The sequence below is a fragment of the Micromonospora sp. NPDC001898 genome, assembly GCF_042891255.1.
Taxonomy (GTDB): domain Bacteria; phylum Actinomycetota; class Actinomycetes; order Mycobacteriales; family Micromonosporaceae; genus Micromonospora.
The window spans coordinates 137,609-193,503 of the sequence record NZ_JBIATC010000008.1; the positions used below are offsets into that span (position 1 = coordinate 137,609).

Genomic DNA, 55,895 nt, shown 5'->3' on the forward strand with positions numbered 1-55,895 from the left:
GACCCGGGAGAGCCCGCCGGGAGGCGGCCCGGTCGCCGCCACGGCCGCCGGCATGTCCCTGCTGCCCGCCGGTACGCCGACCGTCGCCCTGCTCGCCGCCGATCTGCCCCTGCTCACCCGGGCCGCGGTGCGGGTGCTGCGTGACCAGCTCGCTGACCCGACGGTGGACGGCGCGTGCCTCGTGGACCCCGACGGGCGGCGGCAGCCGCTGTGCGGGGTGTGGCGGGTCGCGCCGCTGCGGGCCGCCCTCGACCGGCTCGCCGCCGCCCGGGGCGGGACGCTCGACGGCGCGGCGGTGCGGGCGTTGCTCGCCGGCCTGACCGTGTGCGACCTGCCCTGGTCGGGGACGGGCCCGCCGCCCTGGTTCGACTGCGACACTGACGAGGACGTACGCCGGGCGGAGGAGTGGACGCGATGACGGTGATGGACGACTGGGTCACGGCGGCCTGCGCCGAGCTGGGCCTCGACCCGGACCAGGTGCCGGTGCCGGTCGTGCTCGACCTGGCGAGGGACGTCGCCCACCAGGTGCTGCGTCCGGGCGCGCCGGTCGGCGCGTACCTGCTCGGCCTGGCCGTGGGGCGCGGGGCCGACCCGGCCGCGACGGCCGGCCGGCTGAGCGCGCTCGCCGGCACCTGGCCGGTGGAGCTGGGCGACCAGCCTCCCGCCTGACCCCGCCTGGTTTTCCACCCGTCTCCGGCACGGGAACAGCCCGCAGCCGCAGCCTCCGGAGGGGAGCCACGGGTCGCTGTCCGATCCTGGTCGGCCTGATTCGGCTCCGGGGCGTCCTGGGTAGGGTGACCGTGACGGACGGAGGCGATCATGACGGTAGGCCACCCCTCGGCACCGGACGGAGAACCGCCGGGCGGCACGCCCGAGCAGCACGAGTCGATCCTGCTCGACGAGCCGACCACGGCTGACCTGCGGGCGAAGGTGACCGAGGCCTGGCGCGAGTTCGCCCGGGCCCTGGCCGAACGGCTGCGCGAGCTGCCAGCCGGGACACACGTCGAGCTGACCCTCGACCCCACTGCCTCCGGCACCGGGAACGCCGTCTACTCGATCAGCCTGGACTTCACCGCCGATGGCCGGCTCTCGGCGCGGGCCGTCGGCAACGCGACCCTCCCGCAGGGCTACCGGCTGGACCGGTCCGCCGTCGCCGACATGGTCGCGCTCGGCTGGTCCCCGCCCGGGGTGGTCGCCGGCTCCGGCGAGCACTTCGGCCTGGAGGGCGACACCGCCGAGGCGACCCGGCTGGCCGCGCTGCTCTCCCGCACCCTGCGGGACGTCTACGGCGCGCCGCATCCGGCCTTCCTGGTCTACGTCGTGCACGACGCCGAGGGCGAGCCCGTGCCGGTGGAGCCGCTGGGCACCGCGCGCAGCGAGTTCGGCCCGGACCAGGACATCGAGGCCGACCTGGACGAGGCGCTGGCCGCCGCGAGCGCCCAGGCCGCCGGGAGCGACGTGCTGGACCTGGCTGAGCGGGTGCGCACCGTCGTCTCCACCATGCTCAAGTCCAGCTCGGACCAGTTGCAGGTCGACTCGGACGGGGACATCAACATCCGGGCCGGATCGGCGATGGTCTTCGTCCGGGTGCGCGACAACCCGCCCCTGGTCGACGTCCTCTCGCCGGTGCTTACCGAGGTCGAGCCGACCGAGCGGCTCTACGTCAAGCTCTCCGAGCTGACCAACCGGATGCCGATCGGGCGGCTCTACTGCGCCGACGACACGGTGTGGGCGTCCATCCCGGTCTTCGGCCGCGACTTCCAGGCCACCCACCTGATGCTCGCCGTGCAGGTGATGACCGGCCTCGCCGACGAGTTGGACGACCGGCTGCACGGCGAGTTCGGCGGGAAGCGCTTCTTCGGCGAGGCCGACAAGCCCGGCCGGCGGGAGCAGGACGAGCACCGCACCGGCATGTACCTCTGACGGAGGGGCCGGCTACGGCTGCGCCACGATTGACGTCAAGGGCGGGTGGGACCCGGGCGGCCCTGGTGCCGGGCCCCACCCGCCGGCAACGGGCGGCTCAGGTCGCCGGCAGCCAGGCCAGCGTGGTGCCGCCGGACGGGTCGCTGGCCCGCAGGCCGGCGTCGGAGACGGTCCAGAGGACGCCGCCGACCAGCACTGACCGGGCAACGGGGGCCCGGCCCGGGTGGGCGATCGTGCCGGCCCGCGTGACGGTCCCACCGGTGGCCCTCAGCAGCAGTAGCGAGCCGTCGTGGACCGGGATCGCCACCAGGCCGGTCCGGGGGTCGTAGAGGAAGGCGTGCGGGTCGAACTCCGCCGTCGAGCCGGCCCTCGGCAGGTGGTACTGGGCCAGCCGGGTGGGCCGGGCCGGGTCGGCCACGTCGAACAGGGAGACCTGGAGGCCCTGCGCCCGCCCATCGGCGTCGGCCTCCTGACCCACCCCGATCAGCCGCCCCTCGCCGGCCGGGTGCAGGTACGCCGAGTACCCGGTGATCTTCAGCTCGCCGGTGACCCGGGGCGCCGCCGGGTCGGTCAGGTCGAGCGAGTAGAGCGGGTCGGTGCGTCGGAAGGTCACCACGTACCCGGTCGGGCCGAGGTAGCGCACCGAGTGGATCTGCTCGCCCCGGCCGAGCCCGCTGACCGTCCCGGTGCGGGCCAGGGCACCGTCCCGGCGGGTCAGCACGTACACGGCGGACTCGGTGGCCGGCCGGGCCCTGCGCCCCTCGCTGTTGCTGCTGGTGGTGGCCACCCGCAGGTGACCCTGCCACTCCGACAGGGCGTACTGGTTGATCAGGGTGCCCGGCACCGCGCCGCTGGCCAGGTAGCGGGGCCGGCCCGGGGCGCCGGTGTCGAACTGGTGGATCACGGTGGTCGCGTCGCCCGAGGACCCGGGCCGACCGGGCGGCCGGAGTTGGCCTGGCCGCTGTTGCTGGCCGGCGAGGTAGAGGCTCCCGGCGGTGCCGTAGACGGTGTCCGCGTCGCCGGCCACGCTGACCGGGTCCCCGTCGCCGAGCCGGCCCGTGGCCAGGTCGAAGCTGAGCACGGTGAGCACGGCGGTGCCGGTGCTGTCGGCCGTCGCGCTCAGCCGATCGCAGCCGACCTGGCCGGCATCGCTGCGGCCACCCTCGGTCCGGTCGTACGTCGGCAGCCAGGCGTCCAGGCCGGTGCGGGCGATCACCGCCCGGTTCGCTGCCAGCCGCTGCGCGTCGGTGGCGTCCTCGCCCAGTTCGGGGAAGACCAGCCGGGGCTGCGAGCGGACCACCACTCGGGCCGTCGGGCCGGTGAGCCGCGCGTCGAGCAGGCTCCCGTCGATCCGGTACGTCCCGGTCAGCGCGGGCCGCCCGGCCAGGTCCACCAGGAGCAGCCGGGGCCCCGTGGGCACGCCGGCCGGACGCCGGCCGTCCGACGGCTCGACGGCCGGGCGGACCGTCGCCGACCGCACGAGGACCAGCGCCCGGTCCCCGTGCAGCAGCAGGCTGTCCGGGGACCACCCGGAACGACCGCCGTCGCCGGTCAGGTCGAGCTGCCCGGTGGCCCGTCGGGTCGCCGCGTCCACCACCCGCAGCACGCCGCCGGTGACCGTGACGATCCGCCGGCCGTCGGTCTTCACCAGGTCCGGCTCGTCGGCGCCGGGCTCGTGGTTGTTGGTGCCGGAGTGTTCCGCCGCCGCACCGGTCGCCGCTCGCGCGCCGTCCGCCGTCTTGGGCTCCATCGCCGGCTCGGCGAGCGCGTCCGTCGTCATGCCCGTGCGCCAGTTGGGCTGGAGGCCCCACGGTCCGACCGAGGCGGAGGCTGCGGCGCGCAGCCGGGTCAGCGCCTCGGCGCAGGTGTCGAACGAGACCAGCCGGAGCAGGTTCGGCGGTGGCGGTTCCGGCTCGTGGCGTGGGAGGGCGGCGGCACTCCCGGCCAGCAGGGCGAGCGCGGCCAGCGTGCCGGCCGCGGCGGTCAGGCGTCCCCGTGTCATGCCCGCTTCGACGCCGCCTGTCCGGCTCCGGTTCCCAGTCCCGTCGCGGTCGGCCCGACGCCGGCTCGCGGGCCGCTCACGCGGAGGGCCCGACGCCGGGGGACTCGACCAGGCGGGACAGCACGATGGTGCTCCGGGTCGAGGTGACGAAGGACTCGGCGCGCAGCCGTTCCAGGGCATCCTCCAGGTGGGCGATGTCCGCGGCGCGCAGGTGCACCAGCGCGTCCGCCTCCCCGGAGACGGTGTACGCGCCGACCACCTCGGGGTGCCGGCGGACGGCCACGCCGATCTGGGCGGGAGTGGTCCGTCCGGCGCAGAACAGCTCGACGAACGCCTCCGTCGTCCACCCGACGGCGGCCGGGTCGACGACGGCCGTGAACCCCCGGATGACCCCGGTGGCGCGCATCCGGTCGACCCGGCGCTTGACGGCGGGGGCGGAGAGTGACACCCGGGTGCCGATGTCGGCATACGACGCGCGCGCGTCTGCCACGAGTAGCGCAATGATTCGCTGGTCTACGGCGTCTATCTGCAACGTTTCGCCTTCAGGAAGCAATGGTTGTGGCTGTTACCAAAGTTGTACGGTACCTACCCTTGGTCACCGTGAACCAGCAGCGAGTCTCGCGAAAGCGGACATACCTCATGTGCTCGCCCGAGCACTTCGCCGTCGAGTACGCGATCAACCCGTGGATGGACGTCACCACTCCTGTCGACGCGGAGCTGGCGGTCAAGCAGTGGGACCGCCTGCGGGGGATCCTGGTCGGCCTCGGTCACGAGGTCCACCTGCTCACTCCCGAGCCCGGGCTGCCCGACATGGTGTTCGCCGCCAACGGCGCATTCATGGTCGACAGGACGGTGTACGGCGCCCGGTACAAGCACGAGCAGCGGGCCGCCGAGGCCGCCCTGCACCGGGCGTTCTACGAGGCCCAGGGGTGGCGGTTCATCGCACCGGGCGAGACCAACGAGGGCGAGGGCGACTTCGTGTACCTGCCGGAGGCACACGGGGGCCTGATCCTCGCCGGCCACGGCTTCCGCACCGAGTTGCCCGCGCACGCCGAGGCGCAGGAGGCGCTCGGTCGACCGGTGGTGTCGCTGCTTCTGGTCGATCCGCGCTTCTACCACCTCGACGTGGCGCTGGCCTCGATCGACGACGGGAACATCGCCTACTACCCGGGCGCCTTCTCGGCGGCCAGCCAGCAGGTCCTCGCCCAGCTCTTCCCGGACGCGGTGCTCGCCGACGACGCTGACGCCCTGGCCTTCGGGCTGAACCTGGTCAGCGACGGCGCGAACGTCGTGCTCAACGGGGCCGCGACCCGGCTCGCCGGCAGGCTCAAGGCCGCCGGATACACGCCGGTGCCGGTCGAGCTGTCCGAGCTGAAGAAGGGTGGCGGCAGCGTCAAGTGCTGCGTCGCCGAACTGCGCCACTGACCACGGCGACGCTCGACGGCCGCACCACCGCACCGACGGGTGACGGGCCGGTCTCACCTGGGGGAGACCGGCCCGTCACACGTCCGCTGCCGCTCGACAGCTGCCGGGCGTCGGCGTCGCGGCCCGGTCAGCCGAGCGTGGCCAGCTCGCTGATCAGCACGTTGGACAGCAGCCGGCCGTCGCGTTGGACCTTGCGCAGGTACCACTTCTGCTGCGGGGTACGCGGCTGGTTGAACTGCCACGCCCCGCGCGGGCTGTCGATCTGGCCGATCTTGCCCATCGCCAGGTTGACCTGCTGCGAGGTCGGGTCCGGCCCGGCCAGCCGGATAGCCTTGTCCAGCACCTGGGCCGCGTCGTACGACGCCATGGCGTAGGTGGTGGGCGACGTGCCGTGGGTCTTGCGGTACGCCGAGGCGAAGGTGCGGTTCGCGGTGTTGTTGAGGTCGGCGGAGTAGTTCAGCGCGGTCACGATGTTGCGCGCCTCCACCTCCTGCACCTCGCTGAGCACCGTGCCCTCGGTCAGGAAGCCGGTGGCGTAGATCGGGCCGGTGTACCGCTGCCGGTGCAACTGCCTGATGAACTGCACCGCGGCCGGCCCGGCGAAGTGGCAGAAGATCGCGTCCGGCTTCCGGCTCAGCGCTTTGCGGATGTCGGTGGCGTAGGTGGTGCTCCCCGGGGTGGTGGTGGGGTCGGCCCAGATCACCGGGTCGGAGATCCTGGGGTCCGCCGCCCCGGCCGAGCTGAACTGGGCCTGGAGGCCCTGGATCACGTCCCGGGAGCCCAGGTTGTCGGGCGCGATGATGGAGATCCGGCTGCCGGCGGGAAGCCGCTGCGCCATGTACGGGCCGAGCGCCCGGCCCGGCTCGTCCAGCACGTACGAGGTACGCCAGATGTAGACGACGCTCTGCAGGCTCTTGGGGGAGGCGTTGGAGCCGACCAGCGGGACCCGGGCCTTCTCCACAGTGTCCCGGATGCCGACCATGACCGCCGAGTTGACCACCCCGGTCAGCGCCAGCGCGCCCTGCTTGAGCAGGTTGTCCACCGCCGCCTTGCCGGTCTTGGTGCTGTCGCCCTCGTCGGCGGTCAACAGGGTCACCGGATGGCCGCCGAGTTGCTGGTCGTGCAGGGTGAGGTAGAGCTGGAAGCCGTTGAGGACCTCGTCGCCGATGGCCTTGTAGCCGCCGGACTGTGGTGCGATGAGGCCGATCTTGACAGGGGCGCCGGTGGGGGCCGAGCCGTCCTCGTCCTCCGCGGCGCAGGCGGCGGTGAGGCCGGTGGTACCGAGAGCGGCCAACAGTTGGAGCGCCCGCCTACGGTTCATCTGGGACACCGAGTTCCTTCCGGGAGCTGAGCAGGGCCGATACCGCCCCCTCGGCGTTCTACCCCCTCCGCGACGCTGCGTCAATGATCAGTGATCAACCTGCAAGGAACGCAGCGCACGGGCCACTTCCGGCCAGGCGGGCGACTCCGGATCGATGATCCCGAAATGCTCGCATTCGGAAAGCTCGATCAAGCGGATCCGGCTTCCCGCCGTCCGCGCGGCGGCGACGTAGGACCGGCTCAGCGCCACCGGCACCTGCCGGTCCAGGACGCCGTGCACGACTACGGTCGGTGTCGACAGCGGTACCCGAGCCGCCGGGTCCGCGTCCGCGTACCGCTCGGGGTGCTCCGCCGGGCCGCCGCCGAGCAGCGCCGCCACCGCGCCCGAGTCCAGGTCCAGCCGGTACGCCTCGGCGAGGTCGGCCACCGGGGCCAGCGCCAGCACCCCGGCCACCGTGTCCGGGGCGGACGCGGCGGCGTACAGCGCGAGGTGGCCGCCGGCCGAGTGGCCGACCAGCAGCGGCGGACCGGGGCGCAGCCGATCGCCCAGCACCGGCCCGGCCAGCCCGGGCAGCGCCGCCACCCCGGCCAGCACGTCGGTCAGGGTGCCCGGCCAGCCACCCCCCGGCTGCCCGGTCCGCCGATACTCCAACTGGGCCACGGGGTGACCGAGCCCGGCCAGGGCCGCCGCCAGCGGGCCGGTGTGGGCCCGGTCGTACTCCGCCCGCCAGAAGCCGCCGTGCACCACCACGACCAGCGGCCGGGGCGGGCCGTCCCCTGCAGGACGGCGCAGGTCGGCGACCTGGTCCGGATGCCTGCCGTAGGCGACGGTGGCGTCCGGGGCGGGGGCGGGGCGGTCGAGCACGGCACGGGGGTCGGCGGGCATGCCGGCGACGGTAGCGCGGAAACCCACGGCCGGGATCGGTCCCGCCGAACCGGCCGCCCGTCGGCTGGGCGAAGATGGGAGGCATGACCGAAGCGCACTTCGCTGGACAGAACGACGAGCCGGATCACGAGGGCGTCGGGGACGCCGGCACGGTGGTGGTGGTCGGCCCGGACGGCCGGCCGGTCGGCACCGTGCAGACCGACGGGGCCGCCGGGGAGGACCCCACGCGCCTGGTGGAGCAGCCGGCCAAGGTGATGCGGATCGGCAGCATGATCAAGCAGTTGCTGGAGGAGGTCAAGTCCGCCCCCCTCGACGACGCGAGCCGGCACCGGATGCGGGAGATCCACGAGCGCTCGATCGTCGAGTTGAAGGAGGGCCTGGCCCCCGAGCTCCGCGAGGAGCTGGAGCGGATCTCGCTGCCCTTCGCCGAGGACAAGGCGCCCAGCGAGGGCGAGCTGCGGATCGCCCACGCCCAGCTCGTCGGCTGGCTGGAGGGGCTGTTCCACGGCATCCAGGCGGCCCTGGTGGCCCAGCAGATGGCCGCCCGGGTGCAGCTGGAGCAGATGCGCTCCGGCCGGCAGGCGCTGCCCAGCGGCCCGGCCGGACTGGTGCCGGGCATGCCGGGCATGCCCGGCGTGGGCCAGCCGCAGGGCGGCGAGGGGCACAGCACCGGCCAGTACCTCTGACCGTCGCACGCCGGGCCGTCCGCGGCCCGCGGCTCACCCCACCCCGAAGACCTTCTCCAGGTACGCGGCCACGCCGTCCTCCGAGTTCGCCGAGGTGACCTCGTCGGCGATCTCCAGGACGGCGGGGTGCGCGTTGGCGACCGCCACCCCCCGCCCCGCCCAGGTCAGCATCGGCACGTCGTTGGGCATGTCGCCGAAGGCCAGCACGTCCCGCTGTTCGATGCCCGCCCGGGCGCAGTGCCAGGCCAGGCCGGCGGCCTTGGTCACCCCGGCCGCCGATATCTCCACCAGCCCCGTGTACGACGAGTGGGTCGCCTCGGCCAGCCCGCGCAGCGCCCCGGCGACCACCTGGACGAACAGGTCCGGATCCTGCTCCCCGGCCCGGGCCAGCAGCTTCACCGCCGGCACCGAGCACAGCTCCTCGGGCGAGGTGATCGCCCGGATCGCCTCGGCGTCGGCGTCCCAGCGCAGGGGGTAGCCCGCCTCGTGCCGCATCTCCCGGCTGTCGACGATCTCCACGGCGAAGCTCACCCCGGGCACCTCGGCGCGCAGCCGGCGGGCCACCTCGGCGAGCAGTTCCGGGGCGAGCGGGTCGGCCCGCAGCACCTCGTCGGTCACCGGGTCGTACACCACGGCGCCGTTCGCGCAGATCGCCGGCAGCGGCTCGGCGAGCTGCTCGTACACCAGGGAGAGCCAGCGGAGCGGGCGACCGGTGACCAGCACGACCGGGATGCCCCGCGCGGACATCCGGGCCAGCGCGTCCCGGGTGCGTGGGCTGATCGTGCGGTCGTCGCCGAGCAGCGTGCCGTCGATGTCAGTGGCGACCAGCCGAGGTGTCTCTCCCATCAACGGGAGAGTAGTCGGTCCAGGTAGACCGCGACTCCGTCGTCGTCGTTGCGCAGGGTCACCTCGTCGGAGGCGGCCCGGACCGTCGGGTGGGCGTTGGAGACGGCCACCCGGCCCCATCCGGCCCACGCGAACATCGGCAGGTCGTTGGGCATGTCGCCGAAGACCAGCACCTCGGCCGGGTCCACCCCGAGCCGCTGCGCCACCACGGTCAGCCCGGACGCCTTGTCGACCCCGGGCGGGCAGATCTCGATGAAGCCGAGCCCGGCCTGGGTCAACGAGGCGACCTCCGCCGGGATGATCCGGCGGGCGGTCTCCAACAACGCGTCCACGTGGTGTCCGGCGGTGCGGGCGAACGCCTTGATCACGTCGCCGGAGAGACACTCGGCGCGGGTCCGGGCCTCGAACCGGTCCGGGTACGGCCAGCTCGGGTGGTAGTCGCCCCAGAGCGGGGCGTCGTGCTCGTCGGACGCCTCGACCATCACGGTGAGCGGGCCGACCACGTTCTCCAGGTCGGCGACCAGTCGGGCCAGCACCGCGCCGGAGAGCCGCTCGTCGCGCAGCACCAGCGGGCCGGCCGGGTCGCTTTGGTCGACCACCCGGCCCCCGCCGGCCATCACCAGGAAGTCGGCGGCGCGGATGTCGTTGCGGGTCAGCTCGGTCAGCCGGGGCCCCCGTCCGGTCGCGCAGACCACGGGGATGCCGGCGGCCCGCACCCGGTCGAGCACCTCGTGCGTGTACGCGGAGACGGTCTCGTCGCTGCGGACCAGAGTCCCGTCGAGGTCGGTGGCGACCAGCTTGGGCAGTCCCGGGCGGGTCATCGTTCCTCCTTCGCCCGCCGCCGTCGCACCGGTCCGTTCGTTCGGTCGTCGGTGCCTCGACCGGGAGTGACGGCGGGCAGCAACCGTACCTCGCCACGCAGGTCGCAGCGGGGCTTCCCGGTGAACCGGCCCGGCACCCCGATGGACGCCCGCCCGGTGTGCCCGCCCGCCGTCCGGCGGGGGCCGGGCGGGGCCGGCGTGCGGGTCACCGGGCCCCGGCGGCCGGGGCGGGTGTCAGGCGGGCGGTTCGGGGCGGGCGAACGGCTGCGTGCTCTGGACGGTGAGGTCCGCCGGCGCGGGCGGCAGGTCGGCGCCGCGGCCCGACCGGGGCGTGTCGCCCCGCGAGCCCCAGCGGCCCGGCTCCGGCTCGGGCTCCGGGTCCGCCGGCTCGGCCCCGTCGACCGGGGCGGCCTCCCGGCCGGGCGGGCCGGGGGCCGGCAGCCGACCGGCGAGGTGCAGCGCCGCGGCCAGCAGCGCACAGGCCGCGAAGGCCATCACCAGGCCCCGGCCGTACTCGACCCGGAATCCGTCCTCGGTTGAGTAGAAGAAGGTGCGTTGGCCGGAGTCGTCGAGCGAGAAAGCCGTGGCGACCAGGACGCCGAGCAGGGCCGCCGCCAGGGCGAGGCCGGCCACCCGCGCGTTGTGCCGCACGGCGGGTGTGCCCCGCAGGGCCAGGGCCACCGCTGCGGCCAGCGCGAGGAGCCCCATCAGGTAGCCCACCCCGAACCCGCCGATGTCGGACACTCCGCCCGGCACCCGCAACATGGTGTTGCCCGTGGGGCCACCGTTCGGCACGGTCAGCACCATCCACTCGCCGACCAGGGAGGCGAAGGCCGCCGCCACGCCGAGACCGGCCGGTAGCAGCGGCAGCCGCCGGTCCCGCCCCAGCCCGGCCAGCGGCCGGCCGACCCGCCGCGGAGGCGTGGGTTCGGGCCCGCCCCACTCCACGACGGCGGTGCCGTCGGACCGGGTGTCCTGCCGAGGGATGGGGAGATCCTGGGACATCGGCCACCTCTCCACCGCTCGCGGGCCTGAGCCGAATCATGACACAGCCGACACCGCACGGCCGGGAACCGGGGCCGCCCTCCCGGGGACCGGATCCGATCGGACGCAGTCGCTCGCCCGCCGCCCGGCTTTCGGTTAGCGTCGGTGCATGCCTATCCGTACCGCATCCGCACGCTGGCAGGGCGATCTCACCGAGGGTTCCGGCACGGTCCGCACCGGCAAGGGCGGGCTCCAGGGGAACTACTCCTTCAAGTCGCGCTTCGAGGAGGGCGAGGGGACCAACCCCGAGGAGCTGATCGGGGCCGCCCACTCCGCCTGCTTCTCGATGGCGTTCTCCAAGCAGCTCGCCGACGCCGGCGTCACCGGCACCTGGGTGGAGACCGCCGCCAAGGTGCACTTCGACAAGACCGACGCGGGGATGACCGTCACCCGGATCGACCTGGAGACGGTCGGCCAGGCGCCGGGCCTCGACGAGGTCCAGTTCACCAAGCTGGCCGAGACGGCCAAGGAGAACTGCCCCATCTCGCGCCTGCTCTCTCCTGGCGCCCAGATCAGCCTCACCGCCCGCCTGGCCTCCTGATCCCTCCGGCGCACCGCGCCCGCCCGTCGCGGAGGTCCCCGTCCGACCAGGATGGGGGCCTCCGCGTCCCGGGCCGGATCTTGGGCTCGGCGGGGCGTGGCGGCTCGGGAAGAATGGGGGCGTGGCGGTGGAGATGAGTCGGGAACGCTTCGAGGAACTGGTCGGCGACGCCCTCGACGAGGTGCCCGAGGAACTGCTCGGGCTGATGAGCAACGTGGTGATCCTGGTCGAGGACGACCCGCCCCCGGGCGAAGATGACCTGCTCGGCCTCTACGAGGGGCACGCGCTCACCGACCGGGGCTGGGACTACTCCGGGGTCCTGCCGGACCGGATCTTCATCTACCGCCGACCCATCCTGCGGATCTGCGACACCGAGGAGGACGTCGTCGACGAGGTGGCGGTGACCGTGGTGCACGAGATCGCCCACCATTTCGGCATCGACGACGACCGGCTGCACGACCTCGGCTGGGGCTGAGATCCACCCCGGCGCCCGCCCGCTGGCGAGGTCACCGGTCCGGTCCGGCAACCCCGCTCGGCCGATCCCGCCGGTTGCGCTGGTCCCCTACCCTCCGAGCAGAACACCCCGACTCAGGAGGCACTTCCATGCGCAGCGCGCTGTTCTCCGCAGAGAATCTGGAGAAGGAGTCCGCCCAGCCCGGCATGCGGCTGCAGAACTCCAAGATGTTGAAGATCGAGCTCAACGGCGAGGCGATGGCCCGGGTCGGGTCGATGGTCGCCTACCAGGGCCAGGTGCAGTTCCAGGCGCTCGGCTCCGGCGGCCTGGGCAAGTTCCTCAAGCAGAAGCTCACCGGCGAGGGCGTCCCGCTGATGAAGCTCAGCGGCCGGGGCGACGTCTTCCTCGCCGAGCTGGCCAAGGACGTGCACATCGTCGACCTGGAGCCGGGCGACGCGTTGTCCATCAACGGCTCCAGCGTGCTGGCCTTCGACTCCACCCTCCAGTACGACATCAAGATGGTCGGCGGCGCCGGGATGGCCTCCTCGTCCGGCCTGTTCAACTGCGTCTTCACCGGCCACGGCCGGATCGCGATCACCACGAAGGGCACCCCGGTGGTGCTCAACGTCGACGCGCCGACGTACGTCGACCCGCAGGCAGCCGTCTGCTGGTCGGCCAACCTCCAGACCGGCTACCACCGGGCCGAGCAGTTCGGCCTGGGCTCGCTGCTGGGCCGCACCACCGGCGAGGCGTTCACGATGAGCTTCGCCGGGCAGGGCTTCGTGGTGGTGCAGCCCTCCGAGGAGCCGCCGGTCGCCGGCAGCGGCGCCCAGGAGCAGCAGGGCGGCCTGCTCGGTGGCCTGCTGAGCTGACCGGGCCGGGGTGCCCGCCACAACCGGGCACCCCGGTCTCAGTTCAGCTCGCCGGCACGCAGCCGGGCCAGCCAGGCCGCCGCGTCGGCGTAGTCGGCGTCCGAGAGGCCGGCCGGCGCGGGGATCGGCCGCTCGCCCGCCCCGTCGGCCCAGCGGTGCCGGGGGTACGAGCCGAGGAAGCGCACGTCCGCGCAGACCCGGCGCAGCCCTCGCAGCGCCTCCCCGAGCCGGATGTCGGCCACATGGCCGGTGCAGTCGAGGAAGAAGACGTACCGGCCCAGCGCCTCGCCGGTCGGTCGGGACTCGATCCGGGTCAGGTTGACCCCGCGCACGGCCAGCTCCATCAGGACCGACAGCAGGGCGCCCACCCGGTCGTGGGCGATGTAGACGGCCAACGACGTCACGTCGTCCCCGGTGGGGGGCGGCGGCGGGCCGGGGCGGGACAGCAGGGCGAACCGGGTCACGGCGTCGGCGTGGTCGGCGATCTTGTCGGCCAGCACGGCCAGCCGGTGCCGGGCCGCCCCGATGGGGGCGCAGATCGCCGCGTCGTACCCGCCACCCGCCGCGCCGGCCGCGGCGGCCCCGTTGGAGAGCACGTCGACCACGACGGCGTCCGGCAGGTACGTGCGCAGCCAGCCACGGCACTGGGTGGACGCCTGCGGGTGGGCGGCCACCGACCGGATCGCCGCCAGGGACGTCCCCTGGCGGGCGCCGAGCACGAACTCGACCGGCAGGATCACCTCCCGAGTGATCACCAGGGGCTCGCCCTCGGCCAGCTCGTCCAGGGTCACCCCGACCGCGCCGCCGATCGAGTTCTCCAGCGGGACCAGGGCCGCGTCGGCGTCCCCCGCCCGGACGCCTTCCAGCGCCTCGCCGACGCTGCGGGCGGGCGTGCGGGTGCCGTGTTCGGCGGCGGGCACGGTGCGCAGCGCCTGCTCGGCGAAGGTGCCCTCGGGGCCGAGGTAGACGAAGCGGGTGGGTGGTGTTCCGGGCATGTCGCCCAGCCTACGCACCCGGTACGGCGTCGCAGGCGAGCGTCCGGATACCGGTCGGCCCGGCCACCCGTACCTCGATGGTGCAGACGTCGGTGCCGGCGGTGACCAGCTCCAGCGCGCCCGGCCGGCCCCGGGTGACCACCTGGAGCTCCTCGTGCCCGGTCACCCTGAGCACCGTGTACTGCCAGTCCCCGGCGCAGAGCGGGCCGATGCGCACCCGCACCCCGACGGCCCGGGGCAGCACGTCGGCCGAGCCCCGCAACAGTGTGATCACCCGATCCCCGGACGGGCCCTCGCGGCAGGCGGTGGCGACCAGGTCGGGGCCGGCGGTGGGCGAAGGGACGGCCGGCGACGGGGGGACCGGGACCGGTGGGACGGTCGCGGTGGCGGGCGTGGTCGGGCTGGCGGAGGCGCCGGCCGTGGCGGTCGGCGCCGGGGCCGGCCGGCGTAGCTCCGGCGGCGTGCCGCACCCCGTGGATGCGAGGGCGAGGGACACGACGGCGAGCAGCACGGCCGGGCGGGGCGGCCGGCGGGGTGCGGTACGGGACGGTGCGGTGGGCGGCACGAGCCGATCCTTGCATCGAAGAGCATCGTGACGGCCGGGTGGCCGTGCCCATCGTAGGAGCCGCAGGCGCGCAGGTGAAGAGCGGCGGCGCGGATCGTCAGCCGAGGAGGCGGTGGCCGGCCCGGCGCAACGTGGCGGTCGCCTCGTCCAGCCGCACGGCAGGGACCAGCACGTGGTCCGTGTCGTAGGTCGAGAACGCCACCACGTTGACCCGTGCCTCGGCCAGCGGGGCGACCAGCGCGGCCAGGGTGCCGGTCACCGGCTTGCCGAGGGGCCCGACGACCCGCAGGCACCGCCAGTCGGTCTCGGCCTCGGCCGGGGCGCGGGACGCGGGGCAGATCACCGAGACCCCGTCGGCGGACCAACTCACGCTGACCACCTCGCCGTCGCCCAGGTCGCCCCACAGGTCGGGCCGGACGGCGGAACCGGCGGTCAGCCGGCACACCGCGTACTCCCCCGGCAGCAGAGCGACATCGAGCATGAGGGCACCCTACGGCCTGGGCGCCGGTCCGACCCAGCGACGAAGGGTGCGGCGAGCGCCACATTCGTGCAGTTCAGGACGGCGATGGGCGGATCAGATCTCGGAGAAGAAGGTGAGCGACCCGGCCACCTCGCCGTGGGCCAGCACCGGCGTGGAGATGGCGTCCACCGTCGCGTCCGACCGCCCCGCCGTCGAAGCCTGGACCCGGAGCAGCCCTCGGGCGAGGCGCCCCGAGTGCAGGGCGAGCAGCGGCGGAATCTTGTCGGTGTCCTGCTCGGTCAGTTCGCCCCGGTTCGCGGTGAAGTCGAGCAGGCGCAGGCACCCGTCGAGCAGCGGGAGGCCGATCACGTCCTCGGGGCAGCACAGGCAGAGCAGTTCGCAGCCGGCCGAGGAGACCGCGACGACGCGGGTGTCGGCGTCGATCAGCAGGCAGGGCTCGGCGGCGTGGGACACGGTGGCGGACCACTGGCCGAAATTGTCGGACTCCTGCTCTGGCGGTGTCCGAGCGGCGGGCACGAACACTTCCGAGATCGAGAGTTCGACGTGGGCCACCGCGCCTCCTATTTACACCGACGGTCTGTCCACGCTGACCGGTTGTCGCGGGGACCGCCGACCGCGCTTCAGCCCCCAGGCCGCCGGTGATCGGGTCGCCCTGACCCGGCCGGCGACGGCGCGGCCGGTGCTCCGGGTGGTGACCGGACCGCGTGGCGTCGCCGGAGACGTTACCGGCGGTTGGCCGGCTTGTCAGCCGCCGTTCGGCCGTCGTCGTACCACCGGTAGTCGGCGGCGGGGCGGTACGTGCCGTTCATCCAGGTGCCGGGGTGCTGCGCGACCCGGGCCAGCTTGTCGGCGGTGGCGGGGCTGATCCGGTTGCCACCGGCAACGAGCAGGCGGTCCAGCTCGCGGTGGGTGGCCATCAGGCAGTCCTTCGGCAGGCCGTACACGCTGATGACGCCGGAACCGACGAAGGTCAGCACCGGCGTCACCGGGATCGGCAGCCCGACGGCCGCGGAGAGCGCCTTGCTCGCCCGCTTGGCGTCCCGGCGGGTCTCGGCCACATAGGCCGGGCGCTTGCCGTTGATCTGTACGACGTCCCCCGCCACCAGCACCCGGGCCCGGCCGTGGTCGGCGATGGTCACCGCGAACAGGCCGCTCGGGCCGATCGCGAGGAACCCGGCCCGTTCGTCCTGCCCCTGGTCGAGGAGAAGGTCTGAATTGTCCGAGCGGGGCCACTCGATGACGTGCCAGGCCGGCCCGAGGTGGTCGAGCCGGCCGAGGGCCCGCGCCCCGGCTGCCTCCAACCGGCGGGCACCTCGCTCGGCGCGCCGTCGACGAGCCCATTCCAGAGGGCTCGGACGGATAGGCTCGAGCGCCCCCGGCGCCTCGGCGCGGGGGTGCGGCACCGACACGGGCGGCAGTGCCCGCGAGGTGGGTGCGGCTCGGCGTGCGGGAAAGACAGTCATCGCGACCTCCGGCAAAAGGTCCCTCGAAGTTATGTCCTCACTACCCTACGTCGACATACCGGGTACCCGGCAAGTCGGAGCGCCGGAGTGAGTGTGGATGAATGCCATATTCATCCCCAGATGTTTTATCGGATGCCGCCAAACCCTGCCCTACCCTTGGCCGTGTGACCCACTACGTGGACAGCGAAGTCGGCCGCCTCGGCACGGTGCTGCTGCACCGACCCGGGCCGGAGCTGGCCCGACTCACCCCGCGCAACAACGACTCGCTCCTCTTCGACGCTATCCCATGGGTGGGAAGGGCGCAGGAGGAGCATGACGCCTTCGCCTCCGCCCTGCGCGAACGCGGGGTGGAGGTGCTCCACCTCGCCACCCTACTGGCCGAGACGCTGGCCGTCAGCGAGGCCCGCGCCGAACTGACCGAGCAGGTGCTCAGCTCGCCCCGGCTCGGCGACACCCTGCGCCGCCGGGTCGCCGACCACCTCGCCTACCTCGACCCGGCCGCCCTCTCCGACGTGCTCATCGCCGGGCTCGCCCACGAGGAGCTGCGGATCAGCCAGGAGCGGCCGGGCGGGCTGGTCTACGCCCTGATGGACCGGCACGAGTTCGTCATCGACCCGCTGCCCAACCTGTTGTTCACCCGGGACTCCTCACTGTGGATCGGGGACCGCGTCGGGGTGACCAGCCTGGCCATGCCGGCCCGTCGCCGGGAGACCACCCTCACCGACGCGATCTACCGGCACCATCCGCGCTTCGTCGGCACGGAGTTCGTCTACGAGCCAGGGCTGGAGCACCTGGAGGGCGGCGACGTGCTGCTGCTGGCCCCCGGGGTGTTGGCGGTCGGGGTGGGCGAGCGGACCACGCCCGCCGGGGCGGAACGGCTCGGCCGGCGGGTCTTCGCCGCCGGGCTGGCACACACCATCCTGGTCGTCCCGATCGCCCAGGAACGGGCCACCATGCACCTGGACACGATCTGCACGATGGTCGACGTCGACGCCGTGCTGATGTACGCGAACGTGGCGAGCACCCTGGCCGCGTACACGGTGGTGGCCGGGCCGGACGGCGAGCTGCAGGTGGACGGGCCCGCGCCGTTCCTGCGTGCCGCCGCCGACGCGATGGACCTCGACCAGCTCCGGGTCATCGACACCGGCCTCGACCCGGTCACCGCCGAGCGGGAACAGTGGGACGACGGCAACAACACCCTCGCGCTGGCCCCGCGGCTGTGCGTCGGCTACGAACGCAACACCGGCACCAACGCCCAGCTCGAACGGGCCGGCATCGAGGTCATCCCGATCGCCGGCTCCGAGCTGGGCTCCGGCCGGGGCGGCCCGAGGTGCATGTCCTGCCCCCTGGTCCGCGAACCCCTGAACCGGTAGGGCAGGGGCCCCTGCCCACGCCAGGCGTCGACAGGGGCCCTTCCGACGCCCGGTGTGGGCGACTCAGCGGAGGGTGAGCTGACGGCCGAGCAGGCCGTGCCGGGCCCGCCGGCCCGCCGCGTCCAGCGGCTCGCCGGTTGCCAGGGCCTCGGCGTAACGCTTGGCGAACTCGGTCACCGGCTCCTCCCACTCGACGGCCGGGACGTCCTCGGGCAGGTCCCAGACGGGCACGAGGCGGCCGTGAGCGCGGAGCATGCCGGCGAACTTCGTGTTCCCGGCGAGGGGCAGCGTGCCCGCAGCGCTCAGCCGGGCCAGCGCGTCCAGGGCGGCGTCCTCGTCGTCCGGGAGCACCCAACGCACGTGCGCCTTCTCCGGCACCTGGCACCAGTACGCGGCCCGCGCCGCGGCGAGCCGCACGGTCGGGTAGATCGCCGTGTTGGCCCGCTCCAGCGAGGCCTGGACGGTCGGGTCGCTGGCGGCCCCCGGGTCGAGCCAGAACTCGAAGCCCTCGTGCATGGTGATGTCCAGCGGCCCGTCGACCAGGATGTCCTGGAGCCGGGGGCCGAGGCCCGGCAGCGGCGGCACCGTGACCGGCTTGCCGGGCTCGCCGCGCAGCGCGCAGAGCAGCGCCTCGGCCAGGTCCCGGGAGACGTCGCCGGACTGCTGGTGGCGCTGGAGACCGACGAAGACCCGGCCGTCGGCCTTCGTCATCGCCGGAGCCGCCATGGGCAGCACGGTGGCCAGGGTGACGGTTCGGTCGCCGTGCTCCTCGACCAGTTCGGGGACGAGCCGCAGGGGCGCGGACGCGGCCGGAACCAGCTCGCGCAGCGCGATCCACTCCGGCTCGTCAATCAGCCCTTCGAACGGTCGGGGGACGAAGACGTCCCGTACCTTTTCCCGCTTGGGGGTGGCTTCGGCGGCCCGCTGGCTCTTTCGACGCTTGCTCACGGCGAATCAGCCTAGAGGCCGCACCGGAGGCGGCGGACCCGACCCGACCCGCCCCGCTCGGCGGGACGGGGATCAGCCGGCGGCGACGAGGCCCGGGCTGGGGGTGCCGGCGGGGTCGAACCGGGCCCAGACGCTCTGCCCGAGGCCGTCCCGGTCGACGCCCCAGCTGCTGGCCAGGCCGGAGATGATGTGCAGGCCCCGGCCGTCCACGGCGTCCTGGCTGGCGGCCCGCATCCGGGGCCCGGTGCCCGCCCCGCCGTCGGTGACCCGGAGCTGGACGAGGTGCCCGTCGCCGGGGGCCGGGCTCAGCCGCCAGGCCACCCGGACCACCCCGCCGGGGAGCGGTTCCGCATGTCGGATCGCGTTGCTGACCAGCTCGGCCAGGACGGCCACCAGGTCTGCCAGCAGCACTGCGGGGACGAGGCCGGCCAGCTCGTCGGCGAACCGGTGCCGGGCCAGGCGCGCGCCGGTGGGATGGTGCGGCACCACCACGCACCACGACCGCTGGACCGGCCCTGAGGTCACCGCGCTCCTTCACGCCTTTCGGGCGGCGGCCCGGCCGCGCTCACGCGCGGCAGCCGCACCTCTGCGACCGTACCGCCACCTGCCCTCGGCCGGAGGGATACCCATCCATTCTGTTGCTCGACGATCCGGCGGACGAGGTACAGGCCGAGCCCGGCGCCCGGGTAGCCCCGACGGTCGCCGGACTCGCCCTGCCAGAACCGGTCGAAGGCCCGCTCCACATGCTCCGGCCGGATGCCGATGCCCCGGTCGCTGACCCGGAACGACACGGTCTGGTCGTTGCCGGTGGCGGCGATCTCGATCGGGGAGTCGGGCGGGGAGTACTTGTCGGCGTTGGTGCACAGCTCGGTCAGCACCGTGGTCAGGCTCAGCCGCTCGCCGACCGCCCTCGGCAGGCCGGCCGGCACGTCCAGAACGATCCGGCGGCGCAGGTCGGCGGGCAGGTCCGCCACCGCCGACGGGAGCGCGTCGCCGAGGTCGAACGGGGCCAGCGACTCGCCGGGGCGTCCCTCGGTGGCGGAGGTGAGCAGCCGGTCGACCAGCCGGGCCAGTTCGTTGGCCCGCTGCCCGATGACCCGGGCGGCGTGCCGCCGGTCGACGTCGGTCAGCGAGTCCCAGTGGTCGGTGAGGGTGTCCGCGTACCCCTTGATGACGGTGACCGGGGTGCGCAGCTCGTGGCTGGTGACCGCGACGAAGAGGTCCCGGTCCTGGTCGCGTAGCTGCTGGTCGGTGATGTCCCGGAAGGTGACCACCCACAGCGCGCCCGGGCCGGGCAGCTCCCCCGAGGTGATCTTCAGCCAGCGGCCGTCCGGCAGCCGGTGGTCGAGGACCTGACCGGACGGGGGGAGCGGGAACGGCAGCGGACGGTTCAGCGCCTCGGCGGCCGAGAGGCCGGTCACCTCGGCGGCGGCCGGGTTCCACAGCCGGACGTGGCCGCTTCGGTCGACCACGGCCAGCCCGTCGGCCAGCGCCGCCACCACCGGGCCGTCTCCGTGCACCGGCAGGCCGGTCTGGTCGCCGTACATGTGGGCGATGCAGGCGGCGATGTACGCCATCACCTCGTGCTGCCCGGCGGCCGTCGACTCGTCGTGGTCGAGGTAGAAGGCGTGCAGGGTGCCGACGGTGAGCCCGCCGATCTCGGCCCGCGCGACCACCATCCGACGCAGCCCCCGGTCGACAAGCTCCTCGCCGACCGGGCCGGGGATCCGGTCCACCCGGATGTCGCGGACGCGGGTGCCGGAGAGCAGGCAGACGGTGGCGGGGTCGGTGGGCGACACCGGGCGGCCGACGGCCCACTCGGCGCCCTCGGTCGCGGCGATCACCCGGCCGCCCTTGGGCGCGAACTCCACGAACGCTGTGCTGGCCGCCCCGACGGCCGGCCGCACCAACTGGAGCAGCCGGTTCAGGACCGGCAGTCCGGCCTCCCCAGAGTTGATCATTTCGATCACCCTGCCATGGCCGGCGATGAGAGTGGCGAGGTCGGTGCGCTCCGGCATGTCCCGAGTGTGCCGCGCCGACCCTTCCATCGACACCCCTGGCTGTTCAGGGGTCCGCGCGCCGCTGAGCCAGCGGGTCATCCCGCCCCGGGGACTCATCGGCCCAGCCGGGCCAGCGCGTGGGCCGGCCGGTCGGTGATGATCCCGTCGACTCCGGCGTCGAGCACCAGTTCCAGGTCGGCGGGCTCGTTGACCGTCCAGACGTACACCTGGTTGCCGGCGGCCCGCAGCGCGGTCAACAGCCGAGGGCGGGACCGCACCAGCCCGATCCCCGGCCCGGCGATCCGGGTGCCGGCCGGCATCCGGCCGGGTGGCAGCCAGCGCGGCAGCACGTCCAGCAGCAGCACGGTGGGCAGGCCGGGGGCCAGATCGTGGACGCGGCGTACGGCGAGCGGGGAGAAGGACATCACGGTGACCCGGACCGGGCTGTCCGCCCCGGGCTCGGCCAGGCCGTACCGGCGCAGCAGGGCCACGAGGCGGCGCTCGACGTCCCGGCCGTACCGGGAGGGATGTTTCGTCTCGATCAGCAGCCGGACCGGCCGGCCGGCGTCCAGCACGGCGTCCAGCAGCCGTTCCAGGGTGAGCAGCCGGGTGTGCGACCCGTCGGGCGGCTCGTCGCCGTCCGACGGGGCGCAGCCCGGGTGCCAGGAGCCGAAGTCCAGCGCCTCCAACTCGGCGAGCGTGCGGGCGCTGACCAGGCCGGTGCCGTTGCTGGTCCGGTCCAGCCGTCGGTCGTGCACGCAGACCAGGTGGCCGTCCCGGGTCAGCCGGACGTCGCACTCCAGCCCGTCGGCGCCCTCGTCGAGGGCCCGCAGATACGCGGCGAGGGTGTGCTCCGGCAGGTCGGCCGAGGAGCCACGGTGGGCGAAGACGAGGGGATCCATGCCCGTCGCTCTCAGATGACCTGGCCCGGCCGCCCGTCCGTATCGACCACGGGTCGCCCGACGGCGGCCCACTGACGCATCCCGCCGTCGGCGTTGCGCACCTGGTCCCAGCCGTTGTCCATCAGGTAGGCCACCACCTGCGCCGATCGGCCGCCGGAGCGGCAGATCACCGCCACCTCGCGATCGGTCGGGACCTCGGCCATGCGGGCCTGTAGCTCCGTCATCGGCAGGTGGTGGGCGTCGGGCGCGTGCCCGGCTGTCCACTCGTCGTCCTCGCGTACGTCGAGCAGGTAGGTGTCGTCGGCGATCTCGGTCACGGGCACGGTGGGAACCTGGGGTCCGAACACGGTCACCAAGCCTAGATCCTCGCCGGACCGAACCGGCGGGCGACGTGCGGAAGAGATGCGACCGGGCCTGTGCCGCGGTCAGAGCCGGGTGATCCACCGGGGGTTGGCCTGGGCCCAGTCGGGCATCCGCTCGCCGCGGGCGGCGTCGAACAGGCCGTTCCCCCCGCCGTCGAGCACCACGTAGGAGACCTCGTCGATGATCTCCGGGTGGGAGGGGACCTGCACGCCGGTCAGCGCTTCCGGGGGCAGGTCCCGCAGGGCGAGCGCCAACTCCTCCAGGGGCACCCCGTTGGTGTCGACGGTCAGCGACGCGCCGACCGCCCGGATCAGCCGGTCCAGCCGCACCGGGTCGCGTCGCAGGTTCGTCTCGCCGGCCCGGTCCAGCATCGCCCGCAGGAGTTGCTGCTGGTGGCGCTGCCGGTCGTAGTCGCCGCCGGGCAGGTCGTACCGCTGGCGGACGTAGTCCAGCGCCCGGGCGCCGTCCATCTGCTGGCAGCCGACGGGGAACAGGGTCCGGGTGTGGATCGAGCGGACCTCGGTGTCGACGCACATCCGGATCCCGCCGAGCAGGTCGATGACCTGCCGCAGCCCGGCGAAGTCGATCAGCGCGGCCCCGTCGAAGCGCAGGCCGGTGAGCCGGGCGAGGGTGGCCGAGAGCAGCCGGACCCCGGCCTCGCCGCCGCCGCCGTGCTCGTACGCGGCGTTGATCTTGTCGCTGCCGCCGCCCCAGCCGTTCGGCGCGGGCGGGATGGCCACCCGCAGGTCGCGCGGAATGGAGATCAGGTACGCCCGTTTCGTGCCGGCCGGCACGTGCACCACGAGGACGGTGTCCGACCGCTGGTCGTCCCCGGTGGCGCCGGGCCGCCGGTCCGAGCCGACCAGTAGGTAGTTCAGCGCGTCGTCGAGGTCGGTCCGGTCCCGCCGGGCATCCGGGTCGAGCAGTTGCTCCCGGGTCACCGTGCGCTCGTACCGGTGGCTCAGGATCTTGAGCCCGGCCACCGCGGCGGCGGCCAGCAGGGTGAGGGCCAGGCCGGCCCCGAGGAGCACCCGGCTCCACCGGGGTACGCGCCGACGGGCCGGCTCGCGCCGCCCCCGCCCGGCTTCCCCTGACCTGGTCGTGACGCCCCCTGTCGCCGAACGTGAAACCTCCTCACGTCAGGCTATGGGGGCGGCCGGGCCGACGGGCGGCTTTCGCGCAGGCCCGGACGGCTTACCCGCAGGTGGGACGGCTAACTGCGGACCGGACGGCTACTTACGGGTCGACAGCACGCCCGGGTTGGCGTACACGAACTCGGCGAGCTTGTCGTTCTTGATCGCCTGGAACATCTGAAGGGTCTGCGGGCTGAGCGTCTCCTTCGAGCCGTCGGCGGTGGGGTGGAACTCCCCGCCGTTGGTGCGCAGCATCGTCAGGTCGTTGCCGGTGACCCCGCGCATCGTGAAGATCATGTCGATCATCGGCACCCCGCCGGTGTCCAGCACGAGGGCCCCACCGGCCGCCTTCATCAGCGCGTTGAGCTTCACCGGGTTGGTCAGCGTGCCGTCCTCGGTCGCCTTCCTCGCCATCGCCTTGATCAGCTGCTGCTGGTTCTGCTGGCGGTCGTAGTCGCCGCCGTCCAGGCCCTTGCGCTGCCGGGAGTAGTCCAGCGCCGCCCAGCCCTCCATCTCCCGGCAGCCCTTCTTGTGCACCACCTGGGTCATCGGCTTGCCGGTCTTCTTGGCGTCCGCGTTCCACATCGGCTTGCCGTCGACGTACGACATGTGCAACGACTTGACCTCCTGGGAGACGCAGATCCGCACGCTGCCGAGGGTGTCGATGATCTTCTTGAAGCCGCCGAAGTTGATGATCGACGCGCCGTCGAAGCTGATCCCGGTCATCTTCTTGATCGTCTTAGCCATGAGCTGGGCGCCGCCCTCCCAGCCGGCCCCGTTCTGGGCGCCGTACTGGAACGCGGCGTTGATCTTTGTGACGCCGTGGCCCGGGATCTCCGCCTCGGTGTCGCGCGGGATGGAGATCATGTACGCCTGGTCGTGCGAGGCGGGGATGTGCAGCACGATGATGCTGTCCGCCCGGACGTCGTCGGCGGCCCAGCGCTCGCGGGCGTCCACGCCGAGCAGCAGCATGTCGATCGGGCCGTCCAGGCTCGCGCCGCCCTCGGCGTCGGACTTGCCGGCGTCGCCGAGCAGGTTGCCCTGGGCGATGTTGCCAGTGGCCTGGCCGATCAGCGCCTTGCTGCCAACGATGGCGATGCCGCTGGTCAGCATCAGCACCGCGCCGAAGACCACGGTGAGACGCGCCCAGAGGGGGTCCTTGTGGCGGCGCTTCTTGGCGGGGCCACGGCTGGGGCGCTTGCTGCCGCGGCGGGGCTGCGACGTGACCCGTGCGGCCGCGCCGACGGGCTCCAGCGGCGGGGGGCGACGGCTGGCTTGAACCGGCATGCGTGCTCCAGCTCGCGTTTTCGGGGGGCGGGGGAGGGACCACTGTACGTACCGCTTCCCGTCAAGGCGAGTTCGTCACGCGATTATTTGCCGTTCTCCCAGCCGTCGCCTAGGGGAATTGCCCGAACGTCCAGATCGACGCAACCGGTCGGCGGTCACCCTCCCGGGGGAGGGGGTTCGACCGCCGACCGGCGATGACGTCCGTCGAAGTAACGGGTGCCGTGTGTTAGTTCCCGTTACCGGTGCCGCCGGCCGGCTGGTTGGTCTTCACCCAGTCGGCCATCGTGTCCGCCGTCATGGCCTTGTACATCCCCAGGGCCTTCTCCCGGTCGGAGACCACCACCGACTCACCGTTGATCGTGTCGCTGCCCGAGTTCGGGCTGGTGACGAAGATCAGGTTTTCCCCGCGCAGGCTGCGGAACTGCAATGCCATGTCGACCAGCGAGAATCCCTGGTCCACCGTGACCGCGTCGGTCACCGACTGGAGGAAAGCGTTCAGCTTCTTCGGCTTGGTCAGCGTCCCCGTGCTGGCCGCCTTGTCCATCAGCGCCTTCAGGAACTCCTGCTGGTGGCGCATCCGCGCGAAGTCGCCGTCGGGGAACTGCTTGCGCTGCCGGATCCAGTCCAGCGCCTCGGCGCCGGTCATGTGCATGGTGCCCTTGGTGAACTTCCGGAACGGCTTGTGGATCGACGTGACCGACCGCTCCACCTTCAGGTCGACCCCGCCGAGGGCGTCGGTGACCTGCTTGAAGCCGGCGAAGTCGATCGCCAGCACGTGGTCGATCCGCACGTCGGTGAAGCACTCCACCGTCTTCACGGCCAGCGGCAGGCCGCCGAACGCGAACGCCGCGTTGATCTTTCCCCGCTGGCCCGTGCCGCACTCCGACTGGGCGTTCTCGGGGATCGGCACGTACAGGTCGCGGGGGACGGAGACCAGGTAGGCGGACTTGTGGTCGGCCGGGATGTGCATGACGATGATCGTGTCCGCCCGCCACTGGCTCTGCTGGTCCACCGGGGCGTCCGGGTCCCGCGAGTCGCTGCCGACCAGCAGGATGTTCAGCGCGCCGTTCACCGCCTTGGCCGGGCGACCGCCCGTCAGCTCGGAGAACGGGTCGGTGCGGGCCAGGTCGTCGTTGAGGTTGCTGGTGTAGAGCCAGGCGCCCGCCCCGCCGAGCAGCGCGAGCACCAGCACCGCCACGCCGGCCACCAGGCCGATCCGGCGCCACTGTGGCCCCTGCCCGCCCGGCCGCCTCGGCCCGCCGGGACCGGTGGGCCCGCCCGGGCCGCCGAAGCCGCCGCCCGGTGACCGGTCGCCGGGCGAGGGGTGCGGCTGGGCGTCGGACACGCGGGCGCGTCCCGGGGAGCCCTGGCCGGGGCCGGGGACCGAGGCGCGTCCGGCGCTGCGACTCAGGTGCGGTAGCGGGACGCCGGCGGGAGTGGTCGCTGACATGTACCCGAGGGTACGTAGCCCCGTCGAGTGTCGCGCCGAAGCACAGCTCGCCCGGCGGGGCGTGGCCCGTCGGGCGGTTACCCTAGCCGCTCGCGGAAGTGCTCGATGGTGCGTCGGAGGCCGTCCTCGGGCGCCACCGACGGCTCGTATCCGAGCAGTTCACGGGCGAGGGTGAGGTCCGGCCGGCGCATCTCCGGGTCGTCGGCGGCCCGGGTGACGTACGTCACCTGCGACTCGCTTCCGGAGAGCGACACGATCAACTCGGCGAGTTGCCGCATCGTCAGCTCGTGCTCGGTGCCGCAGTTGACCGGGCCGGTCTCGGTCGAGTCGAGCAGCAGCAGGATGCCGCGCACCAGGTCCTCGACGTAGCAGATCGACCGGGTCTGGTTGCCCGTACCGTGCACCGTGATCGGCTCGCCGCGCAGCGCCTGCGAGATGAACGTCGGGATGGCCCGGCCGTCGTCCGGCCGCATCCGCGGGCCGTACGTGTTGAAGATCCGCACGATTGCGGCGTCCAGCCCCCGGTACCGGTGGTACGCCATCGTGGCCGCCTCGGAGAACCGCTTCGCCTCGTCGTAGACGCTGCGCACGCCGATCGGGTTGACGTTGCCCCAGTACGTCTCGCGCTGCGGGTGCTCCTTCGGGTCCCCGTACGCCTCGGAGGTGGAGGCCATCAGGAACCGGGCCCCGTCGGCGACCGCGCGGTCCAGCAGGTGCAGGGTGCCCACCGAGCCGACCCGGAGGATCTCCACCGGAAGGGTGGCGAAGTCCGTGGGGCTGGCCGGGGAGGCCATGTGCAGGATCGCGTCGAACCGCTCGGCCAGCGCCGGGTGGTGGGTCGGCAGCCCGTCGGAGATGTCCGCCTCGACCAGCGTGAAGGTCGGCTTCTCCAGCAGGTGGGCGACGTTGTCCTTGGAGCCGGTGACGAAGTTGTCCAGCACCACCACTGTGCAGCCGCGGGTGACGAGGGAGTCCACCAGGTGCGACGGCACGAAGCCGGCGCCGCCGGTGACGAGGACACGGTGACCGGGGCCGAAGCGCGGAGCGACCTTCATAGGGCCAGCCTACAGAGGTGAGAAGGGGCCCCCTGCCAACGCCTCGGGCGTGGCGGGGGCCCCCTCGACAGCTCGGCGGGTGCGGTGCCGAGCGGGTCCGACTCAGTGCGCGCCGGCGCCGGTGAGTGCCCGCACCTCCAGTTCCGCGTACTTCTCCTCGTCGTGCTCCTTCGAGATCACGGTGCCGATCCATCCGCACAGGAAGCCGAACGGGATGGAGAGGATGCCCGGGTTGGACAGCGGGAACCAGTGCCAGTCGTGGCCCGGGAACATCGAGGTCGGTGCCCCGGACACCACCGGCGAGAAGAACACCAGCAGCACTGCGGCGAGCAGGCCGCCGTAGATCGACCAGACCGCGCCGGAGGTGTTGAACCGCCTCCAGAACAGGCTGTAGAGGATCGCGGGCAGGTTGCCCGAGGCGGCCACCGCGAACGCCAGTGCCACCAGGAAGGCCACGTTCAGGCTCTGCGCGTAAATCGACAGGGCGATCGACACCGCGCCGATGACCAGGGCCGAGAGCCGGGCCACCCGGACCTCCTGGCGTTCCGACGCCTGCCCCTTCTTGACCACGTTGGCGTAGAAGTCGTGCGCGAGGCTGGACGACGAGGCCAGGGTGAGCCCGGCGACCACCGCCAGGATGGTGGCGAAGGCGACCGCCGCGATGATCGCCAGCAGGGTCGCCCCGCCGAGGTCGCCGCCGAAGAACTCCTTGCCCAGGGCCTCGGCGAGCTGCGGCGCGGCGGTGTTGCCGGCCTTGTCCTGAGCGACGATGTCCTTGCCGCCGACCAGTGCCGCCGCGCCGAAGCCCAGGGCGAGGGTGAGCAGGTAGAACGCGCCGATGATGCCGATGGCCCAGAGCACGCTCTTGCGGGCCGCCTTCGCGGTCGGCACGGTGTAGAAGCGGATCAGGATGTGTGGCAGGCCGGCCGTGCCGAGCACCAGCGCGATGCCGAGCGAGAGCAGGTCGACCTTGTTGTAGAACGTCTGCGTCGCGTTGCCGGCCACCTCGACGCCGTACCGCAGGCCCGGTTCCAGGAAGGCGCTGCCCTTGCCGGAGGACGCGGCGGCGTCGCCGAGCAGCGTCGACAGGTTGAAGTTGTACTTCGCCAGCACCAGCAGGGTCATCACGAGCGCGCCGGTCATCAGCAGGAACGCCTTGACGATCTGGACGTACGTGGTGCCCTTCATGCCGCCCACGGTGACGTAGATGATCATCAGGGCGCCGACCATGACGATCGTGGCGATCTTGGCGGTGTCGGCGTCCATGCCGAGGAACGTGGTGCCGGGCTTGATGCCGAGCAGCAGCGCCACCAGCGCGCCCGCGCCGACCATCTGGGCCAGCAGGTAGAAGATCGACACGGTGATCGTGGAGACCGCCGCCGCCGTCCGGACCGGGCGCTGCCGCATCCGGAACGCCAGCACGTCCGCCATCGTGTACCGGCCCGAGTTGCGCAGCAGTTCGGCGACGAGCAGCAGCGCCACCAGCCAGGCGACCAGGAAGCCGATCGAGTACAGGAAGCCGTCGTAGCCGTAGAGGGCGATGATGCCGGCGATGCCGAGGAAGGACGCCGCCGACATGTAGTCGCCGCCGATCGCCATGCCGTTCTGGAAGCCGGAGAAGGACCGGCCACCGGCGTAGAAGTCGGTGGCCGTCTTGGTCTGCCGGCTCGCCCAGACGGTGATGGCGAGGGTGATCGCCACGAAGACCAGGAACAGGGTGATGGTCAGGTTGCGGGCGGTGCCGCTGCCCGCCTCAGCCGCGAGGACCGTGTTCATGCCTCACCTCCCCGATCTCGTTGCGGATCCGGTCGGCGACGGGGTCGAGCCGCCGGTCGGCGAACCGGGAGTAGAGCCAGGCGATGAGGAACGTCGAGACGAACTGGAGCAGCCCGAAGACCAGGGCCACGTTGATGTGGCTGCCGAACAGCCGCGTGCCCATGAAGTCCCGTGCGTACGCGGACAGGATCACGTAGAGCGCGTACCAGAGGAAGAACGCGACGGTCATCGGGAAGACGAAGCCGCGCAGCGCGCGACGCAACCCGACGAACTCGTCCGACCGCTGCACGGCGAGATACCGGTCAGCGGCGGACGCGGCCGAGGTCGCCGTCCCCGGCGCGGCCGGCGACGGCGCGTCCGGCGCGGGTGTGTCCGTGGACATCTGTGGATCACCACCTTCACAGGCGTGGGGAGTTTTCCGCACGGTAGGAACCGCGCTCCTCACCTGGGAAGACGTGGATCGACCCCGGTCGCTCACTGCGCCGAACGGTCGCCTGCCTGCGCCGAGTGACGCACGTCACTCCGGTGACCGGTGGTCGGTCGGTTGGCCGGTGGCCGACCCCACGCGGCGGAGTAGCGACCTCCCCGCCCGCGTCGCCGACACGGCCCTGCCGCTCAGGTCAGCTCGTGGTACCGGCCCCGGTAGTGCAGGAGTGGGGTGGTCTCCTCGGTCAGGGCGACGGCCTCGATGGTGGCCTCGACCAGCAGCGCCCAGCCGTACTCGCGGGCGGTGTCGAGCCGGCAACCGGTCCAGCCGCCGGCGTCGGCGGGGACCGGGCCGTACTCCGTGTCGACCCAGCCGCCGGTGGCGAAGAGGCCGCCCGGCGACGGGAACAGGCCGGCGAACCGGTCGGCGAGCTGCCGGTGCGCCGGGCCCAGCGGCGCGACCGCGAACCGTCCCGCCTCCTCGACCGCCGCCCACAGGTCCGACTCCGGGTCGACCAGGCCGAGCAGCCGGTCCGGCTCGCCCTCGGCGACCAGCGTGGACGACACCGTCAGGCCGGCCGGGCCGGGCGCGGTCCAGAGCGTCACCGGAGCCGCGAGGCGGCCCCGCAGGCGACGGGCCGGGGACTTCTGCCCGGAGGGTACGGCGAACGGATCGGTGTGGTGGATCTCGGCACCCGGCTGATGATTCACGTGAAACATTGTGCCGCCCCTGGCGCGCGCCCAACCCAGGAACCGTCCCGCAGGCCGACCGGGCGCGCGTGGCCGCAGAGCTGCGCGAGCTGGCCAGGGGGCGAGGTCCGGGCACTCGTGATCGTCTGCTGAGAACGGAGTACGACAGGCCGTGCGCGGCTCATTTTTCGACAGACGATCAAGGAAACTCACTCGTCGGTGGTGAGGGAGCGGCGGGCGGCGGCCAGGACCTCCGGGTCGGTGCAGCCGGTCGCGTACCCGGCGATCCGGCGGCGGATGTCCCGGCCCAGCAGCCACACCCCGACCCGGTCGGCGACCGGGCGCAGGAATGCCGGCCGGCAGCGGAAGCTGTACCGCCAGGTGGCGACCGCCGTGCCCGGCTCCGGGCCGGGCGCGAACCGCCACCCGCCCGCGAACATCTCGAAGAACCACGGGCCCCGGACCATCTTCATCCCGACGTGGCTCGGCGGTGCGAAGGAGACGTACTCGCTGACCATGATCAGGCCGTGGCGGGACCGGGTGAAGGTGCGCACGCCCTTGCCGGGGCGGGTGGCCCCGTCGGTGAAGTGCTGCTCGCGGACGAACGGGTCCCAGCGGTAGCGCACCGGCGCGACGGTCTGCGACACCGCGAAGGCCAGCTCGGGCGGCACCGGAACGATGATCACCGACTCGACGACGGGCATCGGCCCATTGTGCCGCCGCCCGCCAAGCTCGGCGAGTCCGCTGCCGGCCGGCCCCACCATCTGCCGGCCGGCCCCCACCATGAGGACGGCCGGCGGCGGGTGCGCGGGGGCCCTATCGTGCCGGCATGGCCCCCATGACTCCGCAGAAGCTCGCCCAGACCCGCATCGTCGACGTCGACGCACTGGCCCGCAACGAGGTGGACCTGCGGGCGTACCCGCACCGGCACCTCGCCCTGCTCGCCCGCCCCGGCATGACGAACAGCGGCGTCACCCGGCTGATGGAGGGCGTCGAGTACCTGTCCCAGTTCGGGTGGGAGCTGGTCAACATCACCGACCTCAGCCGCAACCAGTTCCTCTACGCCTTCCTGCGTCGCCGCTGACCCGTGTGCCCGCGTCGTCGCTGACCCGTGTGCCCGCGCCGCCGCTGACCCGCGTGCCCGCGTCGTCGTTGCCCGGTGCCGCCGGGCGGGGACGGGCCGTCAGCGGCGAGGGGTGACGGCCGTCAGCAGCTCCGGGGCCCGCCGGTCGAGCAGGTCCCCGGCCAGGTACGTCCCGAGCAGCGCCGCGCCCAGCCCGTACGCGAGGCCCAGCGGCAGGGCCAGCCAGAGCCAGACGTCGCCGAGCAGCGCTGCCGCGACCACCATCGGCACCGCGGCGACCGCCGAGCCGATCATCGACAGCAGGGTGAGGAGGCCCTTCGCCAACCCGGCCCCGCTGTTCATCGCGAACGGGTTGCTCGTCTCCGGCAGCGAGTACGCCCCCAGCACCGAGATGAGCGCGTTGATCGCCAGCCCCACCCCGTACGAGGCGAGCAGGGTGCCGGCCAGCAGGCCCAGCCACGCCGGCCGGCCCAGCACCACCGCCAGCACAACTGCGACGACGGCCAGGATCGGCAGCACGTACACCGAGAACGCCGCTGCCCGGGCGCGCAGCTCCAGCCGGCCCGGCACCCCGGCGACGACGTTCGCCGCGTACGCGCTGCCGTCGAAGCCGAACTGGTTGGCCAGGGTGACCGAGGCGAGCACCCCGACGAAGATCACCGAGAGGCTGGCCAGCACCGGGGAGGAGTTCGGGGCGGCGAACTCCATCCCGCTCTCCGTCGAGAAGCTCGTCCCGCCGAAGTTGACCATCACCGGCACGAAGATCCCGATCACCGCGATCGTGATCAGGTTGGCCCGCCGCCGGGCGTCCCGCCACCAGTAGCGGCACTCCCGCGCGACCAGCGCGCCGAACCGGTCCCGCCGGGCCCAGCCGAGAGCCCGGGGGAAGAGCTGTGCCACCGCGCCGCCGACCGGGCCGCCGCGGGCCTTCGTCGTGCCCCCGCCGGCCGCCCCCACCATCGCCGACTCCAGCGACCGGGACCACCACCACAGCAGCGCCCCGATGGCCGCCGCGGTGATCAGCAGCTTCAGCGGGGCCGCCCATGCCCGCCCCTCGGCCACGTCGATGCCGACCGTCCACGGGGCGCCGAACGGGGTCCAGCCGACGATGCGGGCCACCCCGGCCAGCCGGTCCCAGTCGGCCTGCCGCACGGCGGCCAACACCACGAGCTGCAACGGGCCCAGCAGCGCGGCGAGCACCGCGAGCAGCACGGCCGCCAGGTCACGTACCCTCCGCGACCGCAGCATCGTGGCGAACGCGCTGGTCACCGCCCGGCTCGCGGCGACGCAGAGGACCACCCCGGCGGCCACCCCGACGGCCCCGACCAGCGCCGCCGCCCACCCGCCCAGCATGCCGGCGGTGAGCACCAGCCCGAGGGTCGCGATCAGCACCGCCACCGTCGGGACGCTGACCAGCGCGGCGGCGAGCAGCCCGGTGACCAGGGTGCGCCGGGTCAGCGGCAGCAGGGCGAACCGGGCCGGGTCGAGCGTCTCGTCCACGCCGAAGAAGACCAGCGGCAGCAGCAGCCAGCCGAGCACCAGCAGGCCCCCGCCGAACGCGGCGACCATCAGCGCGTACTTCGGCTCGCCGGCCAGCCCGGGCGCGGCCAGCAGAAAGAACCCGGTGGCGGCGAACCAGAGCCCGGCGACCACGCCGCCCACGAACATGGCGATCCGCCAGCCCTGGCCACGGAAGTTGTTGCCCATCACCCGCAGCTTGAGCCGCACGAAGTGCCGGGCCGAGACCGGTCGGGCCCGCTCGGCGGGCGCGGTCACCGCGACAGCCACGCCAGCTCCTCGCCCGTCGCGGTGCGCCCGCCGACCACCTCGACGAACACGTCCTCCAGCGAGCGGTCGCCGCGCACCTGGTCGAGGGTGCCGAGCTGCTTGATCGTCCCCTCGGCGAGGATCGCCACGTGTGAGCAGAGCCGCTCCACGACCTCCATCACGTGACTGGAGAAGACCACCGTCCCGCCGCCGACGACGTACCGGTGCAGGATGTCCCGGATCAGCGCCGCGGACACCGGGTCGACCGCCTCGAACGGCTCGTCGAGCACCAGCAGCCGGGGCCCGTGCAGCAGCGCGCAGGCCAGGCCGATCTTCTTCTTCATGCCGGCGGAGTAGTCCACCACCAGGGTCCGGCCGGCGTCGCCGAGGGCGAGCACGTCGAGCAGCTCCGCCGCCCGCTGGTCGACCACCGCCGGGTCCATGCCGCGCAGCAGACCGTGGTACGCCAGCAGCTCCGCCCCGCTGAGCCGGTCGAACAGCCGCACACCGTCCGGCATCACACCGAGGAGCTGCTTCGCCCGGACCGGGTCGGCCCACACGTCGTGCCCGAGCACCCACGCGCCGCCCGCATCCGGGCGGAGCAGCCCGACCGCCATGGACAGGGTGGTGGTCTTGCCGGCGCCGTTCGGGCCGAGCAGCCCGTAGAACGAGCCGGCCGGGACGTCGAGGTCGACGTGGGCCACCGCCACCTTGCCGTCGAACCGCTTGGCGAGGCCACGCAGCGCGAGCGCGGGGTGCTCATCAGTCATGGTCCGACCGTATCCGGCCGGGACGAGTGATCGCTCCCGCCACGGGACGAGCCTGGCCTCCTCCTGTGGCAGGAGGCGGGTCCGGCGCACGGCTGACCGGGCCGGCCAGGGGAAACACGCCCCCGGACGTCAGGAAGAGGACCTTCCCTCGGCGCGGAGCGCCTCGGGGGAGTGCAGGCGGAGCATGGTGCCGGCGAGGTCGGCGGGGAGCCGGCGACGGGTCGCCGTCGACACCGCGACCATGACCGTGAAGGCGAGCGGGACGGTCCAGGCGGCCGGCTGCGTGGTGAGCGTGGCCGGCCAGCCGGACAGCGGCGGCCCGAGCACCGTCAGCAGCACCGCCCCGACGGCCGCACCGCCGCCCACCAGCACCCCGGCGGCGGCGCCCACGTCGGTCAGGCCGCGCCACCAGATGCCCAGCACCAGCAGCGGGCAGAAGCTGGACGCGGCGACCGCGAAGGCCAGCCCCACCACCTGGGAGACGTCCAACCCCGAGACGTTCAGCGCGAGCACCGTCGGCACCCCGCCCGCGATCACCGTGGCCAGCCGGAAGCCGCGTACCGAGCCGCGCCCCAGCACGTCCGTGGAGATCACCCCGGCCACGCTGGTGAGCAGCCCGGACGAGGTGGACAGGAACGCGGCGAACGCCCCGGCGGCGACCAGCGCGGCGAGCAGCCGGCCGGTCGTGCCGTCCCCGAGCGCCGCCCCGGGCAGCAGCACCACCACCGCGTCGGTCTGCCCGGTGACCAGCAGTTGCGGGGTGTAGATCCGGCCCAGCACCCCGTACAGGGTGGGCAGCAGGTAGAACACGCCCACCAGGGCCAGCACCACCAGGGTCGTGCGTCGGGCCGCCGCGCCGTCCGGGTTGGTGTAGAACCGGACGAGCACGTGCGGCAGCCCCATGGTGCCCAGGAACGTGGCCAGGATCAGCGAGTACGTGGCGAACAGCCCCCGGTCATCGTCCCCGGCGGTGTCCGGCAGCAGCCAGTCGGCGGCTTCGGTGGCCGTGCCGGAGACCTGCGGCACCGGGTCGCCGGCCGCGAAGTCGAGACGGTCGCCGGGGCGTACCTCCCGGGCGTCGCCGTCGGGGAAGGTGAGGGTCGCCCGGTGCTCGACCACGACGGTGGTCGCGGTCCGGAACGCCGGCCCGTCGGGCGGGGTCACCGCCGGTCGGGCGTCGGCCTGCCACTGCAACACCAGGAAGATCGCGGGTACGGCGAGCGCGGTGAGCTTCAGCCAGTACTGGAACGCCTGGACGAAGGTGATCGCCCGCATCCCGCCCAGCGCGACGTTCGCGGTGACCACCACCGCCACCAGCACCGCCCCGACCGGGTACGCCGCGCCGGTCAGCGTGGCCAGGGTCAGCCCCGCCCCCTGGAGCTGCGGCACCAGGTACAGCCAGCCGATGAAGATCACGAACACGGTGGCCAGGGTGCGCAGCCGGCGCGAGCCGAGCCGCAGCTCGCAGAAGTCCGGCAGGGTGAACGCGCCGGACCGGCGCAGCGGCGCGGCCACGAACAGCAGCAGCGCAAGATAGCCGGCGGCGAAGCCGACCGGGTACCAGAGCACGTCCACGCCGTACTTGAGGATCAGCCCGGCCACGCCGAGGAAGCTCGCCGCCGACAGGTACTCCCCGCCGATCGCGGCGGCGTTCCAGGTCGGGCTGACCGAGCGGGAGGCGACCAGGAAGTCGGAGGTGGTGCGGGCCAGCCGCAGCCCGTAGAAGCCGATTCCGACGGTGACCAGGGTCACCGCGACGATCGCCGGGACGACGTACCCGTTGCCCATCTCAGCGCTCCGGCCGCTGGACCAGGTCGGTGAAGTCCTGCTCGTTGCGCTCCGCCAGCCGCACGTACGCCCAGCCGACCGCGATCAGGAACGGGAAGGACGCCACCCCCAGCAGCAGCCAGGGCAGGTTCACCCCGAACACGGTGACCCGGCCGACCGCCGGCGCGATGGCGAACAGCAAGGGCAGGCCGCCCAGCCCGATCAGCACCACCAGGCTCAGCCGCAGCGCCAACGCGAGCTGGGCCCGGACCAGCCCCCGGACCAGGGCCTCCCCCACCCGGGTCTGCTGGGCCAGCTCGGCCCGGGCCCGGTCCGCGTCGGGCTCCCGGCGGGACACCTCGGCCAGCACGACCCGGGTCCGGCCCGGCGCGACCGGCATCCGGCCCGAGGTCTCGGTCGGGGTGACCGGTGACCCGGCCGGGCCCGGGGCCCGGGGTGGCGGTACGGGATCGTCAGGTGCGGCCACCCCGGCAGTCTCGCCCGATCGGCGGGATTGTCAAGGGCGTTCGTGCGGACGCTCAGGGCCACGGTCTTCTCATGTCCGGCTCGTCCTCGGGGTGGCCGTCCGCCGCACGGGGCCGCTGTCCATCGGGCCGTCCGCGGCACGGGCCTCACCGCACCCGTGGCGGAAAGGTGGGGCAGCTCAGGGCCGTCGCACCTGTCGGCGACAGGTCCAGCAGGTCACGGGCCGCCGCCCGGCCCAGGTTGGCTGTCCGGACGTGGTCGACCGGCAGATCGAGGGCGATGTTCCGCAGCGCGCAGGAGCGCAGCGGCTCGGGCAGCCGGTCCAGCGCCGGCACCGCGTCGGCGGAGAGCCGGGAGGCGTACCGCACGTCGATCATTCCGGTCAGCCGGTACCGGTCGACGTTGCGCTCGGCGATCAACCGGTCCGGGTTGACGGCCGCCAACCCGAGCAGGGCGAGCACCGCCGTACCCACCACCAGCGGCGGCAGCCAGGTGGCCCGCAGGCGCACCACGGCCACGCCGACCAGGACGAACAGCACCCCGAGCCACAGCTCGACGGCGGCCACCACCAGCCGCAGCCGGGTCGCCCCGTACGCGTCGGCGTACACCTGCATCCGGTGCAGCGCCGAGACGACCACGACCAGGCTGAGCGCGGTGAGCGTGCCGAGCAGGAGCCGGAACAGGATCCGGTCGGCCCGGGTGGTCCGCGGTGCCCAGCGGGTGGCTCCGGCGATCACCAGCAGGGTGAGGGCGGCGACCGCCAGGAGCTGCCAGAAGCCGCCGCGGCCGTACTGGGCGTAGCTGAGGCCGGCGGTGCGCAGCACGTGGGCGGAGCCGCCGAACAGCACCGTGAGCTGCACCAGTACGAACGCGGCGAACAGCGCGTCGAGCAGGGCCAGCGGCACCACCCACTCCAGCCGGCGCACGGGCCGGGCCGGGGCGGCCCGCAGCCCGTCCAGGTCGGCGGGCGCCGCCAGCAGGTACGCCGCGCCGAGCAGGCCACCGCCGATCAGCGCGCAGCGGAACAGCCAGCCGAGCGTCGCGCCCACCGACACCTCGGGCAGCAGGCCCGTCACCAGGTCGGCGAAGACCGCGTCGGCCGAGGAGAAGAGCAGGCCGAAGACGAGCAGCAGCGCCACCGAGGCGGCGACGGTGGCGAGGCCGCGCCCGACCGTCGACCCGCCGGGGCCGGACCGGGGCAGCCCGCGTCCCGCCCAGGGGAGCGCCCGGAACGGGGCCGCCGGGGTGATCCAAGCGGCCGTGAGCATGCCCAGCGGCGTCCGGCCACCCGCCACGGCGAGGACGCCGGTGACCACGGCGCCGAGCAGGCAGAGCACGAAGAGCCAGCCGGCCGCCCGGACGTACCCGACCGAGACGAGCGCGATGGTGGCGACGGCCCAGACCAGCCGGTCCGGTGCCCGCCTCGGCGCCCGGCCTTCCGCCCGGTCCGGTGCCCGGCCCGGGGCCTGATCCGCCGCCCGCCCCGGCGCCCCCGTGGCGTCGGGACGGGCGGCGGACCCGGCGGCCGCCCCGGGTCGGGCGGTCCTCTCGGGGGAGACGTCGGTGCCGGCAGTCGCCTCCGGAAGGACCATCGTGCCGGGCGGTGGATCGGACGCCGGGCCGGGCGTCGAGCCGTCCGGTGCGGGGTCCCGGCGTCCCGTACCGGCCGTGACGAGCGCGGCGGTCGCGGCGAGCACCGCCACCAGCCAGCCGAGCCCGGGTCGGTCGAAGGGGACGAAGAACGCCGCCACCCCGGCGGCCACGGCCACCGCGCCGAGCACCACGGGCCGGGCCGGGCCGTGCGGCCCGGGCCACCGCCGCTCAAGAAGGGACGGCGGCCGGGGCCACACCCCTGCCTGGGGCGGCGCTCCTGCCTGGGGACGCACTCCTGGCTGCGGCGGCACCCCTGCTTGCGGCGGCCCTCCTGGCTGCGGCGTCCCGGGGGCGGCCTGCCCCCCGCCGCCCGCCACCACGACCCGCTGCCCGGTTCCGATCGCCGCTTTCCCGTCGATCATGGACTCGTGCTGAGGTACGTCTACTGATTTGTCGCTCATGTCGGGCACCGCAACTCCTTGATCGACACCGAGGGAGAGGTAAGGAGGGAGGAGAGGAGGGTCAGGGGTGCGTGGGGTGGGGGAGGGTCAGGGGTGCGTGGGGTGGGGGAGGGACACCCGGATGCAACAGCCGGGGTGGGCGCTCGGGTGGGGCAGGTCGGGGTCCAGGACGGCGATGGCACCGCCATGCAGCTCCACCACCCAGCGTGCGATCGCCAGGCCCAGCCCGGTCCCGCCGCCCCGCGACCGGTCGCCCCGGGTGAACCGCTCGAACACCCGGGAGCGCTCGTCGACCGGGATGCCCTCGCCCTCGTCGGTGACCTCGAAGTGCAGGTGGCCGCCCCGCTCCTCCGCCCCGACCAGCACCGTTCCGCCCGCCGGGCTGTGCCGGGCGGCGTTGTCCAACAGGTTGGCGAAGACCTGGTGCAGCCGCGCCGGGTCCGCGTACACGGTCAGCGGGGCCGGCAGCGGGTCGAGCCGGAAGCGGACGTCCCGCCCGACCCCGGCGGCGGTCGCCGCCGCGTGTTCCACGGCCTCGTCGAGGAAGTCGGCGACGTCGATCTGCGTCCGGCGCAGCGGCACCACCCCGGCGTCCAGCCGGGACAGGTCGAGCAGGTCGGCGACGAGGTAACTGAGCCGCTCGGTCTGGGCCAGCGCGGTGCGCAGCGCGGCGGGTTCGGTCGGGGCGACGCCGTCGACCAGGTTCTCCAGCACCCCCCGTAGCGCGGTGATCGGCGTACGCAACTCGTGCGAGACGTTCGCGATCAGCTCCCGCCGGCGCTGGTCGGCCGCGGCGAGGTCGGCGGCCATCTTGTTGAACGCCTGGGCCAACTCGCCGACCTCGTCGCGGGAGGTGGCCCGGACCCGCCGGGAGTAGTCGCCCCGCGCCATCGCACCGGCCGCCGTCGTCATCTCCCGCAGCGGGGAGGTCATCCCGTGCGCGAGCACCTGCGAGGTGATCAGGGCCAGGCCGATCGCCGTCGCCGAGGTCATCGGGGGCAGCCAGCCGATGGCGTACCAGAAGTAGGACAGGCCGGCGGCGCCCGAGGTGACCAGCAGGACGCCCAGCTTCACCTTGATCGAGCGGACCGGGTCGAGCGGCCGGGGAAGCACCCGGTTCAGCCACGTCACGAGGCGCTCGGTCACGACTGTGTCTCCAGCGCGTAGCCGACGCCGTGCACGGTGCGGATCAGGTCCGCGCCGAGCTTGCGGCGCAGTGCCTTCACGTGGCTGTCGACCGTCCGGGTGCTGCCGCCCTCCGCCCAACCCCACACGTCGGCGAGCAGTCGCTCCCGGGGCAGCACCGCGCGCGGCCGGCCGGCGAGGTGCACCAGCAGGTCGAACTCGGTGGGGGTCAGGTGCACCTCGGCGCCGTCGCGAAGCACCCGGCGCTCGGCCTGGTTGATCTCGACATCGCCTACCGTCAGCGTCGAGGGCCCGGCGGCAGCCGCCCGCTCGACCCGGCGCAGCAGCACGTGCACCCGGGCGGCCAACTCCCGCATCGAGAACGGCTTGGTGAGGTAGTCGTCCGCCCCGACGGCCAGCCCCACGAGCAGGTCGGTCTCGTCGTCGCGGGCGGTGAGCATGAGGACGGGCACCGGCCGGTCGCCCTGGATCCGCCGGCACACCTCCAGGCCGTCGAAGCCCGGCAGCATGACGTCGAGGACGACGAGATCGGGCCGCCACGTCCGGAACTGGTCCACGGCGGTGGGCCCGTCCCCGGCGATCTCCACCGTGAAGCCCTCGGCCCGCAGCCGGGTGGCGACCGACTCGGCGATCGTCCGCTCGTCCTCGACCACCAGCACCCTGCGTTCCCTCATGGGACGTGACTGTAGGCAGGGGCCGTGGAGATCGGTGGGGCGCGTTGTGAACAACCTGTGGAGAACTCTCCACACCTGTGGATAACCCGGTGGACAATGCGGTGGGTGATGTGTTGGTGACGCGGAGCGGGGCCGGTGGCAGCGTGCCACCGGCCCCGCGACGTGCCCGCTCAGCTCGTCGGGACGACCAGGTTCACGGCGAGCGTGCCGGTGGCCGGCACGGTGAACAGCGCCAGCCTGCGGGTACCGTCCTCCCCCGTCACCAGGTACCGGCCGGAGTGTTCCTGCCCGTCCGTGAAGGTCACGTCGTAGGTGAAGTAGATCCGCTGCCGGCCGCTCACCTGAATGGTGAACCGGCCGTCGGAGAGCCAGCCCGAGCCAGCCACGTCCCCGGTGTCCGCGCTGCGGGCGATCACCCAGCCGTCGCGGAACGCCACGGCGTCCTGGTTGGTGAACGTGCCGTTCACCGTGCTGCCCCGACGCATGGCGGTGTCATGGGTGGCGGTGCCGCCGACGGTCACCGTCACCGGGGTGGCGGCGAACCTGCTGACCGCGTTCCCCGACCAGTGGGTTCCGTACGGGTTCTTGCTGAACACCAGCGGCCAGGCGTACGGGCCGAGCCGGCCGAGGGTGTACCGGCCGTTCTCGTCCGTCGTCACGTCGCTGACGCCCACCCCGGGGTGACCGGTCAGCACGGACACGTCGACGTCCTGGACGGGTTCGCCGGTCACCGAGTCGGTCACCGTGCCGCTGACCCTGCCCGCCCGGTCCAGCTGGACCTGCGGCCCGGCGCTCACCGCGCCCGCGGCCGCGCTGACCGTCGCAGCCTGCCGTTCGTCGCCGGTGCCGCCCGTGGCTCCCACCCACTGCCGGCCGTACTCCGAGTCGCCGCCCGGGTCGGCGAAGAGCCGGTACGTCCCGCCCGTGAGCGGTCCGACCCGGATGCTGCCGGTGTGGTCGCTGCACCTGTCGTGCCCGTCGGTCAGGGCGGCCTGCTTGTTCAGGAAGGCGTTGACGCAGACGCCGGCCAGCGGTGCGCCGGTGGCCCGGTCGACGACGGTGGTGGTGATGACGGCCCCCGGGCGCAGCTTCGGGGCGAGCGCGGTGGTCTGGTTGGCGATCACCCGGACGTCGGCGAGTTCCCGGGAGAAGTGCGATTTGTTCGGGGCGTACAGGAAGAGGTCGTGCCGGCCCTGCGGCAGGCCGGTGAGGGTGGCCTGGCCGGTGCTGCTGCAAATATCGTTGGAGTTGGAGCTGACGCAGAACCTGGCCACCGGCGCGCCGGTGACCGAGTCCACCGCGGAGATCCGCACCGACCCGGTGCCGAGGAGGCTGTCCTCGATGCTGGTCTGCCTACCGCCCCGCACCACCACCACGGCTGCGCTCTCGTGGTCGAGCTTGCCCCGGTGGTACTGCTCCCGGTCACCCTTGGTGAAGCGCACCTTGTACGAGCCGGCGAGCAGCGTCGGGACCGTGAAGGCACCCGTCGCGTCGGTCTGTGTGTTGGCCCCGCTGTACTGGTTGACGGTGGTCACCGAGACCTCGGCGGAGGTCAGCGGCGCGCCGGACGTGGTGGTGAACCGGCCGGAGAGGCTGCCGGTCGGCAGCACCGTCTCGTCGACCACGGTGTCCGCGCCGGAGGTGACCTCGAACTGGCCGGCGTCTTCCCGGTCGATCTTCCCCGGCACGTACTGCGTCTGGTAGACGCCCTCGATCGGATCGAAGGAGATCAGGTACCGGCCGGGCAGGGCGGCGAACCGGTACCGGCCGTCGGCGTCGGTCCGTCCGCCGGCCCACTTGTAGGTGTCGACCTCGTTGGCGTTGACGAGGAAGTCGGCGACCGGTTGGCCCGCCGTGTCGGTGATCCGTCCGGTCAGGAAGCCGGTCGGCAGGAGCTGGTCGTCGGCGGTGGCCGTCTCCCCGGCGGCGACGGTCACCTCGTCGGCGTCCTGCCGATCCGACTTCTGCCGGTAGTACTGCTCCGGGTGCTCCTGCGGGGTGAAGCCGACGACGTACCGGCCGGCGTCCAGGCCGGTGACGGTCCAGTTGCCGTCGCTGTCGGTGTAGGTCCAGTCGGCTGGCTCGTAGCTGCCGCTGGGGTACACCTGGACCGGAACCTCGGGGGCCCCGGCTCCGCTGCTGGTGGTCAGCCGCCCGCTGACCGTGCCGGTCTCCGCCGCCAGCGCCGGGGTCGCCCCGGACAGCACGACGGCACCGACGACGACGCCCGCGAGGGCGGCGCGACGTGTGAGGGGAAGGCGCATCTGCGTCCAAACGTGAGGGGGTGGGGGCGTCCACGGCAGGCTCCGCCCGCACCGACCCTGCCCCCGTGCCGGAATCGGTAGCAGCAGGATAGGTGAGCGATGATCGATGCGTCATCGGGAAAAACGTCGCCGGTGGTGTGACTGCGCCGCGTGGCGGTGAACGTCGCCCGCTTCCGGCACCTCAGTCCAGGCCGATCCGTTCGGGGCGGGCGGAGGCGGAGCCGAGCCAGGTGTGCGGGTTGCCGTGCCAGCACCAGCCGAGCTTCGGCGCGCCCTGGCTGATCCACAGCGCCGGCACCCGCCGGTCGCCGCAGCGGGACCCGACCAACGAGAAGCACCGGTTGCTCGCCAGCGCGGCCGGGAACTGCGTGACGAGGGCGATCCCCTCGTCGATGGTGATCGGCAGCCGGTCCCGGGCGGCCATCGCGTCCACGGCGGCGGCGGGGGTCACGTTGCGGAACTCCTCCCCCCGGTCGACGTCGAAGAGCAGGTACGCCGGCCCGGCCGGCAGCTCCAGCTCCTTGACCGGCTCGAACCCCGGCAGGTCTGCCAGGGGAAAGTTCTTGTCGAGGAAGCCGGGCCTGCGCTTGCCGGCGAGGGTGGTCAGCGCGAGGCGGTCCGGCACGGGCACGAGGTCGCGGGTGACCACGAGTAGGAACGGCACCCGCGCCTCGGTGGGCGGGGGCAGCTCGGCTGCGCCGGCCACGGCGGCGGCCCGCAGCGGCGTGACCAGCTCGGTGAACCGGTCGACGGTCCAGCCGGCGATGGCCGGGTAGCCGAGGCGGACGAGATTGGCGACCTGCCGGTCGAACTCGGCGCCGGGGTCGAAGCCGCCGGGTTCGATGACGACGGTGCGGTCCAGGTCGGAGCTGCGGCCCGCTTCGGTGGTGCGGTGGGTGTCGGCGGTGTGGTCCATGGCGGTCACGGTGGCCTCCCGGGAGTCGTACGTCTACCGTACAACGTACGACAGGGTTCCGGTTGTTCCCGGCTCAGCGGTTCCAGTCCTGCTTGGCGGCACGGACCAGCTTGTCCTTCAGCTCCCTGGTGTGCCGCCGGCTCACCGGCAGCTCCGTGCCGTCGAGCACCACGACGTAGCCGGAGTTGACCAGGCGCAGCTCGGCGATCAGCTTCAACTGCACCAGGTACGACCGGTGGATGCGCACGAATCCCGCGTCCGCCCAGCGCTCGGCGAGGGTGGCCAGCGAGACCCGGACCAGGTGCGAACCGTCGGCGGTGTGCAACCGGGCATAGTCGCCCTGCGCCTCCACCCAGCGCACCGCCGAGCGGGGCAGCATCCGGGTGGTGCCGGCCAGCTCGACCGGGATCGTCGGGTCATCCTCCGCCCGGGCCAGCGCCGCCGGGTGCGCCGGCACCACGCGGGAGCCGACCACCCGGCGCAGCGACTCGGCCAGCCGCTCGGCCAGCACCGGCTTGCGCACGTAGTCCGTCGCGCCGAGGTCGAAGGCGTCCACCGCGCCGTCGTCGTACGCGGTGACGAAGACGATCGCCGGGGGCCGGGCGAAGCGGCGCAGCACCCGGGCCAGCTCCATGCCGTCCAGCCCGGGCATCCGGATGTCCAGGAAGACCACGTCCACGTCGCCGTCGCGGAGCACCCGCAGCGCCTCCGTGGCGTCCCCGGCCGTGTGCAGCCGGGCCACCCGGGGGTCGGCCCGCAGGTGGTACGCCAGCTCGTCCAGCGCCGGCGGCTCGTCGTCGACCGCCAGCACCCGGAGGAAGGCGCCGGTGGCCAGGCCGGCGGGGCCGGGCCGCTCGCTCACGAGCCCGCCCGAACGCCGGGATGGAACTTCGGCACCCGCATGCTCACCTTCGTACCGGAGCCGAGGCCCGTCTCGACGACCAGGCCGAACCGGTCCCCGAAGGCTGAGCGGAGCCGCTCGTCGACGTTGGAGAGGCCGACGTGCTGGCCCGGGTCGTCGGTCGGGTCGCTGCCGGCCCCGGCCAGCTCGGCGATCCCGGCGGTCAGCGTCGTCGGGTCCATGCCCACTCCGTCGTCCTCCACGGTGATGTGACACTCGGCACCCGCGTCCCGGGCCTCGATGCTCACCATGCCGGTGCCGGGCTTGCGGGACAACCCGTGCCGGACGGCGTTCTCCACCAGCGGCTGGAGGCAGAGGAACGGCAGCGTCACCGGCAGCACCTCCGGGGCGATCTGCAACCGCACCTGGAGCCGATCGCCGAACCGGGCCCGCTCGATGGTCAGGTACCGGTCGATCGAGCGCAGCTCCTCGGCCAGGGTGGTGAACTCGCCGTGCGCGCGGAACGAGTACCGGGTGAACTCGGCGAACTCCAGGATCAGCTCCCGGGCCCGCTCCGGGTCGGTCCGGACGAACGAGCCGATCGCGGTCAGCGCGTTGTAGATGAAGTGCGGGCTGATCTGGGCGCGCAGCGCGCGCACCTCGGCCCGGGCCAGCCGCTCCCGGGAGGCGTCCAACTCGGCCAGGGCGAGCTGGTTGCCGGCCCAGTGGGCGGTCTCCAGGGTGGCCTGCACCAGCCCCGGCGCGGGCGGGCCGTCGGCGACCGCGACGAGCGCCCCGACCACCCGGCCATCGGCGCGCAACGGGGCGACCACCGCGCCCCGAACCGGGCAGTCGACCCGGTCGCAGTGCAGCTCCGGCTCCCCCAGCACGGTCGACCGCCCGCCGGCCACCGCCCGCCGGGCCGCCGCGACGAGCTGGTCGGTGTGGTGCGTCCCGCGTCCGTCGAGGGCGAGCAGGGAGTCCCGGTCCGTGAGGGCCAGCCCGACCGCCCCGACCAGGGCCCGCAGGTGGCGTACGGCCTTCGCCGCGCCCGCCGCGCTCAGGCCGGCCCGCAGCGGCTCGGCGGCCAGCCCGGCGGTGTGCAGCACCTCGTAGGTGGCCCGCTGGGTGGCGGTGGCGATGCCCCGTCGGGCGCGCAGCCGGACCACCGCGTACAGCGCCGCGGCCAGCGCGGTGCCGAGCGAGACCACGCCGACGACGGCGGATATGTTGCCAGCCACGCAGCGATCCTGGCCTGTCCCGCCCGCTACGCCAAGCCCGTCAGTACGCGCCCCTGCTCGCCAGCACGACGCCCACCGTGCGCCACAGGATGCTCAGGTCGTACGCCAGGGACCAGTTGTCGACGTAGTAGAGGTCCAGCCGGACCGATTCGTCCCAGGACAGGTCTGATCGGCCGGAGACCTGCCACAGCCCGGTCATGCCCGGCCGGACCAGCAGCCGGCGGCGCACGTCGCCGAGGAAGTCGCCGTCGTCGGCGGGCAGCGGGCGCGGCCCGACCAGCGACATCTCGCCCCAGAGCACGTTGATCAGCTGGGGTAGCTCGTCCAGCGAGGAGGCCCGCAGGAAGCGGCCCACCGGGAAGACCCGGGGGTCCTGCTTCATCTTGAACAACATGCCGTCGGTCTCGTTCTGGTCGACCAGGCCGGCCAGCCGGTCCTCCGCGTCGACGTACATGGTGCGGAACTTCCACACCCGGAACGTGCGGCCCTCGTGGCCGACCCGGGGCTGGCGGAAGAAGACCGGGCCGGGGTCGGAGAGCCGGATCGCGGCCCCGACGGCCAGGAAGACCGGGACGAGCAGGAGCAGGCCGAGCCCGGCGGCGACCCGGTCCATCAGGTTCTTGACCAGCAGCGCCGGGCCCGACAGGGTCGGCTCCTCGACGTGCAGCAGCGGCAGCCCCTCGATCGGGCGGATGTGCACCCGGGGGCCGGCGATGTCGGTGAGCTGCGGGGCGACCACCAGGTCGACGCCGGAGCCCTCCAACTGCCAGGCCAGCCGGCGCAGCTCGCCCGGCTCGGCGCTGGCGGAGCCGCAGACCGCGATCGTGTCGCCGCCGACCTCCCGGACCAGGGCGAGGATGTCCCGACCGGCGTACACCGGGACCGGGGTCTGCATGCCCCGCGCGGCGGCGTACCCGTCGGTGATGTAGATGGCCACCGGCACGAGCCCGGCGCTCGGGTTGCGGGTGACCGCCGTGTAGACCTCCAGGCACTCCGGGAGCGTGCCCACCAGCACCATCCGGTGCCCTGCCTGGCCGGCCCGGCGGCGGATCGCGTGCAGCGCGGAACGGGCCAGGATGCGGCCGAACAGGATCAGCAGCAGGGCGCCGAGCAGCGCGAAGCCGACTGTCCACCGGGAAAGCTGCGTCACAGTGGCGAAGGCGAGGAAGGAGACGGTCGCGGCGACCGCCACGCCGCCCCGGATCACCCGCTTGAACTCGTCCGGGCCCAGGCCCAGGTAGCGCCGGTCGTACGCCCGATTGCCCCACAGGAGCACCACCCAGCCGAGCGGCAGCAGGCCGAAGGCGACGGTGTAGAACCAGGTGGGGTTTTCCTTCACGCCGTAGAAGCCGGAGGCGGCCTGGTCGAAGATCTGGATGGCGAGGAAGCTCGCCAGCGCCGCCGCCCCGAAGTCGAGCAGGAGCAGTGCGGCCGTGTAGGGGCGGTGCCAGCGGGAGACGCGTCGGCGGGCCCGGGCCCAGGCCGACCGAGGCACGCCGTTGTGTGACGGCGGTGTCGGCGGCTGGATCTCGAAGCTGTCGACGTGCCGCACGAGTTCGCTCCGGCCTTCGTTGGTTACCGGGCGCTGGAGGCTTGTCGTCACCTCACCCATGTCCTCCCGCATGACACGCGCCACTCACTCGCAGTGAGGGCTCGGGTCGCCCACCGTTCAGTTTCCCACGCGGGGTCCGCACCGGATGTAGACCCGAGGGACTTCTCGCCCAGTGTGCCGCGCGGGATCCGGCCGGCTCCACCTCAGGTGCGAAAGCCGGGGACCGAGCCACTATACCGATGGATGGCGGCCCCGGTAGAGGCGCGGACCGGGAGGATCGGGGCTCGCCCGGCGATTCCACTCCGTAACACCCCCTTGTCGTCACTCACCGTACGAGACGGGACAACCGACGGTCAGCGAGGGGCTTGCCGCCGGTCTGACAGGTGGGGCAGTACTGGAGGCTGGAATCGGCGAACGAGACCTCCCGCACGGTGTCGCCGCAGATCGGACAGGGCAGCCCCGTCCGGGCGTGCACGGTCAGCCCGGACCGCTTCTCGCCCTTCAACTCCGCAGCCTTCTGTCCCACTGAGCGGGACACCGCATCGCCGAGCACCCGGCCGGTCGCCTCGTGCAGGGCGGCGACCTGATCGTCGGTCAGCCGGTCGGACAGCGCGAACGGGGACAGCCGCGCGGCGTGCAGGATCTCGTCGGAGTACGCGTTGCCCACCCCGGCCAGCACCGTCTGGTCGGTCAGCACCCCCTTGACCTGCCCCCGCCGGCTGCGCAGCCGCCCGGCGAAGGTGGCCAGGTCGGCGGCGAGCGCGTCCGGGCCGAGCTTCGCCACCCCGGGCACCGCCGCCGGGTCGGTGACCAGGTACGCGGCCAGCTTCTTCTGGGTGCCCGCCTCGGTCAGGTCGAAGCCGGAGCCGTCGTCGAGCCGGACCCGCAGGGCGATCGGCCCCTTGCCGGGGCGCAACGGCCCGCCGGAGGGAAACGACTCCCGGTAGTGCAGCCAGCCGGCCCGGGCCAGGTGCACCACCAGGTACAGGTCGTCGTCGAAGACCACGGCGAGGAACTTGCCGTACCGCCGGGCGTCGGTCACCGTACGGCCCGACACGGCGGCCGGCGCCGGCTCGTACGTCTTCAGGACGCTGATCGCGGCGACCTCGACCCGGTCGACGCGGCGCCCCACTGCGCGCTCCCGCAGGTAGCCGGCGAGCGCTTCCACCTCGGGAAGTTCAGGCATCAGCCAACGGTAGCCTTCTTCCCCGTGAGAGTCGTGGTGGCGCACAACCGGTACCGGGAGGCTCAGCCCTCCGGCGAGAACACGATCGTCGACGCGGAGATCGCCCAGCTCACGGCTGCCGGGGTCGAGGTGCTGCCGTTCCTGCGCAGCTCCGACGAGATCCCGAGCATGCCGAAGTCGGCCAAGGCGCTGCTGCCGGTCTCCCCGATCTACGCCCCCCGGGCGCAGCAGGAGCTGAGCCGGCTGATCACCGAGCACCGGCCGGACGTGCTGCACCTGCACAACCCTTACCCGCTGCTCTCGCCCTGGGTGGTGCGGACCGCGCACAAGCACGGCGTGCCGGTGGTGCAGACGGTGCACAACTACCGGCAGGTCTGCTCCTCCGGGCTGTACTTCCGGGACGGCATGATCTGCCAGGACTGCCGGGGCCGGACGCTTGGCGTGCCGGCGATCGTGCACCGCTGCTACCGGGGGTCGCGGGCGCAGAGCGCGCTGATGGCCACCACCCTCGCGGTGCACCGGGGCACCTGGAAGTCGGTGGACCGCTTCATCGCGCTCACCTCGGCGGTCGCCGACCACCTGCGCGACTACGGCGTCCCGGCGGACCGGATCGTGGTGAAGCCCAACGGCATCCCCGACCCGGGCACGCCCGCGCCGCTCGGCGACGGCTTCCTCTACATGGCCCGGCTCTCCCCGGAGAAGGGGCTGGGCCTGTTGCTGGACGCCTGGCGGCGGCACCCCGACGGGGCGCTCGGCCCGCTGCGCATCGCCGGCGACGGCGAGCTGCGCCCGCTGGCCGAGGCCGCCGCCGCCGAGCGCGCCGACGTGACGTACCTGGGATCGCTGGACCGCGCCGGGGTCCGCGCCGCGATCGAGGCCAGCGCCGTGATCATCGCCGCCTCCACCTGGCACGACGTGCTGCCCACCGTGATCATCGAGGCGCTGGCCAGCGGCCGGCCGGTGCTCGGCACCGCCCTCGGCGGCATCCCGTACCTGCTCGGCGCGGACGCCCCCCGCGAACCCGCCGGCACCGGCCCGGCCGCCGTCGCCACCGCCGCCCCGGGGGAGGGGCGCGTGGCGCTGCCCGCCGGGGTGCAGGCCGGCGAGGCCGGCTGGGTGGTGGCCCCGGAGCCGGCCGCGATGGCCGCCGCGTTGCAGGTGGCGCGGGCGGGCGCGGCGTCGCTGGCCCCGGCGGCCCGGCTCCGCTACGAGCGCACCTTCCACCCGGACGTGGTCACCAAACGCCTGATCGACGTGTACGCCTCCATGAGCTGACCGCCCCGCCTGCACTTCGTCCAGTCCGCAACAGCCGGCTGCAAGAGACCACCCGCAGGTACTCCGGCGGACGGCACGAGTTGTAGTAGAGTTGTCTCCGAACGCTCTGGGCGCCTTCGGGCCACCAGAGTTATGGTCACAAACTTCGAATGGCGCTCCTCCGATCCGGAGGAGCGCCATTCACTTTTCCTGCCTCGCCTCCCGCATGGCTGCCGTGCCAACCGTAACCAGAGCCTTACGCTGTGTCTGCGCGCGTATTCGGCGCTGGCCCTCGTCTCTGGAGTGGATGCGTGTCTGAGGCGACAGCACAACTGCTGCAACGTCGTTTCTCTCCGGAGCGGCTGGGTGCCTACCAGGCTGCGGTGGGTGGCGATCTTGACCAAGCGGTGACGTTGTACGAGTGGAACGCCACGATCGGCGGTGCTTTCTGGATCACGCTGGGCCATGTCGAGGTGCTGACCCGCAACGCCATGCACCGCCAGCTGACCGACTGGTCCACTCGGACATACGGGGAGCCGCGCTGGTATCTCGATCCGGGCAGCGTCCTGGACGACCGTCGCCACAAGCAGATAGCCACGGCCCGCGAGCAGGCCACCCGCGACGGCCGGCAGGAAACTCCCGGACGGGTAGTCGCCGAACTCTCTTTCGGGTTCTGGCCCTTTTTGCTCACCCGTTCCTACGACCGCTCCCTGTGGCCGCACCTGCGCGATGCCTGGCCGGGCAAGCCCCTGCGTCGGGAGGTGCACGGGCCGCTGGCCGAGCTGCACGAGCTGCGCAACCGGATCGGCCATCATGAGCCGATCTACAACCGGCCACTCAAGGAGTTGCACACCAAAGCACTGGACCTCGCCTGTTGGATTTGCCCCGCCACCGGGGCCTGGATCGCCTCGCGGTGTCAGGTGCTCGCTGTCCTTCAGACCCGGCCCTGGACCGCTCGGGTCTCCCCCGCACCGCCGCAGCGGCGGGGTCAGCGACGCCCGACTAGGCGCTGACAGCTCCTCCTCCTCCGCTGCCACGCTCGAGGCTTTCGTTCCCCGAAGATCCTGCGATCGTTGCGCTGCTTGACGGATCAGAGAGCGCAGGCCCCCGCAGAGGCGTGACGACGGCTGAGGGGCGCTGGCGAATGCCGGCACCAATCCGGCCCCGAAGATCACCGCCACGTAGGTCGCGGACCAGTTGCACCAGGCGTACCAACAATCTGGCCGCTGATCGCCCGCAGCCGGACCGATCGCTCTGCACCGCCCTTTTGTCGTAGGCTCGGCGTGGCAGGGCAGAAAATCCACACCCTGGCCGACGGGCGTGGCCGTTCCCTGGCCGCCCTGATCACTCTTGGTTAGGCAGCCGACACCGCCAACTGATCCCCCTGCTGGAACAGGTCCGCGTGCCCCGCCCCGGCGGCGTGGGCCGGCCACGCAAGAGGCCCGATTCGCTCACCGGTGACAAGGCGTACTCCTCTCGCGCGAATCGGACCGCCCTGCGGAACAAGGGCATCACCACGGTCATCCCCGAGCCCAACGACCAGATCGCCAACCGGAAGCGGAACGGTTCAGGTATGTCAGGTGTGCAGCAAACCGTCTACGAGGGGTAATTGAACACACCTGTTGCCTGCGTGGCAGGCCGCGCTGCGGCCTGCCACGGGCATGATCAGCGCTTGGCCTGAATCTTCATCTCGCCGCGCATCACGTTTCCGATATGGTCGCCGCCGAGCAGTGCGTGCGGCTGGCCGAGATCGATCGCGCTGACCTCATCGAGACGGGATAGCTGAGCGGCGGTGAGGTCTACCGTCAGGGCGGCCAGGTTGTCCTCCAGTTGCGCGGTGGTGCGGGCGCCGATTATCGGGGCGGTCACGTCCGGGTTGTGCAAGAGCCAGGACAGGCCGGCCTGCGCGGGCGTGCAGCCCAGCTCGGCGGCGACCTCCTTCAGGACGTCCACAACGTCGAGGTTGCGGTCGGTGACGGTGCCGAGCGCGGCGAAGTTGAACCCCTTGCGGGTGCCGTCGCCGGAGGCCACTCCGGCCACGTCGGCGCGGCTGTATTTGCCGGCCAGCAGCCCGCCCGCCAGCGGGGAGTAGGGGATCACGGCCAGCCCCATCTCCCGGGCCATCGGGATCAGGTCACGTTCGCCTGTACGCTCGAGAAGGTTGTATTCGAGCTGCAGCGCGACCAGCGGCGACCAGCCGCGTAGGTCAGCGATCGTCTGCATGCGCGAGATCTGCCAGGCGGGGGTGTTGGAGATCGCCACGTGCAGGACCTTGCCCTGCCGGACCAGGTCGTCCAGGCCGCGCAGGATCTCCTCGACCGGCGTGGTGAAGTCCCACACGTGCAGGTAGAGCAGGTCCAGGTAATCCGTGCCCAGCCGCTGCAGGCTTGTGTGCACCGACGCGAGCAGGTTCTTGCGTGAGCCACCCGTGGAGTTCGGGTCGCCGGGCCGGCGCAGCGTCGAGTACTTCGTCGCCAGCACCAGGCTCTCCCGGCGGTCGCGGGCGAACTCGCCCAGCAGGCTTTCCGCGCTGCCGTAACCCACTGCGGTGTCGAGAAAGTTGCCACCGAGGGCGACGTAGCGATCGAACAGCCGACGCGCATCATCCTTCTCAGCGCCCCAGCCCGTCTCGGTGCCGAAGGTCGCCGTGCCCAGCGCCAGCGGGGACACCCGCAGACCGGAACGACCCAGCAGGCGGTAGTGGTCGAGGGTGACCGACATCTTTGTTCTCCTGAACTCGTGCGGTTGTCGGCAGAATTCTGCGACCTCCACCAGCCGGGGATAAGGGAGACAACTTCCTGGGAAAGCCGGTCCTACCCGTGCGCTAGCATCGGGCTCGATGAGCGACACTCTTGAGCCGGCCCGCGAGCTGGGCGCGTTCCTGCGGACCCGGCGCGAACGCCTCAACCCGCGCGACTTCGGGCTTCCGGAGCGTCGGCAGTCCCGCCGGACCCCAGGCCTGCGCCGCGAAGAAGTCGCCGAACTGGCCGGGATCAGCATCGACTACGTCGTACGACTGGAGCAGGGTCGCGGGCTGCACCCCTCCATGAATGTGGTGGAGGCACTGGCCCGGGCACTGCGGCTGGCCCCCGACGAGCGCACCTACTTCCTCGACCTGGCCCGCCACCGCTCCCGCCCGGCCGGCGAGTCCGCCACCGCCACCGCCACCGCCACCGCAGCGCCGCTGGCCCGGCTGGTGGCTGACCTGTCGCCACTGCCCGCGATGCTGATCAACCACCGCTTCGACATCCTCGCCTTCAATCCCGAGATGGCGCGCCTCCAACTCGACTTCGACACCCGGCTCCCGCCCTCCCGGCACAACTCGGCGTGGCTGTGCCTGATGCGCCCGGAGATGCGCGACTACTACCTCGACCGCGACCGCGTCGTCCGCGAAGGCGTCGCCCACGTGCGCGCCGCCTGGGCCGCACACCCACATGACCGGGCGCTCGCCGACCTGATCGCCGAGTTCAGCACCGACGAGGACTTCGCACGGGTATGGGCCGAGGGCGACGTCAAATCGAACGGCCGCGGCAGCAAGACCGTGCGGCATCCCGAGGTCGGCACGTTCTCGGTGTACTTCGAGACGCTCGCACCGCTCGGCGACCAGGACCAGCGTCTGGTGATCTGCCGCCCCGCAGACGACGCGAGCCGGGCGGCGCTGGACCGGCTGTCCGCGACCCCGGCCGCTTAGGTTCTGTCCTGCAGATCTCGTCCATCGGGGGGACGGCGCGCGGACCGAGGTCGCCAGATCCTGGATTCACGACGGCTCGGGCATTTATGGCGTCCCTCGGGTGCGCGCCGAACTCGGCGCGCGGGGGCGGCGGCACTCCGGCAAGCGGATCGCCCGGCTGATGCGCACGGCGGGGTCGTGCGGTCGGACACGGACCCACGGGCAGCTCCTCGCCCGGCATCGGGCCGAGACCAACCGTCGCGCGCCGAGAATGGCTCCCTGCGCTGATTACGCTCCACGCATGTTCCGTGCGGCTCGGCCTGGCGATTTTGCCCAGATAATGCGCCTCTACCGGCAACTTCAGCCCGACGACCCGGTGCTTGAGGACGGGTCCGACGCGGCAGTCTTCCGGCAGATCCTCGGCTCTCCGGGGCTGCATCTCTTCGTACTCGAACTGGAAGGGGTCGTCGTCGCCACGACGTACCTCAACGTGATCCCCAACATCAGCCGATCGGCATCGCCCTACGCCGTGATCGAGAACGTCGTCGTCGACGCCTCGCGGCGCGGCACGGGCCTGGGTAAGCAGATCATGGCCGGCACGCTCCAAGCCGCCTGGGACGCGGGCTGCTACAAGGCGATGCTGATGACGGGCTCGCGCACGGCCGCGACGCACGCCTTCTACCGGGCCTGCGGGTTCTCGCCCGACGTCAAGACGGCCTACCTGGCTCGACCATCGCCGTCGTGACCGGTGGGCACCGCTGATGTCGTATCCGACTCAGCTCCATAGGTGTCGGAAGGCGACACCTCCCCCCGGGCGGGCTCCCTCAGCAGGAACCGCAAACTCCCTGATCAAAGCCCTCCCGCTCGACTGCTGACCGATCGGGGTGACAGCCCGTGCCGATCGGGGCGACAGCCCGCGCCGGGCGGGACGGGAGGGCCGGGGCGGGGTCAGCGCAGGGAGGCGCGGGCCGAGAAGGCGATGCTGGCCAGCAGGAAGCCGCCGTTGACGATCGTGAACGCCACGATCACCCAGAACACCAGGGCCGGAGCGAACGCCAGCACCAGACCCGCCACGAAGATCACCGCGCCGTAGTCGCGGACCAGCTTCACCAGCCGCACCGGCAGCGAGGTCGAGGTGACCATGCTGGCCGCGTTCGGGCCGGCCTGCATCACCGACGTCACCAGGTTGACCATCCAGGTGCCGGCGAAGAGCGCGACCAGCCAGCTCGGCGTCTCCGGGTGCTGCGCCACGGCGGTGGCGGACAGGGCGGCCACCAGGGCGATCTGGGCGGCCACGTCGCAGAGCACGTCCACCCGGGCACCGGCCGCGCTGCCCTGCCCCGTCACCCGGGCGAGCTGCCCGTCGGCGCAGTCCAGGGCGTACGCGACCTGCCAGCCGACCAGCGCGACCAACCCGACCGCCCAGGCCGGGACGTCCCCGGCGGCGACCCGCCGGGCGAGGGCCACCACGGTCACCGAGGCGGCCAGGCCGAGCACCAGGTTGGCGATGGTCAGCGCGGTGGGGCGCAGCCCGAGCCGCTGGGCGACCAGCGCGAACACCGCGCCCAGCCACTGGCTGACCGACTCGCTGAACAGGCCGCCGCCCCGGTTGACCCGGTGGAAGTCGGCTACGGAGGGGCGGGACGGCTCAGCCAAGGTCGCGGAGTGCACCGGCGTAGTCTGCCAGCCGCTCCCGCGTCTCGGAAGGCGACATCGCCAGGTGCTCCAGGATGGTGTACCGGTCCGGCCGGGTGGCCGGGGCGAACTGCACCGCCTCGACGAACTGGTCGTCGCTGAGCCCCACGTCAGCGGGGAGCCGGGGCAGGCCGTGCCGGGACAGGCAGGCCGACATCTCCCGGAACCGGCGCAGGTCTCCCCGCAGCCAGGTGCAGAAGAGCGCGCCCAGCCCGGCCAGCTCGCCGTGCGAGGCGGTGCCCGGGAAGAGCGCGTCCACGGCGTGCATGATCTCGTGGCAGCCGCCGCTGGCCGGCCGGCTGGTGCCGCAGACCGCCATCGCCAGGCCGCTGGAGATCAGCGCCTCGGCCAGCACCGTGACGAACGCGTCGTCGGCCATGTCGCCGGGGTGGTTGAGGACGGCCTCGGCACCCATCCGGGCCAGCGAGGCGGCCAGCCCGTCGACCGGCTCCCCCCGGACCTGGCGAGCCAGCTCCCAGTCGGCCAGCGCGCTGATGTTGCTCACCACGTCGCCGATGCCCGCCCGGTTGTGCCGCTCCGGGCCGGCCTCCACGAAGTCCAGGTCGACGATGACCGCGATCGGGATGTGCACCCCGTAGGAGCCCTTGATCCCCTCGCTGACGAGACTGGCCACCGGGGAGGCGATGCCGTCGTTGGCCAGGCTCGTCGCCATGGTCACCATGGGCAGCCCGCGCCGGGTGGCCGCGTACTTCGCCACGTCGATGGTCTTGCCGCCGCCGATGCCGACCACGGCGTCGTACGAGCGGGCGCGCAGCTTCGCCCCGAGGTCGTCGGCGGCCTCCAGGGTGCCACCGGCGACGGTGAACACGTCCGCGGAACGCAGCGACGGCCGGATCAGCTCGGCGATCTGCGCGCCCTGGCCCGGGCCGACCACCACCGCCACGTCGCCGCCGGAGGAGATCCGGCCGTCGGCCAGGATCGCGGCCAGGTCAGCCACCGCGCCCCGCCGCACGTCGATGTGCAGCGGGGTCAGGACCGTACGGGCTAGTAGCGGCACGCGATCTCCCGCGCCCGGGCCAGGTCGGCGTGGTTGTCGACCTCGACCCAGGAGACGTCGCCGATCGGCGCCGCCCGCACCTCCCCGCCCCGGTCGGCGAACTCCTGGTAGCCGTCCTCGTAGTAGAGGTTCGGGTCCCGCCGCCAGGTCGTCTCCAGGGCGTCGGCGAGCGCGTCGGCCACCTGCGGCTCGATCAGCGTCGCGCCGATGTACTCCCCGTACGCCTCGCCCGGGTCCATCAGCTTGGTGATCCGGGTGAGCTGGCCGGCGGCGTCGAAGGTGGTCTTCATCTCCTCCTCGGCCAGCGCCTTGATGGTGTCCACCGCGAGCAGGATGCCCGGGCCGCGCTCGGCCAGCAGGGTCTTCTCCACGCTCACCGGGTGCACGGTGTCGCCGTTGACCAGCAGGACGCCCCGGGCGAAGTGCTCCCGGGCCAGCCAGAGCGAGTACGCGTTGTTCCACTCCTCGGCCTTGTCGTTGTGCACGAGGGCGATCGTGACGCCGTGGCGCTTCTCCAGCTCCGCCTGGCGGGAGACGACCGCGTCCGCGGCGTACCCGACGACGATCACCACCTCGGTTAGCCCGACCTCGGCGAGGTTGCGCAGCGCGATGTCCAGGATGGTGGTCTCACCGTCCACCGGCACCAGCGCCTTGGGCAGGGTGTCGGTGTACGGGCGCAGTCGACGCCCCGCACCGGCGGCGAGCACCATACCGATCATGCGACGTTCTCCCTCGTACGACTCCGGGTCACCGGTGGAGGATAGCGCCGGGACGGAACACGCC

Annotated in this window: 56 protein-coding genes and 1 pseudogene (1 of these 57 cut by a window edge); 15 read left to right on the top strand and 42 right to left on the bottom strand. The window is 73.0% G+C overall.

Features of this window, described 5'->3' with window-relative positions:
* The 3 genes from ACFYZF_RS19295 to ACFYZF_RS19305 form a co-directional block, all read left to right on the top strand.
* Positions 1-418: the 3' portion of a molybdenum cofactor guanylyltransferase gene (locus tag ACFYZF_RS19295; protein WP_387022477.1), read on the top strand. Its footprint begins 182 nt before the window's first position; 418 of the gene's 600 nt are visible here — the last part of the coding sequence; its start codon lies off the left edge, out of view; the stop codon is at positions 416-418.
* The gene (locus ACFYZF_RS19300; protein WP_350880136.1) at positions 415-669 is read left to right on the top strand and encodes a DUF6457 domain-containing protein; all 255 of its coding nucleotides are present in this window, start codon (positions 415-417) and stop codon (positions 667-669) included. The genes ACFYZF_RS19295 and ACFYZF_RS19300 overlap by 4 nt, the downstream gene beginning before the upstream one ends.
* 150 nt (positions 670-819) lie before the next feature.
* Positions 820-1,923, top strand: a complete 1,104-nt coding sequence (locus ACFYZF_RS19305; protein ID WP_387022481.1) for a hypothetical protein — start codon at positions 820-822, stop codon at positions 1,921-1,923.
* 97 nt (positions 1,924-2,020) lie between these two features.
* On the opposite strand, the gene ACFYZF_RS19310 is transcribed toward ACFYZF_RS19305, so the two are convergent.
* Both ACFYZF_RS19310 and ACFYZF_RS19315 read right to left on the bottom strand, forming a co-directional pair.
* Complete coding sequence (locus ACFYZF_RS19310) at positions 2,021-3,925, bottom strand: beta-propeller domain-containing protein (protein ID WP_387022484.1); 1,905 nt, start codon at positions 3,923-3,925, stop codon at positions 2,021-2,023.
* A gap of 76 nt (positions 3,926-4,001) precedes the next feature.
* The gene (locus ACFYZF_RS19315; RefSeq protein WP_387022487.1) at positions 4,002-4,457 is read right to left on the bottom strand and encodes an Lrp/AsnC family transcriptional regulator; all 456 of its coding nucleotides are present in this window, start codon (positions 4,455-4,457) and stop codon (positions 4,002-4,004) included.
* 59 nt (positions 4,458-4,516) lie between these two features.
* On the opposite strand from ACFYZF_RS19315, the gene ddaH reads away from it, so the two are divergent.
* Positions 4,517-5,350 carry a dimethylargininase gene (gene ddaH / locus ACFYZF_RS19320; RefSeq protein WP_387022490.1) on the top strand — a complete coding sequence of 278 codons (834 nt, stop codon included), beginning with the start codon at positions 4,517-4,519 and terminating at the stop codon, positions 5,348-5,350.
* Between the two features lie 127 nt (positions 5,351-5,477).
* Here ddaH and ACFYZF_RS19325 read toward each other — a convergent pair whose 3' ends face one another.
* Together ACFYZF_RS19325 and ACFYZF_RS19330 are read right to left on the bottom strand one after the other, a co-directional pair.
* On the bottom strand, positions 5,478-6,680 hold the full coding sequence (locus tag ACFYZF_RS19325; protein WP_387022493.1) for an ABC transporter substrate-binding protein: 1,203 nt from the start codon (positions 6,678-6,680) through the stop codon (positions 5,478-5,480).
* A gap of 78 nt (positions 6,681-6,758) precedes the next feature.
* Entirely contained in the window at positions 6,759-7,556 is a 798-nt protein-coding gene (locus tag ACFYZF_RS19330; RefSeq protein WP_387022496.1) for an alpha/beta hydrolase family protein, read from the bottom strand.
* A gap of 74 nt (positions 7,557-7,630) precedes the next feature.
* Here ACFYZF_RS19330 and ACFYZF_RS19335 point away from each other — a divergent pair, with 74 nt between their 5' ends.
* Entirely contained in the window at positions 7,631-8,242 is a 612-nt protein-coding gene (locus ACFYZF_RS19335; RefSeq protein ID WP_387022498.1) for a bacterial proteasome activator family protein, read from the top strand.
* Positions 8,243-8,275: 33 nt separating this feature from the next.
* On the opposite strand, the gene ACFYZF_RS19340 is transcribed toward ACFYZF_RS19335, so the two are convergent.
* From ACFYZF_RS19340 to ACFYZF_RS19350, 3 genes are all read right to left on the bottom strand, one after another.
* Complete coding sequence (locus ACFYZF_RS19340) at positions 8,276-9,088, bottom strand: HAD family hydrolase (protein WP_387022501.1); 813 nt, start codon at positions 9,086-9,088, stop codon at positions 8,276-8,278.
* On the bottom strand, positions 9,088-9,909 hold the full coding sequence (locus ACFYZF_RS19345) for an HAD family hydrolase (RefSeq protein WP_387022504.1): 822 nt from the start codon (positions 9,907-9,909) through the stop codon (positions 9,088-9,090). The genes ACFYZF_RS19340 and ACFYZF_RS19345 overlap by 1 nt, the downstream gene beginning before the upstream one ends.
* A gap of 234 nt (positions 9,910-10,143) precedes the next feature.
* Positions 10,144-10,914: a hypothetical protein gene (locus ACFYZF_RS19350; RefSeq protein WP_387022506.1), complete on the bottom strand. Its 771-nt coding sequence runs from the start codon at positions 10,912-10,914 to the stop codon at positions 10,144-10,146.
* 148 nt (positions 10,915-11,062) lie between these two features.
* On the opposite strand from ACFYZF_RS19350, the gene ACFYZF_RS19355 reads away from it, so the two are divergent.
* From ACFYZF_RS19355 to ACFYZF_RS19365, 3 genes are all read left to right on the top strand, one after another.
* Positions 11,063-11,494, top strand: coding sequence for an OsmC family protein (locus tag ACFYZF_RS19355; protein WP_387022509.1), 432 nt, complete (start codon positions 11,063-11,065; stop codon positions 11,492-11,494).
* Between the two features lie 127 nt (positions 11,495-11,621).
* Positions 11,622-11,969, top strand: coding sequence for a metallopeptidase family protein (locus ACFYZF_RS19360; protein ID WP_387022785.1), 348 nt, complete (start codon positions 11,622-11,624; stop codon positions 11,967-11,969).
* Between the two features lie 128 nt (positions 11,970-12,097).
* Positions 12,098-12,820, top strand: a complete 723-nt coding sequence (locus tag ACFYZF_RS19365; RefSeq protein WP_387022512.1) for an AIM24 family protein — start codon at positions 12,098-12,100, stop codon at positions 12,818-12,820.
* Between the two features lie 38 nt (positions 12,821-12,858).
* Here ACFYZF_RS19365 and pheA read toward each other — a convergent pair whose 3' ends face one another.
* The 5 genes from pheA to ACFYZF_RS19390 form a co-directional block, all read right to left on the bottom strand.
* Complete coding sequence (pheA, locus tag ACFYZF_RS19370; protein WP_387022514.1) at positions 12,859-13,815, bottom strand: prephenate dehydratase; 957 nt, start codon at positions 13,813-13,815, stop codon at positions 12,859-12,861.
* Positions 13,816-13,825: 10 nt separating this feature from the next.
* Positions 13,826-14,380: a hypothetical protein gene (locus tag ACFYZF_RS19375; protein WP_387022517.1), complete on the bottom strand. Its 555-nt coding sequence runs from the start codon at positions 14,378-14,380 to the stop codon at positions 13,826-13,828.
* A 97-nt stretch (positions 14,381-14,477) separates the two neighbouring features.
* Positions 14,478-14,861 carry an ACT domain-containing protein gene (locus tag ACFYZF_RS19380; protein ID WP_387022520.1) on the bottom strand — a complete coding sequence of 128 codons (384 nt, stop codon included), beginning with the start codon at positions 14,859-14,861 and terminating at the stop codon, positions 14,478-14,480.
* A gap of 93 nt (positions 14,862-14,954) precedes the next feature.
* Positions 14,955-15,413 (bottom strand): PAS domain-containing protein, encoded by a 459-nt coding sequence (locus ACFYZF_RS19385; protein WP_387022523.1) that lies wholly within the window; start codon positions 15,411-15,413, stop codon positions 14,955-14,957.
* Positions 15,414-15,583: 170 nt separating this feature from the next.
* Positions 15,584-16,324, bottom strand: a complete 741-nt coding sequence (locus ACFYZF_RS19390; protein ID WP_387022525.1) for a hypothetical protein — start codon at positions 16,322-16,324, stop codon at positions 15,584-15,586.
* 164 nt (positions 16,325-16,488) lie between these two features.
* On the opposite strand from ACFYZF_RS19390, the gene ACFYZF_RS19395 reads away from it, so the two are divergent.
* Positions 16,489-17,697 carry an arginine deiminase gene (locus ACFYZF_RS19395; protein WP_387022528.1) on the top strand — a complete coding sequence of 403 codons (1,209 nt, stop codon included), beginning with the start codon at positions 16,489-16,491 and terminating at the stop codon, positions 17,695-17,697.
* A gap of 63 nt (positions 17,698-17,760) precedes the next feature.
* Here the strand turns inward: ACFYZF_RS19395 and ACFYZF_RS19400 are convergent, their stop codons facing one another.
* From ACFYZF_RS19400 to ACFYZF_RS19460, 13 genes are all read right to left on the bottom strand, one after another.
* On the bottom strand, positions 17,761-18,645 hold the full coding sequence (locus tag ACFYZF_RS19400) for a DUF5926 family protein (protein ID WP_387022530.1): 885 nt from the start codon (positions 18,643-18,645) through the stop codon (positions 17,761-17,763).
* Between the two features lie 72 nt (positions 18,646-18,717).
* Positions 18,718-19,137, bottom strand: a complete 420-nt coding sequence (locus ACFYZF_RS19405) for an ATP-binding protein (protein ID WP_387022787.1) — start codon at positions 19,135-19,137, stop codon at positions 18,718-18,720.
* A 29-nt stretch (positions 19,138-19,166) separates the two neighbouring features.
* Positions 19,167-20,663, bottom strand: a complete 1,497-nt coding sequence (locus ACFYZF_RS19410; protein ID WP_387022533.1) for an ATP-binding protein — start codon at positions 20,661-20,663, stop codon at positions 19,167-19,169.
* A 95-nt stretch (positions 20,664-20,758) separates the two neighbouring features.
* Positions 20,759-21,547, bottom strand: a complete 789-nt coding sequence (locus ACFYZF_RS19415; RefSeq protein ID WP_387022536.1) for a glycerophosphodiester phosphodiesterase — start codon at positions 21,545-21,547, stop codon at positions 20,759-20,761.
* 11 nt (positions 21,548-21,558) lie between these two features.
* A complete protein-coding gene (locus ACFYZF_RS19420) occupies positions 21,559-21,894 on the bottom strand; it encodes a rhodanese-like domain-containing protein (RefSeq protein WP_387022539.1) in 336 nt (111 codons plus the stop codon).
* Positions 21,895-21,972: 78 nt separating this feature from the next.
* A complete protein-coding gene (locus ACFYZF_RS19425; protein ID WP_387022789.1) occupies positions 21,973-22,911 on the bottom strand; it encodes an LCP family protein in 939 nt (312 codons plus the stop codon).
* Positions 22,912-23,142: 231 nt separating this feature from the next.
* The gene (locus ACFYZF_RS19430; protein WP_387022542.1) at positions 23,143-24,330 is read right to left on the bottom strand and encodes an LCP family protein; all 1,188 of its coding nucleotides are present in this window, start codon (positions 24,328-24,330) and stop codon (positions 23,143-23,145) included.
* Between the two features lie 226 nt (positions 24,331-24,556).
* Positions 24,557-25,780, bottom strand: a complete 1,224-nt coding sequence (locus tag ACFYZF_RS19435; protein ID WP_387022545.1) for an LCP family protein — start codon at positions 25,778-25,780, stop codon at positions 24,557-24,559.
* Between the two features lie 77 nt (positions 25,781-25,857).
* Positions 25,858-26,835 (bottom strand): NAD-dependent epimerase/dehydratase family protein, encoded by a 978-nt coding sequence (locus ACFYZF_RS19440; RefSeq protein WP_387022548.1) that lies wholly within the window; start codon positions 26,833-26,835, stop codon positions 25,858-25,860.
* A 102-nt stretch (positions 26,836-26,937) separates the two neighbouring features.
* The gene (locus ACFYZF_RS19445) at positions 26,938-28,611 is read right to left on the bottom strand and encodes a cation acetate symporter (protein ID WP_387022551.1); all 1,674 of its coding nucleotides are present in this window, start codon (positions 28,609-28,611) and stop codon (positions 26,938-26,940) included.
* Positions 28,589-28,993, bottom strand: coding sequence for a DUF485 domain-containing protein (locus ACFYZF_RS19450; RefSeq protein ID WP_387022554.1), 405 nt, complete (start codon positions 28,991-28,993; stop codon positions 28,589-28,591). The genes ACFYZF_RS19445 and ACFYZF_RS19450 overlap by 23 nt, the downstream gene beginning before the upstream one ends.
* A 233-nt stretch (positions 28,994-29,226) precedes the next feature.
* Positions 29,227-29,826: a flavin reductase family protein gene (locus ACFYZF_RS19455; protein WP_387022791.1), complete on the bottom strand. Its 600-nt coding sequence runs from the start codon at positions 29,824-29,826 to the stop codon at positions 29,227-29,229.
* A gap of 110 nt (positions 29,827-29,936) precedes the next feature.
* Positions 29,937-30,431, bottom strand: a complete 495-nt coding sequence (locus tag ACFYZF_RS19460) for an SRPBCC family protein (protein ID WP_387022556.1) — start codon at positions 30,429-30,431, stop codon at positions 29,937-29,939.
* Between the two features lie 125 nt (positions 30,432-30,556).
* On the opposite strand from ACFYZF_RS19460, the gene ACFYZF_RS19465 reads away from it, so the two are divergent.
* Positions 30,557-30,811, top strand: coding sequence for a hypothetical protein (locus tag ACFYZF_RS19465; RefSeq protein ID WP_387022559.1), 255 nt, complete (start codon positions 30,557-30,559; stop codon positions 30,809-30,811).
* Positions 30,812-30,910: 99 nt separating this feature from the next.
* Here ACFYZF_RS19465 and ACFYZF_RS19470 read toward each other — a convergent pair whose 3' ends face one another.
* From ACFYZF_RS19470 to ACFYZF_RS19530, 13 genes are all read right to left on the bottom strand, one after another.
* Positions 30,911-32,599: an ABC transporter permease gene (locus ACFYZF_RS19470; RefSeq protein WP_387022562.1), complete on the bottom strand. Its 1,689-nt coding sequence runs from the start codon at positions 32,597-32,599 to the stop codon at positions 30,911-30,913.
* Positions 32,584-33,348: an ABC transporter ATP-binding protein gene (locus ACFYZF_RS19475; protein WP_387022565.1), complete on the bottom strand. Its 765-nt coding sequence runs from the start codon at positions 33,346-33,348 to the stop codon at positions 32,584-32,586. Before ACFYZF_RS19475 ends, ACFYZF_RS19470 begins: the two co-directional genes overlap by 16 nt.
* A 129-nt stretch (positions 33,349-33,477) precedes the next feature.
* Positions 33,478-35,136: a cation acetate symporter gene (locus ACFYZF_RS19480; protein ID WP_387022567.1), complete on the bottom strand. Its 1,659-nt coding sequence runs from the start codon at positions 35,134-35,136 to the stop codon at positions 33,478-33,480.
* Between the two features lies 1 nt (position 35,137).
* A complete protein-coding gene (locus tag ACFYZF_RS19485) occupies positions 35,138-35,515 on the bottom strand; it encodes a DUF485 domain-containing protein (RefSeq protein WP_387022793.1) in 378 nt (125 codons plus the stop codon).
* Positions 35,516-35,747: 232 nt separating this feature from the next.
* Positions 35,748-37,616: a DUF4153 domain-containing protein gene (locus ACFYZF_RS19490; protein WP_387022570.1), complete on the bottom strand. Its 1,869-nt coding sequence runs from the start codon at positions 37,614-37,616 to the stop codon at positions 35,748-35,750.
* A gap of 126 nt (positions 37,617-37,742) precedes the next feature.
* On the bottom strand, positions 37,743-38,801 hold the full coding sequence (locus ACFYZF_RS19495) for a sensor histidine kinase (RefSeq protein ID WP_387022573.1): 1,059 nt from the start codon (positions 38,799-38,801) through the stop codon (positions 37,743-37,745).
* A complete protein-coding gene (locus ACFYZF_RS19500) occupies positions 38,798-39,475 on the bottom strand; it encodes a response regulator transcription factor (protein WP_387022576.1) in 678 nt (225 codons plus the stop codon). Before ACFYZF_RS19500 ends, ACFYZF_RS19495 begins: the two co-directional genes overlap by 4 nt.
* 170 nt (positions 39,476-39,645) lie before the next feature.
* Positions 39,646-41,739, bottom strand: coding sequence for a carboxypeptidase regulatory-like domain-containing protein (locus ACFYZF_RS19505; RefSeq protein WP_387022579.1), 2,094 nt, complete (start codon positions 41,737-41,739; stop codon positions 39,646-39,648).
* Positions 41,740-41,920: 181 nt separating this feature from the next.
* A complete protein-coding gene (locus ACFYZF_RS19510; RefSeq protein ID WP_387022795.1) occupies positions 41,921-42,655 on the bottom strand; it encodes a DUF5701 family protein in 735 nt (244 codons plus the stop codon).
* A gap of 73 nt (positions 42,656-42,728) precedes the next feature.
* On the bottom strand, positions 42,729-43,490 hold the full coding sequence (locus tag ACFYZF_RS19515; protein WP_387022797.1) for a LytR/AlgR family response regulator transcription factor: 762 nt from the start codon (positions 43,488-43,490) through the stop codon (positions 42,729-42,731).
* Between the two features lie 23 nt (positions 43,491-43,513).
* On the bottom strand, positions 43,514-44,737 hold the full coding sequence (locus ACFYZF_RS19520) for a sensor histidine kinase (RefSeq protein WP_387022581.1): 1,224 nt from the start codon (positions 44,735-44,737) through the stop codon (positions 43,514-43,516).
* A gap of 40 nt (positions 44,738-44,777) precedes the next feature.
* Positions 44,778-46,349, bottom strand: a complete 1,572-nt coding sequence (locus ACFYZF_RS19525; RefSeq protein WP_387022799.1) for a sugar transferase — start codon at positions 46,347-46,349, stop codon at positions 44,778-44,780.
* Between the two features lie 265 nt (positions 46,350-46,614).
* On the bottom strand, positions 46,615-47,475 hold the full coding sequence (locus ACFYZF_RS19530) for an Fpg/Nei family DNA glycosylase (protein ID WP_387022584.1): 861 nt from the start codon (positions 47,473-47,475) through the stop codon (positions 46,615-46,617).
* Between the two features lie 24 nt (positions 47,476-47,499).
* On the opposite strand from ACFYZF_RS19530, the gene ACFYZF_RS19535 reads away from it, so the two are divergent.
* Both ACFYZF_RS19535 and ACFYZF_RS19540 read left to right on the top strand, forming a co-directional pair.
* Complete coding sequence (locus ACFYZF_RS19535; RefSeq protein ID WP_387022587.1) at positions 47,500-48,750, top strand: glycosyltransferase; 1,251 nt, start codon at positions 47,500-47,502, stop codon at positions 48,748-48,750.
* Between the two features lie 290 nt (positions 48,751-49,040).
* Positions 49,041-49,742: a hypothetical protein gene (locus ACFYZF_RS19540; RefSeq protein ID WP_387022590.1), complete on the top strand. Its 702-nt coding sequence runs from the start codon at positions 49,041-49,043 to the stop codon at positions 49,740-49,742.
* 652 nt (positions 49,743-50,394) lie between these two features.
* On the opposite strand, the gene ACFYZF_RS19545 is transcribed toward ACFYZF_RS19540, so the two are convergent.
* On the bottom strand, positions 50,395-51,450 hold the full coding sequence (locus ACFYZF_RS19545) for an aldo/keto reductase (protein ID WP_387022593.1): 1,056 nt from the start codon (positions 51,448-51,450) through the stop codon (positions 50,395-50,397).
* A 118-nt stretch (positions 51,451-51,568) separates the two neighbouring features.
* On the opposite strand from ACFYZF_RS19545, the gene ACFYZF_RS19550 reads away from it, so the two are divergent.
* The 3 genes and pseudogenes from ACFYZF_RS19550 (at position 51,569) to ACFYZF_RS19560 (ending at position 53,144) form a co-directional block, all read left to right on the top strand.
* Positions 51,569-52,420 (top strand): helix-turn-helix transcriptional regulator, encoded by an 852-nt coding sequence (locus ACFYZF_RS19550; RefSeq protein ID WP_387022596.1) that lies wholly within the window; start codon positions 51,569-51,571, stop codon positions 52,418-52,420.
* 64 nt (positions 52,421-52,484) lie between these two features.
* Positions 52,485-52,601, top strand: a pseudogene (locus tag ACFYZF_RS19555) (IS3 family transposase); the annotation flags it as partial.
* Positions 52,602-52,700: 99 nt separating this feature from the next.
* Positions 52,701-53,144, top strand: coding sequence for a GNAT family N-acetyltransferase (locus ACFYZF_RS19560; protein ID WP_387022599.1), 444 nt, complete (start codon positions 52,701-52,703; stop codon positions 53,142-53,144).
* A 203-nt stretch (positions 53,145-53,347) separates the two neighbouring features.
* Here ACFYZF_RS19560 and ACFYZF_RS19565 read toward each other — a convergent pair whose 3' ends face one another.
* Genes ACFYZF_RS19565 through ACFYZF_RS19575 form a run of 3 tightly spaced genes read right to left on the bottom strand, consistent with a single transcriptional unit; the run spans position 53,348 to position 55,831 of the window.
* The gene (locus ACFYZF_RS19565) at positions 53,348-54,070 is read right to left on the bottom strand and encodes a CDP-alcohol phosphatidyltransferase family protein (RefSeq protein ID WP_387022602.1); all 723 of its coding nucleotides are present in this window, start codon (positions 54,068-54,070) and stop codon (positions 53,348-53,350) included.
* On the bottom strand, positions 54,048-55,112 hold the full coding sequence (locus ACFYZF_RS19570; RefSeq protein ID WP_387022605.1) for an iron-containing alcohol dehydrogenase family protein: 1,065 nt from the start codon (positions 55,110-55,112) through the stop codon (positions 54,048-54,050). The genes ACFYZF_RS19565 and ACFYZF_RS19570 overlap by 23 nt, the downstream gene beginning before the upstream one ends.
* Positions 55,100-55,831, bottom strand: a complete 732-nt coding sequence (locus tag ACFYZF_RS19575; RefSeq protein ID WP_387022608.1) for a sugar phosphate nucleotidyltransferase — start codon at positions 55,829-55,831, stop codon at positions 55,100-55,102. The genes ACFYZF_RS19570 and ACFYZF_RS19575 overlap by 13 nt, the downstream gene beginning before the upstream one ends.
* Positions 55,832-55,895 lie beyond the last annotated feature (64 nt).

Bases quoted from the DNA above. Each gene is read 5' to 3' on its own strand.
- ACFYZF_RS19300 (WP_350880136.1), top strand. From the start codon at position 415: ATGACGGTGATGGACGACTGGGTCACGGCGGCCTGCGCCGAGCTGGGC.
- ACFYZF_RS19305 (WP_387022481.1), top strand. From the start codon at position 820: ATGACGGTAGGCCACCCCTCGGCACCGGACGGAGAACCGCCGGGCGGC.
- ACFYZF_RS19310 (WP_387022484.1), bottom strand. From the start codon at position 3,925: ATGACACGGGGACGCCTGACCGCCGCGGCCGGCACGCTGGCCGCGCTC.
- ACFYZF_RS19330 (WP_387022496.1), bottom strand. From the start codon at position 7,556: ATGCCCGCCGACCCCCGTGCCGTGCTCGACCGCCCCGCCCCCGCCCCG.
- ACFYZF_RS19335 (WP_387022498.1), top strand. From the start codon at position 7,631: ATGGGAGGCATGACCGAAGCGCACTTCGCTGGACAGAACGACGAGCCG.
- ACFYZF_RS19340 (WP_387022501.1), bottom strand. From the start codon at position 9,088: ATGGGAGAGACACCTCGGCTGGTCGCCACTGACATCGACGGCACGCTG.
- ACFYZF_RS19345 (WP_387022504.1), bottom strand. From the start codon at position 9,909: ATGACCCGCCCGGGACTGCCCAAGCTGGTCGCCACCGACCTCGACGGG.
- ACFYZF_RS19350 (WP_387022506.1), bottom strand. From the start codon at position 10,914: ATGTCCCAGGATCTCCCCATCCCTCGGCAGGACACCCGGTCCGACGGC.
- ACFYZF_RS19355 (WP_387022509.1), top strand. From the start codon at position 11,063: ATGCCTATCCGTACCGCATCCGCACGCTGGCAGGGCGATCTCACCGAG.
- ACFYZF_RS19365 (WP_387022512.1), top strand. From the start codon at position 12,098: ATGCGCAGCGCGCTGTTCTCCGCAGAGAATCTGGAGAAGGAGTCCGCC.
- pheA (WP_387022514.1), bottom strand. From the start codon at position 13,815: ATGCCCGGAACACCACCCACCCGCTTCGTCTACCTCGGCCCCGAGGGC.
- ACFYZF_RS19380 (WP_387022520.1), bottom strand. From the start codon at position 14,861: ATGCTCGATGTCGCTCTGCTGCCGGGGGAGTACGCGGTGTGCCGGCTG.
- ACFYZF_RS19390 (WP_387022525.1), bottom strand. From the start codon at position 16,324: ATGACTGTCTTTCCCGCACGCCGAGCCGCACCCACCTCGCGGGCACTG.
- ACFYZF_RS19410 (WP_387022533.1), bottom strand. From the start codon at position 20,663: ATGCCGGAGCGCACCGACCTCGCCACTCTCATCGCCGGCCATGGCAGG.
- ACFYZF_RS19415 (WP_387022536.1), bottom strand. From the start codon at position 21,547: ATGGATCCCCTCGTCTTCGCCCACCGTGGCTCCTCGGCCGACCTGCCG.
- ACFYZF_RS19430 (WP_387022542.1), bottom strand. From the start codon at position 24,330: ATGCCGGTTCAAGCCAGCCGTCGCCCCCCGCCGCTGGAGCCCGTCGGC.
- ACFYZF_RS19435 (WP_387022545.1), bottom strand. From the start codon at position 25,780: ATGTCAGCGACCACTCCCGCCGGCGTCCCGCTACCGCACCTGAGTCGC.
- ACFYZF_RS19440 (WP_387022548.1), bottom strand. From the start codon at position 26,835: ATGAAGGTCGCTCCGCGCTTCGGCCCCGGTCACCGTGTCCTCGTCACC.
- ACFYZF_RS19445 (WP_387022551.1), bottom strand. From the start codon at position 28,611: ATGAACACGGTCCTCGCGGCTGAGGCGGGCAGCGGCACCGCCCGCAAC.
- ACFYZF_RS19450 (WP_387022554.1), bottom strand. From the start codon at position 28,993: ATGTCCACGGACACACCCGCGCCGGACGCGCCGTCGCCGGCCGCGCCG.
- ACFYZF_RS19460 (WP_387022556.1), bottom strand. From the start codon at position 30,431: ATGCCCGTCGTCGAGTCGGTGATCATCGTTCCGGTGCCGCCCGAGCTG.
- ACFYZF_RS19465 (WP_387022559.1), top strand. From the start codon at position 30,557: ATGGCCCCCATGACTCCGCAGAAGCTCGCCCAGACCCGCATCGTCGAC.
- ACFYZF_RS19475 (WP_387022565.1), bottom strand. From the start codon at position 33,348: ATGACTGATGAGCACCCCGCGCTCGCGCTGCGTGGCCTCGCCAAGCGG.
- ACFYZF_RS19480 (WP_387022567.1), bottom strand. From the start codon at position 35,136: ATGGGCAACGGGTACGTCGTCCCGGCGATCGTCGCGGTGACCCTGGTC.
- ACFYZF_RS19485 (WP_387022793.1), bottom strand. From the start codon at position 35,515: ATGCCGGTCGCGCCGGGCCGGACCCGGGTCGTGCTGGCCGAGGTGTCC.
- ACFYZF_RS19490 (WP_387022570.1), bottom strand. From the start codon at position 37,616: ATGATCGACGGGAAAGCGGCGATCGGAACCGGGCAGCGGGTCGTGGTG.
- ACFYZF_RS19500 (WP_387022576.1), bottom strand. From the start codon at position 39,475: ATGAGGGAACGCAGGGTGCTGGTGGTCGAGGACGAGCGGACGATCGCC.
- ACFYZF_RS19505 (WP_387022579.1), bottom strand. From the start codon at position 41,739: ATGCGCCTTCCCCTCACACGTCGCGCCGCCCTCGCGGGCGTCGTCGTC.
- ACFYZF_RS19510 (WP_387022795.1), bottom strand. From the start codon at position 42,655: ATGGACCACACCGCCGACACCCACCGCACCACCGAAGCGGGCCGCAGC.
- ACFYZF_RS19525 (WP_387022799.1), bottom strand. From the start codon at position 46,349: ATGGGTGAGGTGACGACAAGCCTCCAGCGCCCGGTAACCAACGAAGGC.
- ACFYZF_RS19530 (WP_387022584.1), bottom strand. From the start codon at position 47,475: ATGCCTGAACTTCCCGAGGTGGAAGCGCTCGCCGGCTACCTGCGGGAG.
- ACFYZF_RS19545 (WP_387022593.1), bottom strand. From the start codon at position 51,450: ATGTCGGTCACCCTCGACCACTACCGCCTGCTGGGTCGTTCCGGTCTG.
- ACFYZF_RS19550 (WP_387022596.1), top strand. From the start codon at position 51,569: ATGAGCGACACTCTTGAGCCGGCCCGCGAGCTGGGCGCGTTCCTGCGG.
- ACFYZF_RS19560 (WP_387022599.1), top strand. From the start codon at position 52,701: ATGTTCCGTGCGGCTCGGCCTGGCGATTTTGCCCAGATAATGCGCCTC.
- ACFYZF_RS19575 (WP_387022608.1), bottom strand. From the start codon at position 55,831: ATGATCGGTATGGTGCTCGCCGCCGGTGCGGGGCGTCGACTGCGCCCG.